The organism is Nocardioides sp. (assembly GCF_014360585.1).
Lineage (GTDB): Bacteria > Actinomycetota > Actinomycetes > Propionibacteriales > Nocardioidaceae > Nocardioides.
Genome location: NZ_JACIXG010000045.1, coordinates 1 through 41328, shown reverse-complemented (window position 1 = coordinate 41328; position 41328 = coordinate 1). Strand labels below are relative to the sequence as shown.

Genomic DNA, 41328 nt, shown 5'->3' with positions numbered 1-41328 from the left:
ACCTGCGACTACTTGGAGTGCCAAACGCCGCCTACCCCGGCGGTGTGCTGCCAAGGGTGCGCTATAGCGCACTCCTGGCAGCACACGGCGGATCATTTGGCATCGGAGTCCAGCGTTACCTTTGCGGTTTGCTCCTTGCCGTTGCGGGACCAGGTCACTTCGACCTCATCTGCGGGGCGGTAGGAGCGGACGGTCGCCACCAGCGAGTCCGAGCCGGTGATGGTGTGGTCGTCGACCTTCGTGATGACGTCGCCCTTCTCGAGGCCCGCCTTCTCGGCGGTGCTGCCCGCGCCGACCTCCTGGACCTGCGCCCCGGTGACCGAGGTCTGGCCGCTCTGAGCCGCGGGGGGGTCGGAGACCGAGATGCCGAACTGCGCGTGGGTGGCCTGCTCGCCCTTCTCGAGCTGCTCGACGATAGGACGGATCTCGTCGATCGGGATGGCGAACCCGATGCCGATCGAGCCCGCGTCCTGGCCGCCTCCACCAGAGGTGGAGCGGATCGAGGCGTTGATGCCGACGAGGTTCCCGTTGAGGTCGACGAGCGCCCCGCCGGAGTTGCCCGGGTTGATCGCCGCGTCGGTCTGCACTGCGGGGTAGACGGTCGCCGCACCGCTCTGGTCGACGCCGACGTTGACCGGGCGGTCGAGCGCACTGACGATGCCGGTGGTCACCGTCTGGTCGAGACCGAACGGGGAGCCGATCGCCACGACGCTCTGGCCGACGCTGAGGTTCTCGGACTTGCCCATCGTGATCGGGGTCAGGCCGGAGACGCCGCTGGCCTTGATCACAGCGGTATCGGTGAGCGGGTCGGTGCCGAGGACCTCGGCGGAGGCCGACGTACCGTCGTTGAAGTCGACGGTCACGGTGCCGCCGTTGGCGGCCTGCTCGACCACGTGGTGGTTGGTCAGGATCGTGCCGTCGGAGGAGATGACGACCCCCGAGCCCGAGCCGGAGCCCTGCTGGGAAGCGACCTCGATCTTCACCACGGAGGGGAGCACCTTGGCCGAGACCTTCTCGATGCTGCCCTCGGGGAGCTTCGCGTCGACGACCTGCGAGGTGGCCGGGGTGTTCGCCCCGCCGCCGATGCCGTCACCGGCGAGGGCGTCGTAGATCGCCGCACCGCCGACGCCGGCGGTGCCACCTGCCACCAGCGCTCCAGCGAGGACCGCGGCGACGAGACCGGCTCGGCGGGCGCCGCGCTTCTTGGCGGGTGGCCCGGGCGCCCAGGGGGTGCTGGGCGAGCCGGGCATGCTCGGCATGACAGCGGTCTGAGACGGCGGGGGTGCGTACGGGCCGGCGGGAGGCTGGGCGGACGGCTGGTCGGTTCCGGCGGGAGCCGGGGGAGTCCACTGAGGCGGGGTCCCACTCGGCTGCGGAGAAGGGATGTCGGTCATGTGATCGAGTCTGACCAGCGTCCCTGTGAGCCGGCTGAGACGCGGCTATGTGGTGCCGAAGAGAGGAACGACTCCTCTCGATGCCGTCTAGTGGCCTTCGATCCGCAGGGTCACCTGCTTGAGCAGCTCCGCCAGGTCCGTACGCCGCTCCGGACTCAGGCCCTCCAGCAGCCTGGTCTCGGCCTCACCGCGCAGGTCCATCGCCCGGCGCCAGATCTCGATGCCGGCCTTGGTCGCCTCGACGCTGATCTTTCGGCGGTCCTCGACCGACGCCGTACGCCGCAGCCACCCGGCCTTCTCCATGCTGTCGAGCCGTCCCGTCATTCCGGCCGGACTGATGTCGAGGTCCTTGGCGAGCGCCGTGGGCGAGGCGTGGCCCGGAGTGTCTCGAATCATCAGCATGTGGAGCGTCTTGTACTCGAAGTCGGCTAGCCCGACCTCGCTCGCCGCCGCCGCGCGGGCATCGTCGAAGAACTTCGCGATGGTCCCGATCCGCACCGTGATCGCCTCGATCTCGTCGTCGAAGTCGATGTCGATCCAGTGGTCGCGCCAACGGTTCACGTGACGGTCGGCCCCGTCCTCCACGAGGTCGTCGCCGGGCGTCTCGGCGGGTTGCAGGTCGGACATGGTTCGACCCTACCGGGTAATTCGTTGGCGAATAGTTCGCCAGCGAAGTAAGTTTCCCGGCATGCCCGCCCCCACCGAACCTGCGACCAAGCGTCGTTCGCCGCTGAGGCATCGCAACTTCCGCCGGCTCGTGACCGGGACGGCGTCCTCGTCGCTGGGCAACGCGATCACCCCGGTGGCGCTGGCCTTCGCGGTGCTCGACCTCGGCGGGACGGTCACCCAGCTCGGGATCGTGGAGGCGATCTTCGCGACCTGCCAGGTGGTGACCACGCTGGCCGGGGGCGTTCTCGGTGACCGGGTCTCGCGCAAGCTGATGATGGAGGGCACGGCGGCGATCAGCGCCGTCGTCACCGGAGCGCTCGCCGCGACGGTGATCCTGGGGGTCGCCACCATTCCCTCGATCGCGGTGATGGGCGGCCTAGCCGGCATCGTCGCCGCGCTCAACCAGCCCTCGGCGATGGCGATGACCAAGGTCGTCGTACCGGCCGACGAGCTCGGCGCTGCCGTCTCGGTCCGGTCGCTGCTGCAGACCACCGCCTCGACCGTCGGCTACGCCCTCGGCGGTGTGCTCGTCGCGGTGGTCGGCCCTGGCTGGGCGATCACGGTCGACGCGCTCACCTTCGCCGTCGCCGCCATCGCCTACGCCGGGATGCGGGTGCCCCACGAGCGCCCGCCCCGCAAGGCCTCGATGCTGGGGGAGCTCGCCGAGGGCTTCCGCGAGGTGATGCGGCACTCGTGGCTGTGGTTCCTGATCCTGCAGGCGCTGCTCTACCACCTGTTCTGGTCCGGGGCCCACAGCGTGCTCGGTCCGATCGTCGTCGGCGAGGGGATCGGCCGGGCGTCGTGGGGCTTCGCGCTGGCCGCGCTGATGGCGGGCTTCTTCGTCGGCGGCCTGTTCTGCCTGAAGTTCCGCCCGCGCCGGCTGCTCTCCGTCGGCGTCTTCTTCCTCGCGATGACCGGCCTCTTCCCGGTCGCGATGGCCGTCTCCGACACGCTCTGGCCGATCCTCATCGGAGCCTTCCTGCACGGGTTCGGCCTGCAGGTCTTCGACATCTTCTGGCAGATCGCGATCCAGCAGGAGATCCCCGAGGACAAGCTCTCCCGGGTCTACTCCTTCGACATCGTCGGCTCGTTCATCGCCCGCCCCATCGGTCTCGCGCTCGTCGGCCCGGTCGCGCTCGCGGTCGGTTTCGACCCGTGGCTGCTCATCGTCGCAGCGGTGATCTCCGGGTCCGCCCTGATGTCGTTCTCCTTCGCCGGCGTACGCCGCCTCGAGCGTGCCGACCAGACCGTCTAGAGAGGAAGGCCCAGGGAGAGCAGGTCCCTGCGGAGCTGCTCGGCTCCGATGAACTGGAACGCCTGCATGCCCAGAGCCGCGGCGGCGGCGACGTTGGCGACGCTGTCGTCGATGAAGACCAGCCGATCCAGCGGGATGCCGGCGCGCTCGGCGACGAGCCGGTAGATCGCCGGGTCGGGCTTGGCCAGTCTCTCCTGCCCGGAGACGACGACGTCGCGGAGCAGCTCGATCACGTCGTACGTCGCGGGAGCATGCGGATAGAGCTCGGCCGACCAGTTGGTCAGGCCGACCTGTGGGACGCCGGCGGCGGCGAGCTCGCGGACCAGCTCATGGGTGCCGGGGACCGGGCCCAGCAAGGAGAGCGGGAAGTGGTCGACGTACGCCGCTCCGGCGCTGAGCCACTGGGGCGCGTCGCCCTCGAGGACGGCGAGTGCCTGGGCCCAGGTGCGGCCGGCGTCCTGGACGTGGTTCCACGACCAGAAGTCGTAGGACTCCAGGAACGCGCGGGCGTCGGCGTCCCCGACGCCCGCCGCGATCGCCGGGAGCGGGTCCCAGCGGATCAGGACGTTCCCGAAATCCCAGACGACCCCATCCACGCTACCCATGTTGCTCCTTCGCGCTGCCCGTCTCGAGTCGGCGCAATACGGTCCTCGCTTCGCTCCGGTCCGTTTGCGCCGACTCGAGCCTGGCTAAGCGCTCACGCCCAGCGCACGTCGCGCGGGACGAAGTTGAGACCGCGCTCGCCGGTGTAGATCTGCTTCGGACGGGCGATCTTCTGCTCCTTGTCCTGGACGAGCTCCAGCCACTGGGAGAGCCAGCCCGGCGTACGCCCGATGGCGAACAGCACGGTGAACATCTCCGGCGGGAACTCCAGGGCCTCGTAGATCAGGCCGGAGTAGAAGTCGACGTTGGGGTAGAGCTTGCGGCTGACGAAGTACTCGTCCTCGAGGGCGATCTTCTCCAGCTCCATCGCGATGTTGAGCAACGGGTTGGTGCCGGTGACCTCGAAGACGTTGAGCGCCTGCTGCTTGATGATCGTCGCGCGCGGGTCGTAGTTCTTGTAGACCCGGTGGCCGAAGCCCATCAGCCGCTCGTTTCCGGCCTTGACTCCCTCGATGAAGGCGGGGATGTTCTCGACCTTGCCGATGCGGCGCAGCATCCGGAGCACTGCCTCGTTGGCGCCACCGTGGAGCGGGCCGAAGAGGGCGCCGACGCCGGCGGCGACCGAGGAGTAGGGGTCGACCTGGGTCGAGCCCACGCTGCGGACCGCGTTGGCGGAGGCGTTCTGCTCGTGGTCGGCGTGCAGGATGAAGAGCGTGTCGAGCGCCTTCTCGATGCGGTCGTCCGAGGCGTACTTGCTCTCGCTCATCTTGAAGAGCATCGAGAGGAAGTTGCCGGTGTAGGACAGGTCGTTGTCGGGGTAGACGTACGGCTTGCCCTGGGCGTGCCGGAACGCCCACGCGCCCAGCGTCGGCATCTTGGCGATCAGCCGGATGATCTGCAGGCGACGGTTGTCGGGGTCGGAGATGTTGGCGGCGTCCGGGTAGAACGTCGACATCGCACCGACCGACGCCATGAGCATGCCCATCGGGTGGGCGTCATAGCGGAAGCCCTGCATGAACTCCTTGATGTTCTCGTGCACGAACGTGTGGAAGGTGATCTCGTGCACCCACGCGTCGTACTCCTCCTTGGTCGGCAGCGCGCCGTGGACCAGGAGATAGGAGACCTCGAGGAAGCTCGACTTCTCCGCCAGCTGCTCGATCGGGTAGCCCCGATACTCGAGCACGCCCTTGTCACCGTCGATATAGGTGACGGAAGATCGGCATGAGGCGGTGTTGACGAAGCCCGGGTCGTAGACCGCCAGGCCAGGGCCCTCTTCTTGGGAAGCCGGGTCAGCGGCCTTGATCTTCCCCAGGTCGGCGGCGCGGATGGTGCCGTCGGTGATCGGGATGTCGTACTCCACCCCGGTGCGGTTGTCACGCACTGTTAGAGATTCGGTCACGATCAGCAACGGTAACCCTCTTGAAATCACCTTCGTAACTCGGCGTCCCACCCATTGGCCGAATTCGGCTCAGAATCGAAGTCTGTCCCGCGCCGGTCTGGTGTCGCCGGAGGGCTCCTCGTCGCCGAACCGGGTCAGCGCGTCGCGCAATCGATGGAGGTCGAGAACGGTCTGTACCGACCGCTCGTTCAGGGCCTCGTCCTCTCCGCGGAGCACGCGCAGCGCATCCTGGACATCCATCTCGCTCGGCTCCCCGGTCATGGGGACATAATCTAGGTGCCCGGACCAAGGCTCGCCTAGTACGACGCCGACACGACCGTCGGATCAGCCTGCGAGCGCTCTGCGGACGAACTCGTCGCGGGTCGCGATCGAGGCTCGGGAGACGGCGGCGTCGGCGGCCATCATGTCGAACCCGTGGAACCCGCCACCCCACATGTGGAGGTCGACACTGACGCCGGCCTCCGAGAGCCGCCGCGCATAGGTCAGCGTCTCGTCACGGAACGTCTCCGCCGAGCCGGTGTCGATGTAGGTGCGAGGAAGGCCGGCGAGATCCTGGGCGCGTGCTGGTGCCGCGTACGGGGAGACGTCGGGGCCGCCGCGACGGTCGCCGAGCAGGGCGGTCCAGCCGAAGAGGTTGGCGTTGCGGTCCCAGAGCCCCTCCTCGTCGAGCATGCGGCTGCTGTGGGTCTCGAAGCGGTCGTCGAGCATCGGGCAGATGAGGATCTGATGGCTCAGCATCGGGAAGGCCCGGTCGCGGGCGAGCAGCGCCGTGCCGGCAGCGAGACCACCACCGGCGCTCGTCCCCGCGATCATGATCCGCTCGGGGGCGACACCGAGATCGGCCGCGTTCTTCGCGGTCCAGACCAAGCCGGCATAGCAGTCCTCAACGGGTGCGGGGTCGGGATGCTCCGGGGCGAGGCGGTACTCCACCGACACGACGACGGCGCTGCCATCGGAGACGTACGGGAGGAAGGTCTCCAGGCCGAGCCGGCGGTTGCCGATCACCATTCCGCCTCCGTGGACGTGATAGATCGCCGGCCGCGGCGGCCCGTCGGCGGCGGGGCTCAGGATCAGCAGGGTGATGTCGGGCGCGCCCTCGGGACCGGGGACCTGACGCTCCTCGACCCTGACCGCGCCACCCACGCTCAGGTCCACCGGCTCCACGCCGGGCAGGCCCTCGGCGCTCAGCTGACGTATCAGCGCGAGGTTCTCGGCAGAGAAGGGCGACGCGTCCTGCCGTGCCGCCTCGAGGACCGGTACGAGCTCCGGATCGAACGGCGGCCGGGCGGGGGTGTCGGGGAAGATCTGGTCGGCGGGGGTCTCGGTCATGGGGCCAACTCCTTCGGTGAACGGGGAGTACCCAGCCTCCTCCGCCAGCATGAGCCAAGGAACCCGGCCTGTGGCACAGGAGAAACCGATGTGCGGTCGAGGGGTACGCCGGGGGAGAATGGGTGACCTCATGTCCGATGCCGACCAGACCGCCGCCCCCGCCGTCGCGATCACCTACCCTGCCGAGCTGCCGGTCACCCAGCGCCGCGAGGACATCGCCGCGGCCATCCGTGACCACCAGGTCGTGATCGTCGCCGGCGAGACGGGGTCGGGAAAGACGACGCAGCTGCCCAAGATCTGCCTGGAGCTCGGGCGCGGGTCTGCCGGACTGATCGGGCACACCCAGCCGCGCCGGATCGCGGCCCGGTCGGTTGCGGAGCGGATCGCCTCGGAGCTCGGCACCGAGCTCGGGGATCTCGTGGGCTACCAGGTGCGGTTCATGGACAAGTCCTCGGCAGCCTCCCGGATCAAGCTGATGACCGACGGCATCCTGCTCGCCGAGCTGCAGCGCGACCGCGACCTGCGTCGCTACGACACGATCATCATCGACGAGGCCCACGAGCGATCGCTGAACATCGACTTCCTGCTGGGCTATCTGCGCCGGCTGCTGCCGCGGCGACCGGACCTGAAGCTGATCATCACCTCCGCGACGATCGACCCGGAGCGGTTCGCCGCCCACTTCGCCGATGCTTCCGGTGAGCCGGCGCCGATCATCGAGGTCTCCGGCCGCACCTACCCGGTCGAGGTCCGCTACCGGCCGCTGATGGAGTTCTCCGAGGAGACTCGGCCCGAAAAGGATGGCGAGGGCGAGGTCGTCGTCCGCGACCAGACCGAGGCCATCGTCGACGCGGTCAAGGAGCTCTCGGCCGAGGGGCCGGGTGACGTCCTCGTCTTCCTGCCCGGCGAGCGGGAGATCCGGGACGCGGCTGACGCCCTGGGCGATGCGCTCGGGCTGAACAAGGGGCGCTCCGGAACGGGGCTGGTCGAGATCGTCCCGCTGTTCTCCCGGCTGTCGGCCGCCGATCAGCACCGGGTCTTCTCGCCCCACACCGGCCGCCGGATCGTGCTCGCTACCAACGTCGCCGAGACCTCGCTGACAGTCCCCGGGATCAAGTACGTCGTCGACACCGGTGTCGCCCGCATCTCGCGTTACTCCGCCCGCACCAAGGTGCAGCGGCTGCCCATCGAGCCGATCTCGCAGGCCTCGGCCAATCAGCGGTCGGGGCGTACGGGGCGGGTCCAGGCCGGCATCGCGATCCGGCTCTACTCCGAGGAGGACTATCTCGGGCGACCGGAGTTCACCGACCCGGAGATCCTGCGCACCAACCTGGCCTCGGTCATCCTGCAGATGGCGTCCCTCGGGCTGGGGGACATCGCCCGGTTCCCGTTCGTGGAGGCGCCGGACCGGCGCAACATCACCGCCGGCGTACAGCTTCTCGAGGAGCTCGGCGCGATGCGGGGGCAGCGGCTGACGAAGCTGGGCCGGCGGCTGGCCAGGCTGCCGATCGACCCGCGGCTGGCCCGGATGGTGCTCGAGGCCGAGCGGCTCGGGTGCGTACGCGACGTCATCGTCGTCGCCGCCGCGCTCTCGCTCCAGGACCCGCGCGAGCGGCCCGGGCAGGACCACCCCAAGGAGCAGGCGCAGGCCGACCAGCTGCACGCGCGGTTCAAGGACGAGACCTCCGACTTCCTCACCTGGCTCAACCTGTGGCGATATCTGAAGCAGCAGCAGCACGAGCTCTCCTCGAGCGCGTTCCGGCGGCTGTGCAAGCGGGAGTTCCTGCACTACGTACGCGTCCGGGAGTGGCAGGACCTGGAGTCGCAGCTGCGTCAGGTCTGCCGCGAGATGAAGATCGACCTCGGCAAGGGACACCGCGACGTCGTCGAAGTCGACGCCGGCGAGGACAAGGTTGCGTACGACGCCGACGGGATCCACCAGGCGCTGCTCTCCGGGCTGCTCTCGCACATCGGTGCGCTGGAGGAGCGCGACAAGAAGGCCGAGGCCGCGCGAGCACGGGAGAAGCGGCGACCGGGGCCACGGGAGTACGAGGGCGCCCGCGGCGCGAAGTTCGCGATCTTCCCCGGCTCGGCCCTGCACCGGAAGAACCCGCAGTTCGTGATGTCCGCCGAGCTGGTCGAGACCTCCCGTCTCTGGGCCCGGCAGAACGCCGCGATCAAGCCGGAGTGGGCCGAGCAGCTCGGTCGTGACCTGGTGAAGCGCACCTACTCCGAGCCGCACTGGTCCCAGAAGCGCGCCTCGGTGATGGCGCGGGAGAAGGTGACCCTCTATGGCGTGCCGCTGGTCGCCGACCGTCCGGTCGCCTTCGGCAAGATCGATCCCGAGCTGAGCCGGGAGCTGTTCATCAGGCATGCCCTGGTCTACGGGGAGTGGCGTACGAACCACCGCTTCCTCCGTGAGAACGCGAAGCTCGTCGAAGAGGCGGAGGAGCTCGAGCACCGCGCCCGGCGCCGCGACATCGTGGTCGACGAGCACACGCTCTTCGACTTCTACGACCGTCGGCTCCCGGCCTCCATCGTCTCCGGGGCGCACTTCGACCAATGGTGGAAGCAGGCCCGGCGGGAGACGCCGGACCTGCTCACCTTCGAGCTGTCGATGCTCACCAACGAGGCTGCCGGCGAGGTCCGCGAGAGCGACTTCCCGGCCGAGTGGGCTCTGCAGAACCCCGGCGGTGGCCCGCTCACGTTCCCGCTGAGCTACCACTTCGAGCCGGGCACGGCCGACGACGGGCTGACCATCGACGTACCCGTCGCCACGCTCAACCGCGTCCGCGCCGACGACTTCTCCTGGCTGGTGCCTGGCCTGCGCGAGGAGCTGGTGACCGCGCTGATCCGGTCGCTCCCCAAGCAGCTCCGGGTCAGCTTCGTACCTGCCCCGGACAAGGCGCGGGCCTTCCTGAAGGAGACCCCGCCGGGGGAGGAGCCCCTGCTGACCGCGCTGGAGCGCTGGGCGCGCTCGACCGCGGGCGTGCACATCCCTCGCGAGGCGTGGGACTGGGCCAAGGTGCCCGAGCACCTGCGCCCGATCTACCGGGTCGTCGGCGAGGACGGTCGCGAGACGGCCAAGGGGAAGGATCTGGACGCGCTCAAGGCCCCGCTCGAAGGCGAGTTCGAGGCCGCGATCGCCGAGGTCGCCGCCTCGGCCGGCCACACCCGCACCGGCGAGACGACGTGGGTTTTCGGCGCGATCGAGACCACGGTCACCGAGAAGCGTGCCGGCCACGAGGTCACGGTCTTCCCGTGCCTGGTCGACGAGGGCACGACGGTCGGTCTCATGGTCGCCGGGACGGCGGAGGAGGCCGAGGCGCGCCACCGGCTGGGGGTCGTACGCCTGCTTCTGCTCGCCCTCCCTGATGTCGGCAAACAGGTCGTCAACAGCCTGTCCACCATGGAGAAGCTCGCGCTGGCAGGCTCTCCCTATCCGAGCGCCGCCGAGATCGTCGAGGACTGTCGCGCCGCCGTCGTCCGCCAGATCGTCGATGCCCGTCCGCTGCCGCGGACGCCGCAGGCGTACGACGCCCTGCTGGCCGCCGCGGGGGCGCCGGCCGACCTGGCCGCGGCCGTCCGTGCGGTCCTCGGTGACGTGATGCGGGCGCTCGAGGCCAATCGCGAGACCGACAAGGCCCTCTCCGGCCGGGCCGACATGTTCCAGCTCCCCGCCCTGACCGACATGAAGGACCAGCTCGCCCGGCTGGTGCACCGCGGGTTCGTCGCGGAGGCGGGTGCGCAGCAGATCAGGCGGTATCCGACCTATCTGAAGGCCATCGTCGAGCGCCGCCGCAAGCTCGATGCCGACCTCCGCACCGATCGCACGACCCACGACCGGATCTCCTCCCTCCAGGACGCCTATCTGCACCAGGTCGCGGCGCTGCCCGAGGGTCGGCCGCCGGGGCCGAGGCTGCGGCAGGTGCGGTGGATGCTCGAGGAGTACCGCGTCCAGCTCTGGGCCCAGCAGCTCGGCACCGCGGAGAAGGTCTCCGACGCGCGGATCCGCAAGCTGCTCGGGTAGGCCGCAACGGGTGTCACATGCGCACGGCGGCCGGTACGCTCGATCTGATGTCCAGAGAGTTTCATTCGCCGATGCGTCCCGGGGACGGCTTCTTCGACTCCATCCTCGGGGGCGACGACCCTGCCCTGGTGCAGGAGGCGGCCGACGCGGCGGCGACCGCCCTCGTGCGCGGTGCGCGGGAGAGCGACGACCCAGCTGTGGTCGAGCGGATCCTCCATCTGGCCGAGTCGGAGGGCATCGAGACGATCGCGGAGGTCTGGTCGAGCTCGCCGGCGGAGTCGCTGGCCGGCTGCCTGTGGCGGCTCTACCTGCTCCGCAGCTGGGTGTACGCGGATCCGGTCGGTGCGGCACGCGAGTTCGAGGCCGGGCGTGCCAAGGCCCAGGTGGCGCAGGTGGTGGCCGGGGTCGCCGAGCCTCCGGGGCCGCAGGAGCTCAAGACGATGGTCGACGAGGTCCTCCGCGGTATCGCCGGCAGCGACTTCGCGGTGGTGCTCCTCCGCGCTGCCGCGTTCTCCCGCGTGATCGCCGCCGGTCGGGCGGCGCTGGACCCGGACGCGGCCTCCACGAACGTACGCAGCGTGCTGCAGCTCTCCGAGCAGCTCGAGGCCGCGGGTCACGCGGAGCTCGAGCAGCGGTTGGCCTAGAGGTCCTGCTGAGGCGTGTGCGGTAGCCTCCTGTTCACTTTGATGCGGCTGGGTTGGAAGCGCCGTTACACTGGTGCTTGAACACGTCGGGCTGCGGCAGCCCCGGGTCCCAACTTCAGCCGCTTCGAGCGGCCGTGCGCCGTGAGGCGCTCCCGGTCCGGCGTGTTCATCATCTTTTACGGTGCGCCTCGGCTGGGTGGCCACGACGCCAGCCATCTATCCAGGAGCCGAAGTGACCGACACGCAGCCGTCCCCGCGCGAGGGCGTCATCTCCTACGACCCCGAGATCGGTGACGGCAATGCCGACCCGGGCGAGGTCGTCTGGGGCTGGGTGCCGTACGAGGACGACGAGACCAAAGGCAAGGACCGGCCGGTTCTGGTGATCGGGCAGCGGGCCGGCGTACTTCTGTGCCTGATGCTGACCAGCAAGGACCACGACCGTGACGAGGCGCAGGAGGCACGGTACGGTCGGCACTGGATGGATGTGGGCACCGGCGGCTGGGACCGCCAGGGCCGGCCCTCCGAGGTCCGCCTGGACCGGCTGATCCGGATGGACCCCGCGGACGTACGCCGTGAAGGCGATGTGCTGGCCAAGGGGATCTTCGACGATGTGATCAAGGCCGCACGCGAGCACCTCGCCTGAGGCAGTTCCGAGGCGTTCTTCTCAGGATCTGTCCAGGTACATATCGTAAAGTGAATCGCTGGTAAACCGGGCCTGTGGTTCCATCACAGACCCGGTCCTGGTGTTGAGATGGAGGAAATGGTGCGGCGCACGCGGCTGGCAACGGCGCTTATGGTGACGGTTCTCTCGGCCTCCCTCGCGGCCTGCGGTGGTGAGCCCGCCGCGAAGCCCTCACCGAGCCCCACGACGAAGGCCCCGGCGAAGGTGAAGCTCGTCTTCGGGGTCTCCGGCCACAAGACGCTGGTCGACACCTACAAGCAGCTGGCTGCCGAGTACACCCAGGAAGTCCCCAACGTCACCGTCGAGGTGAAGTCCTGGCCGACCGAGGACCAGCTCGCTGCGGCGGTCGACAGCGGCGAGAAGGTCGATGTCGTGCTGACCCCGCGCGCCGATGTCGAGAAGTTCGCCGAGGACAAGCTGATCCAGCCGGTGGACACCCTGCTCGAGGCCCGCAACGTCGACTTCGGTGACAAGTACTCCCGCGAGGCGATGGAGGACTTCTCCGTCGACCGCCGCCTCGAGTGCATGCCCTACTCCGTCTCACCGCAGGTCGTCTACGTCAACACCGGGCTGATCGACTTCGAGGCCATGAAGGAGGAGGAGCTGCCCACCCCCAGCTTCCGGGCCGATGGCTCTCTGCGTGGCTGGACCCTCGAGCAGTTCAGCTCGGCGATGACCTACGCCGCCGAGCACAACAAGGGTGTCCGGGGCACCTACGTCGAGCAGAACCTCTCCTCGATGATGCCGTGGCTCGCCGGCGCCGGTGCGACCCTCTTCGACGACCCGCTGGCCCCGACGACCACCGCGCTGGGGGACTCGGCCGGTGCGTACGAGGAGCTGGTCGCGGCGCTCAACCAGCCCAACGTGCTGGCCAGTCCGAAGGACCTCGGCGGGCGCACCCCGTTCCAGGCCTTCAAGCAGGGCCGCCTGGTGGCGCTGACCGGCGACCGATCGCTGGTCTCGGAGCTTCGTGCGACCGAAGGGGCGGAGTGGGACGTCATGCCGATGCCGGGTGGCAACGGCACCACCGGTGACTACGCCGGACTTTGCATGGGCGCAGCGCCCGCCGACCCGGATGCCGCCGCCGACTTCCTCACCTACCTGATCTCGACCGAGTCGGTCGTCAAGATGGTCCGCACCGGCCACTTCGTGCCGGTGAACTCCGAGGTCGGCTACGCCCCGGTCTTCACCCAGCCCGAGCGCAACCCCAAGAACGCCCGCATCTTCACCGACACCGTGCGCGACATGCAGGTCCTGCCCGAGGCCGCCCAGCTCGCTCAGCTGCAGAAGGTCGCCGCCGCCCCTGTCCGGGGATCGCTCACGGCCGAGGAGCCCGAGCAGATCGAGGAGTTCGCGGCCCAGATCGACGCGCTCTCCAAGACCGTCTTCCCGCAGCCGACGCCGACCACCTCGCCGTCGCCTTCCATCTCCCCGAGCTCCTAGCTGCCGAGGCGTCACCCACGTCGGCCGAGGCGTCACGTCGATGCCAACTCGGCCGACGGGCGTGACCTCTCGCTGGGGGAGAGGTGTGCCGGGTCAGGAGTCGTTGTCCGCGCTTCGCGCGGTCACTCCCGCGCTCGGCGCGAGCGGACGAGCAAGCTCGCCGCTGGACCTCGCTCAGTTCGTCTCGGCGTGGAGCACGGCGTCGGTGAGGAGCGGGGCGGTGAGGGCGATCTGCCAGCCGCGCGCGCCGAAGCCGGAGAGGATCTCGATGATGCCGTCGAGGAGGGCACCGGGGTCGCGGGTCTTCGGGGGCGTCCACATGGCGCGGCGGAGGAAGTCGGGTGTGAGCAGGTTCTCGGCGGGAAGGTTGCGGTCCTCGGCGAGGGCGTTGACGGACTCACGCGCGAGCGTGAGCCGACGTGCGGCGATCGGGTCCTTGTCGGCCCACGCGCGTGGCGGGGGAGGACCCTCGGTCCGTGGCGAACGCACCGGGAGCTCGTCCTCGTCCATCGAGACCGCGCGGTTGAGCGCTTTGACCCAGGAGCTCACGTAGCGCTCCGCGCCCCGGCCGTGGAAACCCTTCAACCCGAGCAGCGAGGCCTTGTCCTGCGGGAGATCCTGCGCGGCGACAACGATCGCGGCGTCGGGGATGATCCGGCTCGGGGTGACGTCGCGCTGCTGCGCGATCCGGTCACGCTCGGTCCACAGCTCGCGCACCGCGGCGAGGCCGCGGCGGCCGCGGACCCGGTGCATGCCAGAGGTGCGCCGCCAGGCATCGGTGCGCACCGGCGCCTCGAAGCCGCGCAGCCAGTCGAACTCCTGGCGGGCCCAGGTCTCCTTGCCCTGCGAGACGAGCTCGGCCGCCAGCGCGTCACGCAGCTCGACGAGCACTTCGACGTCGAGCGCGGCGTACTCCAGCCAGGCTTCCGGCAGCGGCCGGGTCGACCAGTCGGCCGCTGAGTGCTCCTTGAGCATGGTGAAGCCGAGCACTGTCTCGACCAGGGTGCCGAGGCCGACGCGCGGATAGCCCAGCAGGCGTCCCGCGAGCTCGGTGTCGAACAGTGCCGAAGGGTGCAGACCGAGGTCGCTGAGGCAGGGGAGGTCCTGGGTGGCTGCGTGCAGGATCCACTCGGTGTCTTCGAGCGCGTCGATCAGCGGCTGCATGGTGGTCAGCCCGATCGGATCGACCAACCAGATCCCGGAGCCTTCGCGGCGCAGCTGGATCAGGTAGGCGCGGTTGGAGTAGCGATAGCCCGAGGCGCGCTCGGCGTCGATCCCGACCGGCCCGGAGCCGGCGGCGATGGCCGCGGCGGCCTTGGCCAGGCCCTCATCGGTGTCGGTGACCGGCGGCAGCCCGTCGCGCAGGGTCAGCAGCGGCGCCGGAGGGGGCTCCTCCACGGACTCGGTCTCCACAGAATCCGTCGCGTCGTCCGGGTCAGTCTCTGCCTCGGTGTTGTCCTCGATCAAGCCGCCACCTCCGTTGCGCAAGCGCAAGGATACGGACGCGGCGGCATGCTGGCGCTGTGGGTCACTCGCTGGTGCTCGATCACGCGCCTCGCTGCCCGCGCCGGCTCTGTATGACGGTGACACCCTCGGGCACCGGAGGAAGGCCCGCGGCCGTGCAGAGCAGCTCGCCCCACGCCTCGGTGTGCGGTCTAACGTCCAGGTCGCCCGACTCCGGCCGCACCGGAGTCCAGGAGGCGCGGATCTCGATCTGGGCGGTGCCGTCCTCGTCGGCCATCCCGCCGTAGGACTCGGTGGCGACCCGGGTCACGGTGCCGGCTGCGGCGACGTGCTCGGCGCCGTGGGCGGACAGGGCATCGAGAAGCCAGGACCAGCCGACCTCGCCCAGCAGCGGATCGCTGATGTGCTCGACGTCGATGTCGGCACGTGCGTACGCCACCAGCCGGAACATACCGGGCAGCCCGCGCACGGTGCCCCAGGCGTCGTTGCCGTCCGGATCGTGCAGCAGGATCAGCCGTCCGGTCGCCACGTCCACGTCGTCGACGGTCACGTCGGCCGACAACGCCGCGGCGTGCGGAGCGATCCGCTGCGGCGCCGGCATCTCCTCGACCAGCACCTCGGGCCGGAAGGTCGCGGCGCGCATGCCCTCCGCGGCGGACCGGAACGCGGCCGGGCCGCTCTCCGGCCCCGCGGCGGGACGCGACTCTCCACGGACGACCATGTGAACAGCGTATGTCTTCTCCGCGATTCGCGATGTGCGTACACGCCGCACCGGGTGGGACCATTGCCGTGTGGTTGAGATCAGCACCTCCGACGCGCTCGCATCCTCCCCGTTCCTGCAGGCGCTGGCAGGGCAGAAGCCGAGCCGTACGCCGGTGTGGTTCATGCGCCAGGCCGGCCGTTCGCTGCCTGAGTACCTGAAGGTGCGCGAGGGCATCGGGATGCTCGAGTCCTGCCAGAACGCGGACCTGATCACCGAGATCACCCTCCAGCCCGTACGCCGCTACGGGGTCGACGCTGCCATCTTCTTCTCCGACATCGTGCTGCCGCTGAAGGCGGTCGGGGTCGATCTCGACATCAAGCCCGGGGTGGGCCCGGTGATCGCCAACCCGGTGCGGACCATCGCCGACGTGGAGGCGATCCCGGACCTGACCCCGGAGCACGTCACCTACATCACCGAGGCCGTTCAGAACCTCACCGGCGAGCTGGCCGGCATCAACGGCGGCACCCCGCTGATCGGCTTCGCCGGCGCCCCGTTCACCGTCGCGTCCTACCTGGTCGAGGGCGGCCCCTCGAAGGAGTACGCCAAGACCAAGGCGCTCATGTTCGGTGCCCCCGACGTGTGGGATGCCCTGATGCGCAAGATCGCCGGGATCTCCGGCGCGTTCCTGGAGGTCCAGGTCCGCGCGGGTGCCTCCGCGGTTCAGCTCTTCGACTCCTGGGCCGGTGCCTGCACTCCCGCCGACTACGAGCGCCACGTGCTGCCCTACTCCAAGGACGTGCTGACCAGGGTCGGCGAGCTCGGCGTCCCGCGCATCCACTTCGGCGTCAACTCCGCCATGCTGCTGCCCCTGATGGGCTCGGCCGGTGCCGAGGTCGTCGGTGTCGACTGGCGTACGCCGCTGGACTGGGCGATCGGTCAGCTCGGCGACGGCTTCGGTGTCCAGGGCAACCTCGACCCCGCCCTCGTCTTCGCGCCCACCGAGGTGATGCTCGAGCAGGCCGGGAAGATCATCGAGACGGGGCGGCAGGCCAAGGGGCACGTCTTCAACCTCGGCCACGGGGTCATCCCGACCACCGACCCCGACCAGCTCGCCCGGCTCACGGAGTTCGTGCAGAGCTATCCGCTGGACTGAACCCAGCCGAGTCGAGGGCCGCGGTCGAGCGGCTCACCTGACCGAGCTCATCGCCGGGGTGCGAGACTTCTCCTGTGCGTGTCATCGTTGTCGGAGCGGGGATCGCCGGGCTGACCGCGGCCCGCGATCTGTCCCTGAAGGGCCACCGGGTCACGGTGCTGGAGGCCTCTGACCGGGTCGGCGGAAAGATCCGCGGGGAGTCGGTCGCCGGGCAGATGGTCGACGTCGGGGCTGAGGCGATGCTCAACCGTCGGCCCGAAGGGGTCTCGCTCGCCCAGGAGCTCGGGCTCGAGGTGGTGCACCCCACGGATGCGAAGTCGTCGATCTGGTCGCGCGGGGCGCTGCGGCCGATCCCGCGCTCGATCATGGGCGTGCCGCTCGACCTGGCCGCGCTGGAGGCGTCCGGGGTTCTCTCCGAGGAGACCCTGGAGGTCGTACGCCGCGAACCCACGCTCCCACCCGCCAAGACCGACGAGGACATCTCTGTCGGCGACTTCATCGCGTCCCGGTTCGGCGACGAGACGGCTGACCGGCTGGCGGACCCGTTGCTTGCGGGGGTCTACGCCGGGCACGCCCGCGCGATCTCGGTGAAGGCGGCCGCGCCGCAGCTGTTCATGCTTGCCGAGAAGGGATCGTTGCTCGAGGCCGCAGCCGCGCTCCCGAACTCGAACGTCCCGGTGTTCGCGGGGATCGACGGCGGGATGTCGGGGCTGCCCGCCGCGCTCGCCGAGGGACTGGACGTCCGGCTCGACACCCCGGTCGACATGGTCACGCGCACGCTGCAGGGCTTCCTGGTCGAGATCGGTGACGAGGTGGAGGTGGCCGACGCCGTCGTGGTCGCCACCCCCGCACCGGTCGCGGCGAAGCTCCTCCGCTCGACCGCCCCGGCGGTCGCCCGCGAGCTGTCCGGGATCGAGACCGCGAGCGTGGCCGTGGTGACCTTCGCCTTTCCCGAGCTGCCCGCCTCGTTGGCCGGCAAGTCCGGATTCCTCGTCCCGCCCGTCGAGGAGTGCGCGATCAAGGCCTCCACCTTCTCCTTCGCCAAGTGGGCGTGGGTGGGGGAGCGCGGCAACTATCTGCGTACGTCCATCGGGCGTCACGGCGAGCCGCCCTCGGACGACGACGACCGACTCGTCGCCGACTCCCTGGCGGCTCTGGCCGAGATCGCCGGCATCACCGCGAAGCCATCCGACGTACATGTGCAGCGCTGGACCGACGCGCTCCCGCAGTATCCCGTCGGTCACCTCGACCGTGTGGCCAGGATTCGCCAGGGGCTTCGCGGCGTCCCCGGTCTGGTCCTCGCAGGGGCCTCGTACGACGGGGTCGGGATCCCGGCCACGATCGCCTCTGCCCACCGTGCAACCGAGGACCTGAGCTGACTCAGGCTGGCTTCCACCGGAGGGTCGAGACACAGACGTCCAGCGCCAGCTTCCACGCCAGGAACTTCTCGTCGGACGCCGTCATGTCCAGCGGCCGGGCGATCGTCGCGGTCAACTGAAGCCCCCGACGCCGCTTCGATCCGGGGACCGGGGTCATGTAGACGATCGACGTGACGATCATGGGCTCGTCGCCCTCGGCGGTCCGGGTCGACTCACGCTCGTAGCGGATGAACCGTTTGTCGCCGAAGAGCGGCTTGGCGCCGTGGTCACGGATGATCGCGGCGACGTGGGTGTCGAGGGTCTCGCCGCTGAGGGCGTGGAACGTGGTCGCGACGATCGCCCCGGGGATGATGGCGAGGCTGTCGGTCGGGGCGGTGGCAGCGAAGTAGGCCTTGACCTGATGCTGCTTCATGAGCGCGTACGCCTGATCGAGCTGGGCGCGCATCGAGGCGTGGAGCTCGGGCCGGTTGATGCTCATGAAGCGCTTCTTCAACGCCGCGTCCATCGCTGCCCGGTCGGCCTCACCGGGGGAGTGTCGTTCCCAGCCGGGGAGGAGCCTCAGCTCGAACTCCGGCTCTTTGGCGCCACCGAGCATCTCGCGTAGCGATGACTGCGGGGCGGGTGCTGCCTCAGACAAAGGAAGAGTCCTCCCATACGTCGAACGGGTCGCTCAGCACGCCGGGGACCGGCTCTGCCGAGAACGGGGTGCCATCGGGGCGTACGACCTCGAGCTCGGCGAGGAAGAACGGCATGTCCGCGATGGTGAGACCGAAGATCTCGGGTGCGCCTGCCTCGACCACTACCATCACGCTGATCTCCTGCGTCGAGAAGACGAAGATGCCGGTGAGGAACTCGACGGTCTCACCGTCGACCTCGCCGGTCCTGGACGCGAGACATCTCAGTCCGGGACCGAGAGCTGCCCCAGCGTACTCATCGACGTCGAAGCCCTGCTGCCGCCACTCCTCCGGCGAGGTCGGCTCGCCGCCCCCGAGTACGACCCGCACCCGGCTGACGACGGGCGCGGGCAGCGGCCAGTGGAGCATCGAGGCCAGCGTCCCGGGGTGGAGGTCGCTGGCGAGGTGGTGGGCGAGCAGGGCACGCGCGTCGGGGTCGACCTCGTCGGTCCACTCGCCGTCCCAGGTGTCGAGGACCGAGGCGAGCACGTCCTCGACCCACCTCTCCGCCCCGGCGGTGTCGAGCTCGCCCGCGTTCGGGACCCAGACCCATCGCTCCGATGGCTGGGCGATCTCAGCTTGCCATGTCTCCGGCATCATCGCTCCGAGGGCTGTGCGCTCTGCTGGTCATTGGTGCGCCGGTCATTCAGCGCCTGGCTCGTCGAGGTGGTGCCGTACCACTCGCCTGCCCACTTCCCCAGGCCGCTGAGCCCGTCGAAGCCAGCCCCGACCTTCTGGCCCCAGGTCCCGGTGCGTATCCCCCCGTAGATGGCCATCCCGGTAGCGATGTCGGAGCCGCTCATGATGCCCACGGGAATGTCCTTGGGAGGCTTGAACGGGTTGGCCATCCAAGCGGCCCTGGTCCGGGGGACCTCCCTCGCTCCGGTGGAGATGGAGAGTGCGGTCTTGAACTTGGCGCCGAACGTGACATTCACGGGAGGTGGGTTCAGCGGCACCGCTCGTTTCAGAGCAAAGTTTCCGTAGCCTCGTCCGGCCGCGCCGGCGGTTTTCCCGCCGGAGGCGGCACCCTTCCCCATCGCTGTCCAAGCCTTCCCGATCTGGCCGAGCTTTCCGAAGGGGAGCACCGCGAGAACCGCTAAGAGCACGTCTGTCACCTCGCATTTGCCGGCTGACGCCTGGACGATCTTGCCGATCAGCACCAAGGCGCCGAGGGCGAATCCGATGACGGCGACAATGCCACCGAGGAAGAGCCCGGCGATCATGAAGACCATCGCGATGGCCTCGAGGATGTTGATCAGGAAGCCGAAGATCTCCCAGAAGCCGTCCTTGATGCTGCCGGCCATCTCGTTGCCGATGCCGTTGACCGCGAGGTCGTAGGCGTCCTCCCAGGTGTCGTACTGGGCGTCCCAGCTCTCGGCGTCGTCCTGCCACTCGTTGTAAGCGGTCTCCTTGGCCTGGCCTTCCTCGTCGTCGGCCTCGCGGTCTCCCGGGAGCGCCTCGTAGGCAGTCCACTTTTCCGTGCACGAATCGACCAGGGGTCCCATCTTGGCTTGGAGCTCCCCGAGACTCGTACCGTACGCAGCGATCAGGGGCCCGACAGGCGTGTACAGCTCGCTGGCCTCCCGCAACGTCTCGTAGGAGGACCCGATCTTGTCCTGGAGCTCAGCCACGGCCTTCCCCTGCATCTGGCCGTCGGCCAGCTCACCGGTGGCGATCTGCTCGAGGACGGTGGCCGCCTCGGACATCTGTACGCCGAGCTCTTCGATCTTGTTCCCGCGATCGACGATCACCGCCGAGTCGCCGGTGAGGGGTTGGATCTCCCGACCCTTGGGTGACTGATCCATGACTCACTCCATCCGTCTATTTCTGCTGGAACAGGAGAGCCGTCTCGCTGTCCCAGTTCTGGAACCCCTCGACGACGCCCTTGATGTGGTCTCGCACGCCGGAGAGCTCGTCCTTGAGTTCCTTGCGCTTCATGTCCCAGCGTTGTTCGAAGTCGTCGGCCTGACTACGCAGCTCGCCGCGGTGAAACGGGGTCCCGATGGCGCCTTCGAGCGCGTCGGAGTTGCCGACCGCGTGGTCGAACTCGTCGATGATCGAATCAAGCTTCTTGACCGTCTGATCAAGGGTGTCGATCTTGATGGAGACGTCTGGCACGTGGCTACGCCTTTCCGGTGTGCGCAGGCTCGCCGAGGAGATGCGACAGCGCTCTCAGCCGCAGGCGAATTGGGGGATCGGGGTGGTGCACGACCCGAGAAAACCTGGCGACGGACACCCAAGTGGAACGTTACAACACGGCCTGGCGGGGACGGTTAACAAACTCCCAATCGAATGTTGAGAGCTGTTGATGATTTCACCGTAGGAACGCGACGATCCCGTCGAGCGCCTCGGTGGCCGCCGGTGCGACGCCGGGGAGCGACATGAACCCGTGGAACGCGGTGTCGTAGTCCACGAGCGAGACCGACGTCCCAGCCGCACGGAGGACCTCCGCGTAGCGCGTGCCCTGGTCCCGGATCGGGTCATGCAGCGCCGTGATGATGTGGGCTGGCGGGAGGTCGGCATGGGACGCGGCACGCAGGGGAGAGGCCTGCCAGGACTCGTCCCCGTAGCGCTCGCCCATGTAGAGGTGGCCGAAGGTGCTCATCTGCGTCGAGGTGAGCACCGGGCCGTTGGCGTTGGCCGCCTCGGAGGGGAACTTCTCATACATCTCCACCGCCGGATAGATCAGCACCTGCGCGCCGATCGCGGGCCCGCCGGCGTCACGTGCCATCAGCGAGACCACGGCCGCCAGGTTGCCGCCGGCACTGTCGCCCATCACGGCGAGCCGCGTCGGGTCCCCGCCCAGGTCGGCGGCGTTCTTCGCGACCCACTCCACCGCCGCCCAGGCGTCCTCGACGGCTGCCGGGAACGGGTTCTCCGGCGCCAGCCGGTAGGACGGCGCGATCACGATCGACCCGGTCCGCGCGGCCACGTGCGAGGAGACCCACGCGCTCTGCTCCGGGGTGCCGAGGCACCAGCCACCGCCATGGAAGTTGATGACGACCGGCGCAGGCCCGCTGAGGTCGCGCGGGGAGTAGATCACGAACCGGCGCCCGTCGACGTACGTCTCCTTGCTCTCGACGTCCGCGGGTCGGCCGAAGAGGAACGCGGTGACCGGCCCGGTCCGGAGCCCCTCGCGCTGAGCGCGCAGGGAGATCATCTCCTCGGCGTTCAGCGGTGTCTTGACCAGGCGCTCCTGGAGAAAGGCGAAGATGCGGGTACGCAGCGGCAGCATGCCCACACCATAGAGGCCGGACGAAGGAGCCCGGCGGGGATCGGCGACCGGTGGTAGCGCAAAATGGGGGCATGACCGATCCGCAGGCCGACATCAAGTCCAACGCAGCCAAGATCAACGAGCTCAACGACACGATCCGCTACACGATGTGGTCGGTCTTCTCCCTCGAGGAGACCCTCGGCGACGCCGACCGCAAGGCCGAGGCGGTCGAGGTCGAGGAGCTCTTCGCCGCTCTTGCCGGCGAGGACATCGTGGTGCGCGGCACCTACGACGTGGCCGGCCTGCGCGCCGACGCCGACGTGATGTTCTGGCTGCACGCCGACTCCTCCGACAAGCTCCAGTCGGCCTACCACCGCCTCCGCCGCACCGCCTTCGGTGGCCGGCTCGTCCCGGTCTGGTCGCAGATGGCGCTGCACCGGCCCGCGGAGTTCAACCGGAGCCACCTGCCGGCGTTCCTCGCCGACGAGCGCACCCACGACTACGTCGCGGTCTACCCGTTCATCCGCTCCTACGAGTGGTATCTCCTCGACGACAAGGAGCGCCGCCGGCTCCTCGCCGAGCACGGCCAGATGGCGCGCGACTACCCCGACGTGCGGGCCAACACCGTCCCCTCCTTCGCCCTCGGCGACTACGAGTGGATGCTCGCCTTCGAGGCCGACGACCTCTCCCGCATCGTCGACCTGATGCGTCACCTGCGCGGGTCGGAGACCCGTCGCCACGTACGCGAGGAGGTGCCGTTCTACACCGGTGCCCGCGTCGAGATCGGTGACCTCCTGGAGCGCCTTCCCTGACACCTGCCTGACCCGGTGAATACGTCTCGGTAATTCACTGTCCGGCCTCGTACGTCTCCACTAGCCTCTTGCGTCGCGGTGGCTCCTGCTCGGGTTCGTGTGCCGATCCCGTCACGGGCTCCTGACATGTCCGCATGACCTGGGAGGGCTGAGACGTGGGGATGACCATCCCTGGGGAGTTGGACTTCGTTCTCGACATGCTCGGCTATGAATGGCCGAACGTCAACGAAGACGCGGTCCGCGATGCCGCGCAGCTGCTGCGCGGTCTGGAGTCGGACCTTCGCGGCACGCTCGACGAGCTGGAGATCCGGGTCAACGAGCTCGGCGGCGGCGGTGCCGAGGCGCAGTCGGTGAATGCGCTGATCAGGGCGTGGACGGAGAATCGCACGGCCAACATGGACGGGCTGCTCGACGCGCTGCCCGGAGTCGCAGCGGGGATCGACCTCGCCGCTGATGCGATCGTCGGGCTGAAGGTGAAGGTGGTCGCCGAGCTGACGATCACCGCTGCGCAGATCGCGGCCGCGGCGGCGACCGCTGTGGTCACGGCCGGCCTCAGCGTGGCCGGCAACGCAGCGATCATCACCATTCGAAAGAAGGCGCTCGACATCGCCACCGACATGGCGGTGGAAGAGGTGATCGGCCAGGTCGCGAGCATGGTGATCGAGCCGCTGACCGGGACGATCACCGAGCTCGCCATGGCGGTCGCAGATGCTCCGATCGTGACCGACGGCGAGGCGACCGCGGCGACCAAGCTCAGCTACGACCTGATGGAGCAGATCGCCTCGGCCCTCAACGACTGTGGCGCCGATCAGTACGACCTCTGCGCGACGTTCGCAGCCGAAGTGTCCGCCCTGCCCTTCTTCGAGTCCTAGGAGACTTCGATGGCCAGAAAGATGGATGACGTCGTCGAGGAGCTCCGCGAGGCGGTGACCAAGACTGTCGGCGACGCCGGACAGGCGTTCAAGAAGAACGCCGACGATGTCGCCGACGGGATCCGGAAGCAGGCGGATGCTCGTCGCGACCTGGACGGTGATATGGCCAGGTCCGGCTCCGATAAGCCCGGTCGGACCGACAGCTTGCCCTCGGACAAGAGCGGTACGAACAAAAACGGAAGCCGTGACCAGCAAGGTTGTGGTGACCCGGTCGACGTGGCCACGGGCGCGGTCTTTCTGCAGCGGACCGATCTGACGCTCCCTGGTGACCTCCCGTTGATCCTTAGCCGGAAGCATTCGAGCGACTGGACCTATGGTCATTGGTTCGGCCCCTCGTGGTCCTCGACGTTCGACGAGCGGATCGACGTCCACACCGATGTGGTGGGTCGGCGTTCAGCAGTCGTGGTGGCTGCTGACACCAGAGCGCACGTCTTCAAGAACCTGACGGCCGGCCAGGACGCCCGACCGGTCGCGGGTGGGGCTCTGCGGCTTCACGTCAGCGAGGACGGCGAACACCGTCTGCTCGACGCCGCGACCGGGGAGACCCGCCACTACACCCCCAGCGATGCGGGTGGCACTGCTTGGCTGACGTCGATCACGAACGCCTCGGGCGATTGGATCCGGTTCGCTCGTGACGAGCAGGGTGCGCCCGCGGAAGTCACCCACAGTGCCGGGTATCGAGTGCAGGTCGCCACCGCCGAGCATCGGGTCACCGGTCTGACGGTGACCCGTCCCGACGGCTCCGATGCGGTGCAGGTGACGGGCTACCGCTACGACGCCAACGGCGATCTGGTCGGGGTCGTCAACGGTTCCGGCGAGGAGCTGGAGTTCGGCTACGAGCACCACCGTCTGACTCGCTGGGTCGACCGTAACGGCACCTTCTACGACTACGTCTACGACACCCAGGGTCGCTGTGTCAGCCAGGGTGGCTCCGACGGCGTCATGCGGAACACGTTCGAGTACGGCGAGCCCAACGCCAGCGGCCTGCGTGAGACCAGAGTGACGGACTCTCGTGAGAACGCCACCGTCTTCAAGATCAACGCCCGGTTCCAGGTCGTCGCCACGGTTGACCCGTTGGGAGCCGCGACCAGCTCGGAGTGGAGCGAGCAGAACCAGCTCCTCGCGCGTACCGACCCGCTCGGCCGCCGCGCGACCTTCGCCTACGACGAGGCCGGCAACCTCACGGAGGTCACCCGCCCGGACGGCAGCCAGACCACGATGGAGTGGGTTGACACCTTCGCCGGGCCACGCCTAGCACGCCAGGTGCTGCCCGACGGCGCGGTGACGATGCTGGGCTACGACGAAGCCGGACGGCGCATCTCGGCGACCGACGCGACCGGCGCGACCACCGGGTTCGGCTACGACGACCACGGCCACCTGGCCTCAGTCACCGATGCCCTCGGTCGGGTCCGTGCCATCGAGACCGACGCCGCCGGTCTACCGCGGCGGGTGGTCGAGCCCGACGGCCGCTGGGCCGAGTTCGAGCGCGACCACCTCGGCCGGGTCGTCGCCAGCACCGATGCGCTCGGTGCGCGCACGGAATACTCCTGGACCGTCGACGGCCAGCTCGCGTCCCGACTGCTTCCGGACGGCTCGACGGAGTCCTGGACGTACGACGGCGAGGGGAACCCGGTCTCCTACACCGACCCCGCCGGGCGCACCACCATGACCAGGTTCACCCACTTCGACATGCCCGCCGAGGTCCTGGCTCCCGACGGCTCGATCACGCAGTACGCCTACGACCCCGAGCTCCGCCTGACCAGCGTCACGAGCCCCCAGGGCACGACCTGGCGCTATGAGTACGACGAGGCCGGCCGACTCGCGACCGAGACCGACTACAACGGCCGGACGCTGACCTACGCCTACGACGCCGCCGGCCAGATGGTCGAGCAGGTCAACGGCGCAGGTCAGCGGTTGGCCTACGACTATGACGCTCTCGGCAACGTGGTCACCGAGCAGGCCGACGACCAGACCACGACGATGGCGTACGACCCACTCGGTCGTCTCCTGCGCGCGACCTCTCCAAGCGTCGATCTGGTCATCGAACGCGATGCGCTCGGCAGGGTGCTCGCGGAGTCGGTCAACGGTCGGCGCGTGGCCAAGACGTACGACGCCCTCGGTCGGCCGACCCGTCGCTCGACACCTGCGGGCGTCGAGACCGAGTGGTCCTACGGTCTCGGCCTCGCCCCGGAGCGGATGACCGTCGCCGGCCAGGAGATCGCTTTCGAGCACGACCTGTCCGGTCGCGAGACCCGGAGAACCACAGGCGATCTCGTCCTGGAGCAGACCTGGGACCTCCTCGGTCAGCCCCTGACCCAGCGCCTCGAGCGCAGCGACTCTTCCTCACCGGCGGATGTGCTCCAGGAGCGCACCTACGCCTACGAGTCCGCGGGCCGTCTGATCGGCGTCGAGGACAAGATCACCGGCGCCCGCCGCTTCGAGCTCGATCTCGCCGACCGGATCACCTCGGTCGCTCTCAACGACTCCGTGTCGGAGGCCTATTCCTACGACCCCCTCGGCAACATCACCCGCTCTTCCACCGGCAGCGGTGACGCTGAGCGCCGTGACTACGACGGCACCCTCCTCACCCGCGCCGGCCGCAGCCGCTACGCGTACGACGCACAGGGCCGCCTGGTGCGCCACACTCGCGCCCGACTGTCCGAGAAGCCGGACACGTGGCTCTACGAGTGGGACGCCAACGACCGTCTCACTGCCGTACGCACTCCCGACGGCACCCGCTGGACCTACCTCTACGACGCCCTCGGCCGCCGTGTCACCAAGCGCCGCGATGCCCAGGACGGCGCGGTGGTCGAGGAGATCCAGTTCGCATGGGACGGCGTCAACCTCATCGAGCAGACCACCGTGGCGGGAGAATCAGAGGGCGCAACGCTCTCGTGGGCATACCGGGGTTTCAAGCCTCTCGCTCAGATCGAGCTCGACACGATGTCCCAGGATGAGCTCGACACCCGTTTCTACTCCATCGTCACGGATCTAGCGGGCGCCCCCTCCGAGCTAGTTACCCCCGATGGCGAACTTGCCTGGCATGCCCGTCGCACGATCTGGGGCGCGTCCTCCGAGGCGTCAGCGACTCCGCTCCGCTTCGCCGGCCAATACGCCGACTCGGAGACGGGCCTCTATTACAACAACCAGCGCTATTACGATCCCAGCACGGGTAGGTACCTCTCGCAGGATCCGCTCGGACTTGCCCCGGCTCCGAACCCGAACACGTACGTGGCAAATCCGACGACTTGGGCCGACCCCACGGGCCTTCTCGGGTGTGACGTCTCCATCTACAAGGCTTCACAGCCCGGGTTGGGTTCTCAGCACTACCGTGAAGGGTACAAGGCTGAGGATTTCCCAGGTGTCGCCTTCTTCACCCGGGATGAGCGCCTTGCCCAGCATTGGTCAGAGATCTACGGTGACGGCTACATCGAGATTCGAATGCCGCAGTCAGTCTTCGACGAGCACTTTGCGCCGCATGAGTGGAGATATCTTGGCTCTGAGGGGGACACGGAGTTGGAGGTTCCGTCTGACCTGCTCGACCTCCTGAGTTCGTTTCCTCGCACACCCCATAACGTCCCCACGTAACCCCCACGACCAGGAGTCATGATGCTGACCGTCGGACAACGAGTACGAGGCCGCGTGGTTCGTCACGAGGCGTACGGCGCGTTCGTGGACATCGGAGAGTCAGAGCTCGCGGCACTGTTGCTGGATGCTCTGATCGACGATGATCCGCGGCGTGCCCGTGACTCGCTCCCAGCGATCGGAGACGAGATCGAGGCAGTGTTCTTGGGTTACGGACCCCCGCGGGGAACTCAACCGAGAATCAGTATCCGACCAAGCGATTTTGCGAGGGCCGAGCCAGAGGCTTGAGCGTCGATGGCGGGGCGGGCGGCTGCTGATTGTCATCCGCTCACATCTTGATGACTCGGCGTAATGTCCGGAACGCCTTCGTGCTCAAGTGATGTGGTGCTGGCGTGGGTGCACTTGCCGACCCGATCCTGCGCCAGCTCGTCTCGGTGTGGGGACCGTGGAGACGCTCGACGACGGCGGCGTCATCATCGGTTCGGGTGAGGGTGGCGGCTTCCTGGCCGTGGACGACGCGACCGTCTTGCAGCGGAGGTTGTGAAGCTGAGAGTGGCCCATAGACCACTCTCGGCTTCACAACTACCTCCGCAGACGCGCCAGGGCGCTCATCCCGTGGTAGATCACGACCGCGGCGATGGTGCCCAGCGCGATCCCGGTGAAGGTCAGGTCACCGAAGGTGAGGGTGAGGTTGCCGATGCCGATGACCAGCGCGACTGCGGCGGTGAACTGGTTGACCGGCTGGGAGAAGTCGACCCGGTTGTCGAGCCAGATCCGGATGCCGATCAGGCCGATGAGGCCGTAGAGGGCGACCGTGATCCCGCCGAGCACGCCGGCCGGGACGGTGTTGAGCAGCGCGCCGAACTTCGGTGAGAGCGAGAGCAGGATCGCGACGACACCGGCCACCCAGTAGGCCGCCGTGGAGAAGACCCGGGTCGCGGTCATGACGCCGATGTTCTCGCCGTACGTCGTCGTCGCCGAGCCGCCGAAGCCACCGGCGATGGTTGTCGCGAGGCCGTCGGCGAAGAGGGCCCGGCCGGTCTCGCGGTTGATGGAGTCGTCGCCGGCGAGATGAGCGACGCTGCGTACGTGGCCGACGTTCTCGGCGACGAGGACGAGCACGACCGGCAGGAACATGGGCACGACGGACCAGGACACGGTCGGCGTGGTGAAGTCGGGGAGCCCGAACCAGGCGGCCTTCTGGAACTCCGAGGTGTCGATCTGGCCGGCGATCAGCGCGGCCACGTAGCCCACGACGACACCGACCAGGATCGAGAGCCGTGCGATCAGTCCGCGGAAGGCGACAGCGACGATCAGTACGGTCGCCAGGGTGATCGTGGCGATCAGCGCCGCGCCGTTGTCCGGGTTGGCCGGGTCACCACCGACCACGTTGTTGGTCGCGGCCGACGCCAGGTTGAGACCGATCAGCGCGACGATTGCACCGGTCACCACCGGTGGCATCAGCGCCTCGATCCAGCGGGTGCCGGTGACCATCACGATCACGCCGACCAGGGCCAGCAGCGCGCCGGTGACCAGGATGCCGAAGAGTGCTTCCCCCATCCCGCTGCCCGCCATCGCGGCACCGATCGGCGCGATGAAGGCGAACGAGGAGCCGAGGTAGCTGGGCAGCCGGTTGCGCGTGATGAGCAGGAACAGCAGCGTGCCGACGCCGGAGAAGAACAGGGTCGTGGTCGGCGGGAAGCCGGTCAGAAGAGGCACCAGGAACGTGGCGCCGAACATCGCGACCACGTGCTGGCCGCCGAACCCGATGGTCCTCGGCCAGCTCAACCGCTCGCCGGGCTTGACGATCGCGCCGTCCCGTACGTTCTTGCCGTCTTCGTGCAGGTCCCAACCGAATCGCATCTCGTACCCTCTTCAGCTCTCGTACGGCGCGATCCGCCGCCTGCCGAACGATAGAACCGATTGACGCGTGGACAAAGGCCAGGCGCTCCGTAGTGTTGAGGACATGACGATCCGCATCGGAGTCCAGATCCAGCCCCAGCACGCCGACTACGACCAGATCCGCGACGCCGCGCGCCGCGCCGAGGAGATCGGTGTCGACGTGATCTTCAACTGGGACCACTTCTACCCGCTCTACGGCGAGCCCGACGGCAAGCACTTCGAGGCCTGGACCATGCTCGCGGCGTGGGCCGAGCAGACCTCGCGCGCCGAGATCGGCTGTCTGGTGACCTGCAACTCCTACCGCAACCCCGAGCTGCTCGCCGACATGGCCCGCACCGTCGACCACATCTCCGGCGGCCGCCTGGTCTTCGGTATCGGCTCGGGCTGGTTCGAGCGGGACTACACCGAGTACGGCTACGAGTTCGGGACCGCCGGCGGCCGCCTCGACGCCCTCGGCGAGGCCCTCCCGCAGATCGAGGCGCGCTGGGAGAAGCTCAACCCCGCCCCGACCCGCAAGATCCCCGTCCTGATCGGTGGTGGCGGGGAGAAGAAGACCCTGAAGTACGTCGCGAAGCACGCCGACATCTGGCACTCCTTCTCCGACGTGGAGACCCTGGAGCGCAAGCGCGGCGTGCTCGCCGGCCACTGCGAGGCGATCGGCCGCGACGTGAACGAGATCGAGATCTCGACCGCCGCTGACAGCGCGGAGGCCGCCAAGCCGCTCTACGACGCCGGTGCCCGGCTGTTCACCTACGGCGTCAACGGTCCCGACTACGACCTCAAGCCGCTCGAGGACCTCGTCGCCTGGCGCGACTCTGTCGGCGCCTGACCGTTCACCGAGTTACCTCGGTCGGCCGCCGCTTCCTTCGTGGAACTCTACGAAGGAAGCGCGCGCTCACCGAGTTACCTCGGTCAGCATTCAGCCCGCGACGACCGTCCCCGAGGTCGCCTGCAGGTCTGCGTACGCTTTCGAGAGCTGCTGCGTCACCGGCCCGCGCTCGATCGGCCGACCGTCGAGCGAGACGACCGGGGTGAGTCCGCCCATCGTGCCGGTCACGAAGGCCTCGTCGGCCGTGTGGGCGTCGGTGAGCGAGAAGTCACCGACGTCCACCGGCAGACCCAGGTCGGCAGCGAGCTCCAGCACGGTCGCCCGGGTGATCCCCTCAGGGCAGGCGCGGGTCGTCGAGGTGCGCAGCACCCCGTCGCGTACGTGGAAGAAATGGGTCGCGTTGGTCTCGGCGACGAAGCCGGCGTCGTCGAGCATCAGCGCGTCGTCGGCGCCCGCGTTGTTGGCCTCGACCTTGGCCAGGATCGAGGGGATCAGGTTGTTGTGGTGGATCTTCGGGTCGAGCATGTCGGCGCGCGGGCGGCGCTGGGCCGCGGTGACCAGCGTGATCCCCGAGTCGTCGTAGACCGGGGACTTGAACTCCGCCAGCACGATCAGCGTCGGGCCTGACTGGTTGAGCCGGGGATCCATCCCGGAGGTGACCTTCACCCCGCGGGAGAGGGTGAGCCGGATGTGGACGTCGTCGCGCATCCCGTTGGCCGCAAGGCACTCCCGGATCGCCTGGGTCATGAACTCGTCGGAGGGGATGTCGGAGAACGCCATCGCCCGCGCCGAACGGCGAAGCCGGAGCAGATGCTCGGAGAGCTTGAAGATGCGTCCCTGGGTGAGCCGGAGGCCCTCCCAGACGCCGTCGCCGCCCTGGGCGAGCGAGTCGAACGGCGAGATCCGCGCATCCAGGCGGTGGCTGAGCTCACCGTTGATCCAGACCTGGAGATCGTCGTTGCGGGGGTCGTAGGTCTGCAGCATCAGTCGCTCTTCTTGATATCGGGGTCATGACATAGGGGGCGAGGCGATCGTAGTAGGGCCGGCAGCGCTCCAGCAGCGGCGCCAGTCGCGAGGGCAGCGGGTCGGCGGCGCCGGGGGAGGAGGCCGCGAAACCGGTCGAGGCCCACACCCCTGAGTACCAGTGCGGTGCCCACACCCCGTCGGAGCTGCGGGGGCCGGCCGGCCACGACAGCATCGCCTCGTCGAACCCGATCCCCAGCGCCTCGCACAGCCCGGTGAGCGCCGCGCGAGGCGAGGCCAGGATCGAGGCGGCATCCACGACAGGCCCGCCGAACTCCTCGAAGATCGCCACCTGCTGCGGCAGCCCGAGGTCCTCGAGCGTCGGCTCCTCGCGAACCTTGGCGTACGAGGTCAGCACCCGCTCCGGGTCCCGGACCAGGAACGCGTGCGAGAGCCCGGCGAAGGCGCCGTGGTCCATCTCCGGGAGCAGGTGGTGGGTCATGTGCTTCTGGTACTGCACCGCCGAGTCGACAGGGCCCGACGTGATCTCCTGGGCCACGACCCGCCAGTCGGTCGGCTGGGAGGCGAGCACGTCATCACGTCCGGGATGGTCGATGCCCGTCGCCGAGAGGTAGGCGGCGTACAGAGGCTCGTCGAGGGCCGTGCAGTCCGGCCTGTTCTCGAACGAGCGCATCAGCGCCGTGGACAGGTTCCTGGGCCCTGACCACATCGCGATCCGCACCGTCACAGCCTCAACGTATCGCCCGGGCCAGGACGTTGTCGTGATAACTACCCGGATGGCTCGACGCGGTGGTTTCCCATAGCCTGTTCGGGCTATGTACGCTCCGGGTTCGCTCCACGCTCATCTGAAGGTCCCCCAACCCCAGGATCGCTGTGTCTGCCTCGAAGCCCCCCACCGAGCCGTCGCTCGGGCGGATGGCCGTCCTTGACGCCGTCCGCCTCTTTGCCGCCATCGTCGTGGTGCTCTACCACTTCACGGCACGCGCCCATGACCCGTGGCAGGAGGGCACCAACTCCTCGGAGTTCTTCCCCGACCTGTCCGACTTCACGGTCTTCGGGCAGTTCGGCGTCGACCTCTTCTTCATCATCTCGGGGTTCGTCATCCTGATGTCGGCCTGGGGGCGTGACGTCACCTCGTTCACGACCTCACGGATCTCGCGGCTCTTCCCGGGCTACTGGGCGGCGGTACTGCTCACCGCAGGCCTGCTGATGTTCGTATGGGCCCCCACCGGCAAGCAGGTCGAGCTGACCGAGGTGGGCGTGAACCTGACGATGGTGCAGACGGCGTTCTCGGTGCCGATGGTCGACGGCGTCTACTGGACGCTCTGGTTCGAGTTGCGGTTCTACGTCCTCATCGGGATCCTGATGCTCTTCGGGCTGACCGGGACCCGCGTGCTCGCCTTCGCGGCGATCTGGCCGACTGCCGCGGTGCTGGCCGAGGCCGCCGGCGCCGGGCTGCTCAGTGATCTGCTGATCGCCGAGTACGCCCCGATGTTCGCCGGCGGGATGGCGATCTACATGGTGGCGCGGGACAAGCGGAACCTGCTGGCGTGGCTGGTGGTGCTGCAGAACGTCGCCCTCGGTGCGGGCTGGGCCTCGCTCAACACCCGGGAACGGCTGATGGAGTGGACCGCCTTCGAGCCGCCGGTGATCTGGTGCGTGCTGGCCAGCCTGGCGTGCTTCGTGCTGGTCGCCCTGGTCACCCTCACACCGGTCTCCCGGATCACCGGCAGCTGGCTCACGACGGCCGGCCTGCTGACCTACCCGCTCTACCTCATCCACCAGTACTGGGGATTCGCGATCATCCGACTTCTCCAGGACGACCTGCCGCGCTACGCGGTCCTGGCCATCGCCGTCGGCGCCTCCGTCGTCCTCGCCTGGCTCATCCACCGGCTCGTCGAGCGGCCGCTCTCCCCGCTGCTCAAGCGTGGGCTCAAGCGCTCCTTCGAGTCGCTGGCCCAGGAGGACGGACGTCCCCGGACCAAGCGCATCCCGGCCCCCGCCCTCACTCGGGTGGACTCGCCCGTGCGTGAGCGGGAGCCGGTCAGCTGAGCGATCAGGCCTGGTCGGCCGGCTCCAGGCTGATCGAGATCGAGTTGATGCAGAACCGGTCGCCGGTCGGGGTGCCGTAGCCGTCGGGGAAGACGTGGCCGAGATGGGAGCCGCAGTTGGCGCAGCGCACCTCGACCCGGTCCATCCCGTGCGACTTGTCCTCGATGTATTCGATCGTGTCGCTGATCGGCTGGTAGAACGACGGCCAGCCGCAGCCGGAGTGGAACTTGGTGTCGGACTCGAAGAGCTTGGCCTTGCAGGCCTTGCACGAGTAGATGCCCTTGGCCTCGGTGTCGGTGTATTCACCCGTGAACGCCCGCTCGGTGCCCGCCTCACGCAGCACCGCGTACTCCTCAGGCGTCAGCTCTGCACGCCACTCCTCGTCGGACTTCTCCACGTTGTAACCCATGGTTGAAATGGTACGCCGGGGCCCTCAGAAACCGGTGATGCAGTAGGGCGGCGGACCGCCGTCGGCCATCGCGGCCCAGGTCTCGATCGCCTCGGGCGAGCCGGTGATCCGGCCGGCCGCCGCCAAGGTGCGGACGTCGACGCCACCGAGATACAGGGCGCCGAGGGTGTCCGCGGCCAGCTCGACGGTGGGGTCGGCGTCGGTCGGGGTGACCTCGACGACCCCGTCCCTCACCGCGACCCGCCAGGCACCGGCAGCATGTCCGAGCGCGTCGTCGACGCCGAGGACGACCTCGCCCGCGGCGTACCAGGGTCGTGCCTGCAGCGCCGCCGGCACATCGAGCACCCGCACCCACAGCATGTCGTCGATCTCGGCGCTCTTGACCGCGAACGGCTCGGCGAGCGCCCAGTAGAGCGGGTCCTGGAGCGGCGCTTTGCGCCACGCGACCCGCTCCACGAGGTCGATGTCGGCGAGGAAGCGCCACAGCCGCAGGTAGGCCGCCGGGGTCAGGGCCACCAGGTCGACGACCCGCGCCATCCGCAGTCCGGAGTCGTTGCGCTCGTCGGCGGTCTTGTAGATCGCGTAGCCGTCGGGTGCGCCGGAGGCGTCCAGGTGCAGCACGGCCCGCTGCTTCGACTCGCCCTTCGAGTCGCCCCCGAAGTCGTAGGCGCTGGAGAGCATCGGCTCGTAGAACTGTGGCCTGGTGACCGATCCGCGGGTGCGTTCCTGGAAGGTGCCGTAGATCTTGGCGACCGTCTTCCACGCCTCGGAAGGCTCGACCAGCGTCACCGAGCCGTCGTCGTCGGGAACCTCCGGACGGTAGCGGAACGTCGAGGTCACATCGACCTCGACCTGGCGCAGATGTGTGGCCGTGCCGAACCCGAAACGACCGTAGATCGAACCCTCCGAGACGGTCAGCGCCGCCAGCGGCACCCCCGCCGCGACCGCGTCGGCGAGCGCGACGGTCATCAGCCTGCGCAGCAGCCCCTGGCGTCGGTGGGTGGGGGAGACGGTCACGTCGCTGATCAGCAGTGCCGGCAGGCTGGCGCCGCCACCGACGTTGACCGGCGACGTCCAGGACGAGAAGGTCGCGACCGGGATCGTGGCGGAGGAGAACTCCGAGCTCTCCGTCCATGCGCCTCGCAGCGTCACCGAGTCGGCGCGGATGTGATCGCGCCAGACCTGCAGCCCGTCGTCGTTGCCTCGGGCCTGGTGGAAGCCACGTCGAGTCGCTTCGTACCATCCCTTCAGCAGGGCCTCGTCCCCGTCGAACGGGTCGAGGCTGCGAAAGACGAGACCGGGGTGCTCGAGCGCGCTCATGGTCAGAACGTACGCCGTCGAGCAACCCGATCTCGACTGGTTATTCCTCCGCCGGGCCCGTGGCAGTGGCCGGCGCTGGGGCCGGAACCGTGGCCGATGCGACGGCCGCCTTCCGCCGCCGGAGGAGCCAGACGGGCGCGATGAGGAGCAGGACGACCGGCGTCCACGGAAGGATGGCGCCGAAGGCGACCGCGAGCACCCGAGCCGAGGCCCCGAGCGCGTCCCAGCCGGCGCTCAGGCCGGCCAGGAAGCCGGGGCCGTCGCCGGAGGAGCCGCCGGGTCCGGCCCGGTCGATGCTCACCGTGATCGTCGAGAGCGAGGTCTGGTCCTCGAGGGCCGCCTGCTGGGCGAGCAGGGAGTCGAGATCGGCCTCGCGGCGGGCGAGCTCGGACTCGATCGCGATGACGTCACCGATCGCGTCGGCGCGGGAGAGGAGCGTACGGATCCTCTCGATGCTCGTGCGGGCGTTTTTCACCCGCACCTCGGTGTCGACGACCTCGGTGGTGACGTCGGTGGTCGTGGTGCTGGAGTCCACCAGGGTGGCGGTCTCCTCGAGGTCGGCCATCGCGGCGTCGAACGACTTCGACGGGATCCGGAGGACCATGCGGGCATGGCTCGGACCGTCGTCGTCGCTGTCGCTGGTCTCCTGTTGGGTGACCTGACCGGAGTACCGATCGGTGATGTGCTGGACCCGCGAACGGATCTTCGCAACATCTTTGGCGCGGAGCGAGACCGAGCCGGTGGAGATGATCGAGGCTTTCTCGACGGCCTGCTCCGGCGCTGCCGCATCCTCGTCCTGCGCGGCCATCTCCGGCGCGGCCGCTCTTCCGCCTGATGAGTCGGCCAGCGACTCGACCGAGCCGGAGTCGGCGGACTCGCCCGACCCGCCGCACGCGCCGAGGGCGAGGACACTGACGATGCTGATCACAAGGGCCGCACCCGAGATAGGCCTGACCTTTGCTGTTTTCATGCCTCTAGTACGCCCGGGGGCATGAAAACGGTGCGGGACAGGGCTAGTTCCTTCGGGCCATTTCTTCGGGCCATCTCCGGATCAGCTCGTCGCCGCAGCCGCCACGAGATCGACAGTCTGGGCCACGATGTCTGCCCGCATGTCGGCCAGCGGTTCACCGCTGGCGTCCCCGTCGAGGACGGGTACGTGGATGTGACCCTGCTTGGTGTCGGCCTCGAGCGCGTCACGGAGGGCGGTGGTGCGGTAGGCCGACTCGTTGGACAGGTAGTCACCGCCGCCACCGGCGACCGCAGTGGAGCCCGGCGTCGGGTCCTCCCGGGTGACCGGCGCGGTCGATCCTGCCGGGATCTCGGTGACGACCCGGTTGATGTTCACGGGGAAGGTGCCGGGCACGGCCGCCTTCATCGCCTCGACCGGCAGCGTGGTCCGGGTCCACTGCGGCTGCGGGTCGGCATGAGGAAGGTCCTCGGGGATCGGGATCGTCTCGTTGACGCTGACCCGGTCGTTGTCGGGGAAGGTGCCCCGATGGGCGCCGTTCCAGACCTCCAGGTCGAAACGGCCGGCGCGGCCCTGGCTGATGGTGATGGCGGTGTCCACGTCGCGCTTACCGGGGATCAGGTGGGGCAGGAAGGCGCGCTCGACGATGCCCTGCGCGAACGGCTCCCACAGCACCGGGAACACCACGGTCTGGATCTCGACGGGACCCTTCGCTGTCTGTACGACGCGCCCGTCCATCGCCAGTGCCGTCGCCCCGGAGGGGTTCGACTGGCGGATGTTGCGATCGAGGGTGAAGGGGTCGAAGCCGGAGGCCAGCACCTGCCGTGACCGGCCGGACTCGTCACGGGCGAAGGCGGTCGACTCGATCCCGCGCGAGCTCCGGTCGAAGGCCGCCAGCACCTTCGCCCGGGCGTCCTCGGACCAGGTCCGGTACGCAGGAGCGACCCGCGCGATCTCAAGCTCGCCCGCGAGCCGGGCCCAGTAGAGCGGCCGGTCGTCGCTGCGCGGCAGGTCGCCACCGGCGTCGCCGCGGCCCTGCACGCGGTCGACCGCGCGCTGCCACAGCGCCTGGCCGGCGAGCCGTGCCGCGGCGGTGGCTGCCTTGCTGCTGCCGGCGCCGCAGACGGCCGTCCTCACCGCGCCGGCAACGTCGTCGAACCCGGAGCGGGCCAGGATGTCGGTCACCGTCGGGTCGGTGAGCCGGGTGTGCTCCACCCGGGTGTCGGGCGAGGCGACGGTCCCGCAGGTGGGGTTGGTGCTCGCGGTCGAGGGAGCGCCGGTGAGGCCGAGGGTGATGGCGGCGGCCAAGGCCGCCGTGGCGGCGGTCAGTGCCGTGGTTCGAGTCGACATGTGGGGGTCCTCCGAGATCGTGGCGGTCGCCGTACGTTGGAGCGGATCATGCCGGTCTCAAGGCGTACTGGCCAGTGAGTTGCGGATGTCGTCCGAACGATTTCGCTGGGGGAGGGGCTTGGAGCGGGCTAGGTTGGCGCCATGGCGAAGACACCGGCGGCACATGTGCAGGTAGGCGAGCGCGAGGTGCGGATCTCCAGCCCTGACCGAGTGATCTACGAGGCGACCGATCACACCCCCGAGGTCACCAAGCTGATGGTCGCGGAGTTCTTCGCGTCCGTCGGCGACCCGCTCATGCGGGCGCTGCGCGAGCGCCCCACCGCACTGGAGCGCTGGCCCGACGGCTGGCGCGAAGGCATGAAGCTGGCCACCGGACCCACCGACAAAGAGGGCGACGGCTTCTACCAGAAGCGCACGCCCAAGGGTGCCCCCGACTACCTCGAGGAGGTCGAGATCACCTTCCCGAGCGGACGCAAGGCGCGAGAGGTCTGCCCGACCGAGCCCGCGATCCCGGTCTGGTGCGCTCAGATGGGCACCCTCACCTTCCATCCCTGGCCGGTGCGCCGGGAGGACGTCGACCACCCCGACGAGCTGCGCATCGACCTCGACCCCCAGCCCGGCACCGACTTCGGCGACGCCAAGCGCGTCGCCGCGATCGCCCGCGAGACCCTGGAAGAGCTCGGCCTGCGTGGTTTCGCGAAGACCAGCGGCAACCGCGGCGTACACATCTATGTCCGCATCCGGCCGGAGTGGACCTTCGAGGAGCTGCGCCACGCCGCGATCGGCTTCGGCCGCGAGCTGGAGCGTCGTGACGGGGGAGTGACCACCGCGTGGTGGAAGGAGGAGCGCGGGGAGCGCATCTTCGTCGACTTCAACCAGAACAACCGGGATCGAACCATCGCTTCGGCCTACTCGCTGCGTCCCAAGCCCGGCGCCCCGGTCTCCACGCCGCTCACCTGGGACGAGCTCGCCGACCTGAAGGACCCGCGCGAGCTCAACCTCTTCACCGTCCCCGACCTCCTCGCCGACGGCGACCGTTGGGCGGAGATCGACGACGAGGCGTACGACCTCGGACCCCTGCTCGAGCTCTGGGAGAAGCTGCCCGGAGGCGAGCTGAACTACCCGCCCGACTACCCGAAGATGCCCGGCGAGCCGCCGCGCGTGCAGCCGAGCAAGAAGGTCGCCTCCCACTGGGACGAGGACGGCAACCGGATCGACGACAAATGACAGAAGTGCCTGCTCAGCGCGGATCCCCCGATCGCACGAGCAGGCACCTCTTGTCCGCTGGATCCCCCCAGAACAGCGGACCTCAAGATCTTAGGGGAACGCGGGCCACAACTGCCATGTGAAGCCGGTAACAGAGCGGTAACCGTTGGTGTGTTCACCGTCACTTCCGCGGATTCAGCGGTAGTGACGACGACACGCCTCACATGCCGGTGATTCCTTCACCTTCGCCGGCCTGCTCATCGAAGTTCTCGTGCTCGATCAGGTGCAGCACCGGGACCTCGAGGTGGCGGCGGGCCTGATGGGTCCAGTCGACGTGGAAGAACTCGGCGACCACGTGCGGGCGGGTCATGATGATCGCCTCGCGGCCATCGACCGCTGCGACCTTCGCGCGCAGCGCCTTGACCGGGTCCTGGACGAGCTCTCCGTGGGCGGAGGCTCCGGAGCTCTTCAGGACCTGGAGAGTCTGGGCGAGGGCCTTCTCGGCACCTTCCCTGGCCTCCTCGCGCACCGCGTCGAGGTCGATCTCGTTCATGATCATGGCCGAGCCGAGGTATTCGGCTGCGCTGAGCGTGCCCATCGCCGACTCGATCCGAGCGGCGGCGTCCTCCAAGGGCAGCAGCACGTGGTAGACCGGGTCCTCGACTCCCTCGTGGAGGGAGTGGACCCGGGTCGCGTCGTCGAGAGAGAGTGCCTGCTCGACCAGGAGTACGACGTCGTAGCTCATGTCTCCGACCCTAGCGGGAATCGACTGTGCTGTTCAGCGGGGCACTCCGAGCACTTCCGCCAGGTCGTACGCCACGGGTTCCTCGAGCTGGTCGTATCCGCAAGACTCCGGGTCACGGTCGGGGCGCCAGCGCTTGAACTGGGCGGTGTGGCGGAACCGGCGTCCCTCCATGTGGTCGTAGCCGACCTCGACGACCCGCTCCGGACGCAGCGGGGTGAAGGTGAGGTCCTTCCCCTGCGACCAGCGGCTCTGGGTGCCGGGGACGCGGTCGGGGTTGGCGGTCAACCACTCGCTCCAGCGTCCCCAGGGGTGCTCCTCGATCGGGACGACCAGCTCCTGGAGCTCCTGCCACAGCTCGGCGCGTCGTGCGGCGGTGAAGGAGGCCGAGACCCCGATGTGCTGCAGTTCCGGCCGGCCGTCCTCCCCGGGTGCGTACAGGCCCAGCAGCAGGCTCCCGAGCAACGGCGCCTCCGGGGTGGAGGTCTTGTGCTCGCGGTAGCCCGCCACGACCACGTCAGCCGTACGCGCATGCTTGATCTTCAGCATCGTCCGCTTGTCGGGGGCGTAGGGAGCGTCCAGCGGCTTGGCCATCACCCCGTCCAGCCCGGCGCCCTCGAACCGGGTGAACCAGTCCTCGGCGACCTCGGGGTCGGTCGTCGTCGTGCACAGATGCACGCTTCGCCTCCGGTGGTCGAGCTTGTCGAGACCCGCGAAGACGCCCTCCAGCGCCGCCCGTCGTTCCGTCAGCGGTTCGTCAAGGAAGGACCTGTCGCCCAGCGCGAGCAGATCGAAGGCCGCGTACGCAGCGGGCGTCTCCTCCGCCAGCAGGGTGATCCGCGACTCGGCCGGGTGGATCCGCTGCTGCAGCACCTCGAACTCCAGCCGGTCGCCGATCGCCACGAAGATCTCGCCGTCGAGCACGATCTTCTCCGGCAGCGACTCACGCAGCGCCTCGACCACCTCGGGGAAGTAGCGAGTCAGCGGCTTGGTGTTGCGCGAGGCCAGCTCCACCTCGTCGCCGTCCTTGAACACGATGCACCTGAACCCGTCCCACTTGGGCTCGAACGCATAGCCGCCGTCGGTCGGCACGCCCTTCGCGGGCTTCGCGAGCATCGGCTTGATGGGTGGCATCACGGGTAGGTCCACGTGGCCACGATAGGTCAGCCGATGGCCGGCCGCTGCCTCATTCAGTGGCGTCGGTGGTCCAGGTGAGGTTGTCGGGGTTCCAGGTCGCCGTGTCGGAGATGGTGTCCAGCGCGGGGTCGATGAAGGTTGCGACTAGATCGGATGCTGTGGCCGCGGTCATGTCCGAGGCGAGGGGGACACCCCTGGCCGTCGTCGAATACGTACGCGCCCAGTCGGGCGGGGCATCGAAGTGGGAGAACGGGTCGATACCGCTGATTGCGCGCTTGGCCTCGATCGCGGACCTCAACTCTGCCAGTTCGACGGTCTGGGTGTGGGCAAGTACGACGAGGTCGACAAGGTCCTTGACGCGGCTGCTGCGTTTGCTGCCGGGGTAGTTGGTGTCCATGGTCGCGCAGACCTTGTCAGCGATCTGGTCGACGACGGGGTAGAGGCGGTAGGGGTGGGTGATGAGTGGTTTTCGCAGGTGGAGTCGGTTGGCCGGGTCGACGATCTCGGGTCGACCGACCGGTGGTGGGCCGACCACGACGTCGACGGTCATGGTGTCGATCTGGGTGTCGTGGTCGGCGTCGAAGCATGCAAACGTGAAGCGGCGGGTGGCGACGCCGGGCTGGTTGTCGCCGAGGCCGGTAGGGGCAGAACCGATGAGTCGGAAGGTGAGGTGGTCGCCGAGATCGGTGTCGACTAGCTTGGTCAGCGCTTGACCGGCCGAATCGAGGTCCGCGGCGTGCTGTGCGGCCAGATCCATGTCCTTGGTCGTGCGCGAGCGCGGTACACGGGCGAGCATGCTCATCCCGCCTTTGAGTAGCCACTCTGAGTGCTCGCCAGCTGCGAAGACGCGGGAAAGGAAGCGGTCGAAGCGGGCCTGGCGGATCTGCGCGTCGATCCTCGCGGCGCTCACACTTGGTCCGGCCGCCTTGGCTGTCTTCTTCGCCGCTTCTTTGATAGCAAGTTCGAGCGAGCGCCAGTCGCGGTAGGTCTCCTGCTCAGTCATGGTTCCAGCCTTCTGGTTCCGTGCCGGCGAGCTCGAAGAGATCCTTGACCAGTGAGTGTCCGTCGG

37 protein-coding genes are annotated in these 41328 nt (G+C 68.7%); 14 read left to right on the top strand and 23 right to left on the bottom strand.

What is annotated here, in order from left to right; genetic code table 11:
* Positions 1-92: 92 nt before the first annotated feature.
* Entirely contained in the window at positions 93-1394 is a 1302-nt protein-coding gene (locus H5T77_RS15685) for a S1C family serine protease (protein WP_292650769.1), read from the bottom strand.
* Between the two features lie 87 nt (positions 1395-1481).
* Positions 1482-2021, bottom strand: coding sequence for a MarR family winged helix-turn-helix transcriptional regulator (locus H5T77_RS15680; RefSeq protein ID WP_292650767.1), 540 nt, complete (start codon positions 2019-2021; stop codon positions 1482-1484).
* A 61-nt stretch (positions 2022-2082) separates the two neighbouring features.
* Between H5T77_RS15680 and H5T77_RS15675 the strand changes: the two genes are divergently transcribed.
* Positions 2083-3318 (top strand): MFS transporter, encoded by a 1236-nt coding sequence (locus H5T77_RS15675; protein WP_292650765.1) that lies wholly within the window; start codon positions 2083-2085, stop codon positions 3316-3318.
* Here the strand turns inward: H5T77_RS15675 and H5T77_RS15670 are convergent.
* From H5T77_RS15670 to H5T77_RS15655, 4 genes are all read right to left on the bottom strand, one after another.
* Positions 3315-3923: an HAD-IA family hydrolase gene (locus tag H5T77_RS15670; RefSeq protein WP_292650763.1), complete on the bottom strand. Its 609-nt coding sequence runs from the start codon at positions 3921-3923 to the stop codon at positions 3315-3317. The genes H5T77_RS15675 and H5T77_RS15670 overlap by 4 nt on opposite strands.
* Before the next feature lie 92 nt (positions 3924-4015).
* The gene (locus H5T77_RS15665; protein ID WP_292650761.1) at positions 4016-5320 is read right to left on the bottom strand and encodes a citrate synthase; all 1305 of its coding nucleotides are present in this window, start codon (positions 5318-5320) and stop codon (positions 4016-4018) included.
* Between the two features lie 69 nt (positions 5321-5389).
* Entirely contained in the window at positions 5390-5581 is a 192-nt protein-coding gene (locus H5T77_RS15660; RefSeq protein WP_292650759.1) for a hypothetical protein, read from the bottom strand.
* 63 nt (positions 5582-5644) lie between these two features.
* Positions 5645-6649, bottom strand: a complete 1005-nt coding sequence (locus H5T77_RS15655; RefSeq protein WP_292650758.1) for an alpha/beta hydrolase — start codon at positions 6647-6649, stop codon at positions 5645-5647.
* A gap of 130 nt (positions 6650-6779) precedes the next feature.
* Here H5T77_RS15655 and hrpA point away from each other — a divergent pair, with 130 nt between their 5' ends.
* From hrpA to H5T77_RS15635, 4 genes are all read left to right on the top strand, one after another.
* Positions 6780-10676, top strand: coding sequence for an ATP-dependent RNA helicase HrpA (gene hrpA / locus H5T77_RS15650; RefSeq protein WP_292650756.1), 3897 nt, complete (start codon positions 6780-6782; stop codon positions 10674-10676).
* A 47-nt stretch (positions 10677-10723) separates the two neighbouring features.
* Entirely contained in the window at positions 10724-11320 is a 597-nt protein-coding gene (locus H5T77_RS15645; RefSeq protein ID WP_292650754.1) for a hypothetical protein, read from the top strand.
* Positions 11321-11552: 232 nt separating this feature from the next.
* On the top strand, positions 11553-11963 hold the full coding sequence (locus H5T77_RS15640; RefSeq protein ID WP_292650752.1) for a type II toxin-antitoxin system PemK/MazF family toxin: 411 nt from the start codon (positions 11553-11555) through the stop codon (positions 11961-11963).
* A gap of 153 nt (positions 11964-12116) precedes the next feature.
* Complete coding sequence (locus tag H5T77_RS15635; protein WP_292650750.1) at positions 12117-13445, top strand: extracellular solute-binding protein; 1329 nt, start codon at positions 12117-12119, stop codon at positions 13443-13445.
* Positions 13446-13619: 174 nt separating this feature from the next.
* Here H5T77_RS15635 and H5T77_RS15630 read toward each other — a convergent pair whose 3' ends face one another.
* Together H5T77_RS15630 and H5T77_RS15625 are read right to left on the bottom strand one after the other, a co-directional pair.
* Complete coding sequence (locus tag H5T77_RS15630) at positions 13620-14912, bottom strand: HRDC domain-containing protein (protein ID WP_292650749.1); 1293 nt, start codon at positions 14910-14912, stop codon at positions 13620-13622.
* Between the two features lie 79 nt (positions 14913-14991).
* Entirely contained in the window at positions 14992-15630 is a 639-nt protein-coding gene (locus H5T77_RS15625; protein WP_292650747.1) for a DUF3000 domain-containing protein, read from the bottom strand.
* Between the two features lie 70 nt (positions 15631-15700).
* Here H5T77_RS15625 and hemE point away from each other — a divergent pair, with 70 nt between their 5' ends.
* Both hemE and hemG read left to right on the top strand, forming a co-directional pair.
* Positions 15701-16765 (top strand): uroporphyrinogen decarboxylase, encoded by a 1065-nt coding sequence (hemE, locus tag H5T77_RS15620; RefSeq protein ID WP_292650745.1) that lies wholly within the window; start codon positions 15701-15703, stop codon positions 16763-16765.
* 74 nt (positions 16766-16839) lie between these two features.
* Positions 16840-18144, top strand: coding sequence for a protoporphyrinogen oxidase (hemG, locus tag H5T77_RS15615; RefSeq protein WP_292650743.1), 1305 nt, complete (start codon positions 16840-16842; stop codon positions 18142-18144).
* A 1-nt stretch (position 18145) separates the two neighbouring features.
* On the opposite strand, the gene H5T77_RS15610 is transcribed toward hemG, so the two are convergent.
* The 5 genes from H5T77_RS15610 to H5T77_RS15590 all read right to left on the bottom strand — a co-directional run bounded on the left by H5T77_RS15610 (position 18146) and on the right by H5T77_RS15590 (position 22053).
* The gene (locus H5T77_RS15610) at positions 18146-18781 is read right to left on the bottom strand and encodes a protein TPRXL (RefSeq protein WP_292650741.1); all 636 of its coding nucleotides are present in this window, start codon (positions 18779-18781) and stop codon (positions 18146-18148) included.
* Positions 18774-19415, bottom strand: a complete 642-nt coding sequence (locus tag H5T77_RS15605) for a hypothetical protein (RefSeq protein WP_292650739.1) — start codon at positions 19413-19415, stop codon at positions 18774-18776. The genes H5T77_RS15610 and H5T77_RS15605 overlap by 8 nt, the downstream gene beginning before the upstream one ends.
* Positions 19415-20623 carry a hypothetical protein gene (locus H5T77_RS15600; protein WP_292650738.1) on the bottom strand — a complete coding sequence of 403 codons (1209 nt, stop codon included), beginning with the start codon at positions 20621-20623 and terminating at the stop codon, positions 19415-19417. Before H5T77_RS15600 ends, H5T77_RS15605 begins: the two co-directional genes overlap by 1 nt.
* 16 nt (positions 20624-20639) lie before the next feature.
* Positions 20640-20936 carry a flagellar protein FlgN gene (locus H5T77_RS15595; RefSeq protein ID WP_292650736.1) on the bottom strand — a complete coding sequence of 99 codons (297 nt, stop codon included), beginning with the start codon at positions 20934-20936 and terminating at the stop codon, positions 20640-20642.
* A gap of 196 nt (positions 20937-21132) precedes the next feature.
* Complete coding sequence (locus tag H5T77_RS15590; protein WP_292650734.1) at positions 21133-22053, bottom strand: alpha/beta hydrolase; 921 nt, start codon at positions 22051-22053, stop codon at positions 21133-21135.
* A 71-nt stretch (positions 22054-22124) separates the two neighbouring features.
* Here H5T77_RS15590 and hemQ point away from each other — a divergent pair, with 71 nt between their 5' ends.
* From hemQ to H5T77_RS25670, 4 genes are all read left to right on the top strand, one after another.
* Entirely contained in the window at positions 22125-22844 is a 720-nt protein-coding gene (gene hemQ, locus H5T77_RS15585) for a hydrogen peroxide-dependent heme synthase (RefSeq protein WP_292650732.1), read from the top strand.
* 161 nt (positions 22845-23005) lie between these two features.
* A complete protein-coding gene (locus H5T77_RS15580; protein WP_292650730.1) occupies positions 23006-23716 on the top strand; it encodes a WXG100-like domain-containing protein in 711 nt (236 codons plus the stop codon).
* Between the two features lie 9 nt (positions 23717-23725).
* Positions 23726-27364 carry an RHS repeat-associated core domain-containing protein gene (locus H5T77_RS15575; protein WP_292650728.1) on the top strand — a complete coding sequence of 1213 codons (3639 nt, stop codon included), beginning with the start codon at positions 23726-23728 and terminating at the stop codon, positions 27362-27364.
* 18 nt (positions 27365-27382) lie between these two features.
* Positions 27383-27649, top strand: coding sequence for a S1 RNA-binding domain-containing protein (locus H5T77_RS25670; protein WP_366816631.1), 267 nt, complete (start codon positions 27383-27385; stop codon positions 27647-27649).
* 294 nt (positions 27650-27943) lie between these two features.
* Here the strand turns inward: H5T77_RS25670 and H5T77_RS15570 are convergent, their stop codons facing one another.
* Positions 27944-29224, bottom strand: coding sequence for a uracil-xanthine permease family protein (locus tag H5T77_RS15570; RefSeq protein WP_292650726.1), 1281 nt, complete (start codon positions 29222-29224; stop codon positions 27944-27946).
* A gap of 103 nt (positions 29225-29327) precedes the next feature.
* Between H5T77_RS15570 and H5T77_RS15565 the strand changes: the two genes are divergently transcribed.
* Positions 29328-30092: an LLM class F420-dependent oxidoreductase gene (locus H5T77_RS15565; RefSeq protein WP_292650724.1), complete on the top strand. Its 765-nt coding sequence runs from the start codon at positions 29328-29330 to the stop codon at positions 30090-30092.
* 90 nt (positions 30093-30182) lie between these two features.
* Here the strand turns inward: H5T77_RS15565 and H5T77_RS15560 are convergent, their stop codons facing one another.
* Entirely contained in the window at positions 30183-31076 is an 894-nt protein-coding gene (locus tag H5T77_RS15560) for an aminotransferase class IV (RefSeq protein WP_292650722.1), read from the bottom strand.
* Complete coding sequence (locus tag H5T77_RS15555) at positions 31021-31803, bottom strand: sulfotransferase-like domain-containing protein (RefSeq protein ID WP_292650720.1); 783 nt, start codon at positions 31801-31803, stop codon at positions 31021-31023. Before H5T77_RS15555 ends, H5T77_RS15560 begins: the two co-directional genes overlap by 56 nt.
* 146 nt (positions 31804-31949) lie before the next feature.
* On the opposite strand from H5T77_RS15555, the gene H5T77_RS15550 reads away from it, so the two are divergent.
* Positions 31950-33128 (top strand): acyltransferase family protein, encoded by a 1179-nt coding sequence (locus H5T77_RS15550; RefSeq protein ID WP_292650719.1) that lies wholly within the window; start codon positions 31950-31952, stop codon positions 33126-33128.
* Between the two features lie 4 nt (positions 33129-33132).
* Here H5T77_RS15550 and msrB read toward each other — a convergent pair whose 3' ends face one another.
* The 4 genes from msrB to H5T77_RS15530 form a co-directional block, all read right to left on the bottom strand.
* Positions 33133-33537: a peptide-methionine (R)-S-oxide reductase MsrB gene (gene msrB, locus H5T77_RS15545; protein WP_292650718.1), complete on the bottom strand. Its 405-nt coding sequence runs from the start codon at positions 33535-33537 to the stop codon at positions 33133-33135.
* Positions 33538-33561: 24 nt separating this feature from the next.
* On the bottom strand, positions 33562-34857 hold the full coding sequence (locus H5T77_RS15540; protein WP_292650717.1) for a GNAT family N-acetyltransferase: 1296 nt from the start codon (positions 34855-34857) through the stop codon (positions 33562-33564).
* A gap of 40 nt (positions 34858-34897) precedes the next feature.
* Positions 34898-35785 carry a DUF4349 domain-containing protein gene (locus H5T77_RS15535; protein WP_292650716.1) on the bottom strand — a complete coding sequence of 296 codons (888 nt, stop codon included), beginning with the start codon at positions 35783-35785 and terminating at the stop codon, positions 34898-34900.
* Between the two features lie 123 nt (positions 35786-35908).
* Positions 35909-37174, bottom strand: coding sequence for a hypothetical protein (locus H5T77_RS15530; RefSeq protein WP_292650715.1), 1266 nt, complete (start codon positions 37172-37174; stop codon positions 35909-35911).
* A 141-nt stretch (positions 37175-37315) separates the two neighbouring features.
* On the opposite strand from H5T77_RS15530, the gene H5T77_RS15525 reads away from it, so the two are divergent.
* Complete coding sequence (locus H5T77_RS15525) at positions 37316-38401, top strand: DNA polymerase domain-containing protein (RefSeq protein WP_292650714.1); 1086 nt, start codon at positions 37316-37318, stop codon at positions 38399-38401.
* 199 nt (positions 38402-38600) lie between these two features.
* Here the strand turns inward: H5T77_RS15525 and H5T77_RS15520 are convergent, their stop codons facing one another.
* The 3 genes from H5T77_RS15520 to H5T77_RS15510 are packed head-to-tail and all read right to left on the bottom strand — an operon-like array spanning position 38601 to position 41262.
* Positions 38601-39125 carry a hypothetical protein gene (locus H5T77_RS15520; protein WP_292650712.1) on the bottom strand — a complete coding sequence of 175 codons (525 nt, stop codon included), beginning with the start codon at positions 39123-39125 and terminating at the stop codon, positions 38601-38603.
* A 33-nt stretch (positions 39126-39158) separates the two neighbouring features.
* Positions 39159-40271, bottom strand: a complete 1113-nt coding sequence (locus H5T77_RS15515) for an ATP-dependent DNA ligase (RefSeq protein WP_292650710.1) — start codon at positions 40269-40271, stop codon at positions 39159-39161.
* A 37-nt stretch (positions 40272-40308) separates the two neighbouring features.
* Positions 40309-41262 (bottom strand): nucleotidyl transferase AbiEii/AbiGii toxin family protein, encoded by a 954-nt coding sequence (locus tag H5T77_RS15510; RefSeq protein ID WP_292650708.1) that lies wholly within the window; start codon positions 41260-41262, stop codon positions 40309-40311.
* Positions 41263-41328 lie beyond the last annotated feature (66 nt).

Bases quoted from the DNA above. Each gene is read 5' to 3' on its own strand.
- H5T77_RS15685 (WP_292650769.1), bottom strand. From the start codon at position 1,394: ATGACCGACATCCCTTCTCCGCAGCCGAGTGGGACCCCGCCTCAGTGG.
- H5T77_RS15680 (WP_292650767.1), bottom strand. From the start codon at position 2,021: ATGTCCGACCTGCAACCCGCCGAGACGCCCGGCGACGACCTCGTGGAG.
- H5T77_RS15675 (WP_292650765.1), top strand. From the start codon at position 2,083: ATGCCCGCCCCCACCGAACCTGCGACCAAGCGTCGTTCGCCGCTGAGG.
- H5T77_RS15670 (WP_292650763.1), bottom strand. From the start codon at position 3,923: ATGGGTAGCGTGGATGGGGTCGTCTGGGATTTCGGGAACGTCCTGATC.
- H5T77_RS15660 (WP_292650759.1), bottom strand. From the start codon at position 5,581: ATGACCGGGGAGCCGAGCGAGATGGATGTCCAGGATGCGCTGCGCGTG.
- H5T77_RS15655 (WP_292650758.1), bottom strand. From the start codon at position 6,649: ATGACCGAGACCCCCGCCGACCAGATCTTCCCCGACACCCCCGCCCGG.
- hrpA (WP_292650756.1), top strand. From the start codon at position 6,780: ATGTCCGATGCCGACCAGACCGCCGCCCCCGCCGTCGCGATCACCTAC.
- H5T77_RS15645 (WP_292650754.1), top strand. From the start codon at position 10,724: ATGTCCAGAGAGTTTCATTCGCCGATGCGTCCCGGGGACGGCTTCTTC.
- H5T77_RS15625 (WP_292650747.1), bottom strand. From the start codon at position 15,630: ATGGTCGTCCGTGGAGAGTCGCGTCCCGCCGCGGGGCCGGAGAGCGGC.
- H5T77_RS15605 (WP_292650739.1), bottom strand. From the start codon at position 19,415: ATGCCGGAGACATGGCAAGCTGAGATCGCCCAGCCATCGGAGCGATGG.
- H5T77_RS15600 (WP_292650738.1), bottom strand. From the start codon at position 20,623: ATGGATCAGTCACCCAAGGGTCGGGAGATCCAACCCCTCACCGGCGAC.
- H5T77_RS15590 (WP_292650734.1), bottom strand. From the start codon at position 22,053: ATGCTGCCGCTGCGTACCCGCATCTTCGCCTTTCTCCAGGAGCGCCTG.
- hemQ (WP_292650732.1), top strand. From the start codon at position 22,125: ATGACCGATCCGCAGGCCGACATCAAGTCCAACGCAGCCAAGATCAAC.
- H5T77_RS15580 (WP_292650730.1), top strand. From the start codon at position 23,006: ATGACCATCCCTGGGGAGTTGGACTTCGTTCTCGACATGCTCGGCTAT.
- H5T77_RS15575 (WP_292650728.1), top strand. From the start codon at position 23,726: ATGGCCAGAAAGATGGATGACGTCGTCGAGGAGCTCCGCGAGGCGGTG.
- H5T77_RS25670 (WP_366816631.1), top strand. From the start codon at position 27,383: ATGATGCTGACCGTCGGACAACGAGTACGAGGCCGCGTGGTTCGTCAC.
- H5T77_RS15570 (WP_292650726.1), bottom strand. From the start codon at position 29,224: ATGCGATTCGGTTGGGACCTGCACGAAGACGGCAAGAACGTACGGGAC.
- H5T77_RS15565 (WP_292650724.1), top strand. From the start codon at position 29,328: ATGACGATCCGCATCGGAGTCCAGATCCAGCCCCAGCACGCCGACTAC.
- H5T77_RS15560 (WP_292650722.1), bottom strand. From the start codon at position 31,076: ATGCTGCAGACCTACGACCCCCGCAACGACGATCTCCAGGTCTGGATC.
- msrB (WP_292650718.1), bottom strand. From the start codon at position 33,537: ATGGGTTACAACGTGGAGAAGTCCGACGAGGAGTGGCGTGCAGAGCTG.
- H5T77_RS15540 (WP_292650717.1), bottom strand. From the start codon at position 34,857: ATGAGCGCGCTCGAGCACCCCGGTCTCGTCTTTCGCAGCCTCGACCCG.
- H5T77_RS15530 (WP_292650715.1), bottom strand. From the start codon at position 37,174: ATGTCGACTCGAACCACGGCACTGACCGCCGCCACGGCGGCCTTGGCC.
- H5T77_RS15525 (WP_292650714.1), top strand. From the start codon at position 37,316: ATGGCGAAGACACCGGCGGCACATGTGCAGGTAGGCGAGCGCGAGGTG.
- H5T77_RS15520 (WP_292650712.1), bottom strand. From the start codon at position 39,125: ATGAGCTACGACGTCGTACTCCTGGTCGAGCAGGCACTCTCTCTCGAC.
- H5T77_RS15510 (WP_292650708.1), bottom strand. From the start codon at position 41,262: ATGACTGAGCAGGAGACCTACCGCGACTGGCGCTCGCTCGAACTTGCT.